Source organism: Moorena producens 3L (assembly GCF_000211815.1).
Lineage (GTDB): Bacteria > Cyanobacteriota > Cyanobacteriia > Cyanobacteriales > Coleofasciculaceae > Moorena > Moorena producens.
On record NZ_GL890970.1, the window covers coordinates 261,849 to 319,519 of the forward strand.

Here is a 57,671-nt window from a genome sequence, read left to right on the forward strand (position 1 = left end):
CTTGTGTAAGGGTACCTAATGCTGATCAATTCAATTTTGACGCAATCTTAGGTTATAGTTACTAGAAAATAGGTAAATTATTGATTAGGGTGTCAGGAATGAATCCAAGCCTGGAACAGTCAAGTATCGATACCACCAGTATGATGACATCTTCCGAACCATTGGTCGAGGTGCCGAAAATCTTGGCAGAAGAGCGCATGCAAAACGAGCGTATGCATGATGTCCTGCTGCTGCTGGAACATTTAGTAGAGAGGGAAGAAGCTACCGTGAAGCTCATCCTTGATTGCCTTTACGATGTCGGCTCAGTCAACCTGATCAACAAAAAGTTTCAATCTCGCTCCCTCAACTGGATGATGAAATCAATTGCCCGTATGTCGAAACCAGCCTTCAGAGTTGTTGCTCTGCGTTGGTTTAAGAAGAATTGTCCAGAAAGTAATTATTAAAGCGGCTGGGGGAGACATTGGCCAGGCAAGCGCGCACCTAACAGGGAATCAGCTTCCCAGGAGACTGTACCTCATAACTGTGATAAACGCTATAAGGCAGCATTTAGGGATAAGATCGCAATTTTCATTTAGTTTACTCTATATCATCAACGCTATAGAAGAAAAATAACTCTTAGGGGCGCACGGGATGCGCCCCATTGGTGTGTGACCAATTGATTGTAAACGGCAGCAAGTCAGCAGTGCGATTGGCCGTAGGCCACGCTACGCGATGCTCGGTACGAGCCGCTACGCGATCGCATAATTTGATTAAGCGCTGTTTGTTGACACTCAAGCGTCAACAGTTAACGGTCAACACATGTCACTTCAGGCATGGCCTTCCCAGCTCAAATCTACCGACTCAGCGATTACTGGTCGGTCGTAACCGTTTTCATGCATCATCCACATCCCTGTCTTGCCGTCAACAGTATTGCTCCAGAAAATGTCATCGTAAGCATTGTCGTCAAAATCCATAACTCCTTGAATTTTCCAGGTGTTGTCAAAGGGTGCATTATTAACAAATACTGATTCTATGTAATCGGTACCTGCCATGCGCCAGTAGTAAAGATTTTGGTTTTCAGTATTAAGCCAGAGAATATCCGTATTATCATTTCCATCAAAGTCTCCGGCACCAACCATCTTCCATTTACTGTTCGCTGATTCTGATTTGATTAGTACTCCCTGAATCGGCTCAGTGCCATTCATCAGCCAAACTGCATTTTCGCCAGTGGAGTGATTACGCCACAGCAGATCGGTTTGCTGATCACCGTTGAAATCTCCTGTGCCATGGATTTTCCAGTTGAGGTCTGAGACTGGGACGATGGATACTGCTTCTTGGAACTGGGAACCCTTCATTAACCAGATACCAATGTCTCCATTAGCGGTATTGCGCCAAACCAGATCTTTGTGGCTATCACCGTTGAAGTCTCCAGCAGCACGAATCTCCCAGTCACTGTTAACGGATTCCATTTGAATCGTCACTGCCTCATCTAGGTCAGTACCCATTACCCCATGCATCCGCCAAGCTCCCATGGCACCAGTCTGAGAATTATGCCAAAACAGATCCACTTCAGCGGAAGTAAATTCAATGGCGTCAATTCGCCCTAACTCGAAGGTCTCATTATCAAGACTATCTGCCTCTACAACAATTTCGATGCGATCGCCTGGGGCAAGTTGTACATCTTTAAAGATAGGATTTGGATTAGGATCACTATTGCTGAGAGAGTCAGTGAAACCGACATAGTTAAGGGGGTTGGGTCCATCTCCACCAAGGTTTTTCTCCAAAGTATAGGTGTCAATGTCAATACCATTAACCCGTAGTATTAGTTTAGCTTTTCCATCTACTTCATCAAAGTGAGCAATACCGATATGGTATTTGCCAGCAACACCATCAGTTTCTGTCCAGTCAATTCTGATTATGCCGTTGGTTTCAATGTCTTCGATTCTGACTGCTTTAGAGCCTGAAGCACTTACATTATCAAAAACCTCGTAATTTTGTAGGGTAACGCGAGTTGAGTTTTCTGCTTCGATTTTCATGGTTGTTTTCCTGTTTTAGATGAAGCGCGTTTTGTTGATTGGTAACTGTTGACAGTAAACTGTCAGCGGTCAGCGGTCAGCGGTCAGCGGTCAGCGGTCAGCGGTCAGCGGTCAGCGGTCAGCTTCAAATAAAATTGAAAGTCTGGGGAAAACCCCCATTGCGCGTAGCGCATAGGCTATCAGCTAATGCGCTACGCGCACGCTACTTGAGGTGCTTATGCGCTACAGATGGTGCTATTTGAAGTGCTAGCAGGCGCTTTAACTGCACGGGGTCGGATGAGTAAAACAACCAGGGATTTTCAACCAACCGTACTAGCCCCCCCAGCTTGTTTACTAGCTCCCGTTGATTACCTGACGGCTGACAGCTGATAGCTGAATGCTTACAACTATTAAGCAAAACTATTGGTAGAATGCAGTTTTTGGTTTAAATGCAGCCTGGTCTGATCTTGTGTCGATTACACAAGTGTGTCTTTTACGTGGATGGTGGAGATTGCACACTAGATTATTTTCTACCATGATAGATTTTGGATCTGTTTTGAAATTATGTCACTTTAAAAAGTGGCATAGTTAAATGCTATTCTAAAAATCAGCTGCTATAATATAGCCGGTTTTAATTCGGTAAGGTATAGGAAAGGGAACAGGGAATAGGGAACTTCGGATCAAAAATTATCACAATTCCTACACGGATTGCTAGAGATTTTTCTAGTTATCATAGGAAGCGATGCAGAGGTGCGACCCGTGGCGAATTTAATTCGCCAACGGAAAGCGCACCTAAGCGGTCTTGGGGGTTTCCCCCATGAGCGACTGCATCAAGAAAAAACCTTGTCTATTCTGTTAACCCTACAGCATGTCGAATCAGACTTATAACTGGCAGCGATTTTGGTGTTCTTCCTCTGATCGCTTCGATTTAGGCTATGATGGTTACTTATGCGATCCAGACGTTAAATCGGTTAACGGTTACAATTACAATCCCAATCCTAAGTTGGTAACCTTTAGGGAAATTTCTGAAATACCCTGCCTCATACTCCTCGGTGAACCGGGCATCGGCAAGACTCAAGCCATGAAGGAGGAAGAAGAGAAGGTTACTGCTGAGCTTGAAAATACAGACGATGAAATCCTGTCACTTAATCTTCGATCAGTTTCTACGGAAGATCAACTCAATAAAAAACTGTTTGAAAGCCCAAAATTTACTAGGTGGCAATCTGGTAGCCATGGCCTTTCGGCCACGCTACGCGAACGGCTCCACATATTTTTAGATAGTCTTGATGAATGCCTTTTACGACTAGAAACAGTGGCAGCAATTTTAGTTGATGGGCTTAAGGATTATAAGGAACATGTTAACCGTTTAACTCTTCGGATTGCTTGTAGAACAGCTGTCTTACCATCTGTGCTTGAGTCAGATCTAAAGGAAATTTTTGGGGAAGATTCCCTAGGAATATATCAGCTAGTTCCACTTCGTCGTAAAGATGTTGTTAAAGCAGCAGAAGCTAACGGAATTGATCCAGAATCTTTCTTAGAAGAAGTTTCTAGAAAAAACCTCGTCCCCCTAGCTATCAAGCCGATCACCCTAAACTTTCTGATGAAGAGTTACGGTGATCGTGGTCAGTCTCTCGAAAATAAGAGGATTGATGAAATTTATCTTGATGGCTGTCGCTGTTTATGCGAAGAAAGTAATTCTAGCCGTCGTGACTCAGGTGCTATGGGTGGTCTCGATCCAAGCCAGCGCCTGATCATTGCTGCTCGGATTGCGGCTGTTACAATTTTTGCCAATCGATTTGGTGTTTGTAATGGAACATATGCAGATTGTGCTCCATATAAAGATGAGCTAGTTCTAATTGAAAATCTCTGCATTGAGACCGAAGTTGCTAATAGCAAAAATTTGGAGGTCACTGCATCAGCTATCAAAGAGGTTTTAGATACTGGATTGTTTTCATATCGTGGTGAAAAGCTGATGGGGTGGTCTCATCAAACCTATGCTGAGTTTCTAGCAGCATGGTATTTGAAGGAACATCATGTATCTGTGTCCTTATTCCAGAGTCTTTTCTATTTATCTGAGGATGAAGACCCTGAGCAGAAATTGATTCCTCAGCTCCATGAAACTGCTGCATGGTTAGCCACCATGATACCTGAGATACGTGAGGTAATTCTTAGCACTGATCCTGATGTGTTACTTCTGAGCGATCTACCTCCAGATGGTACTGTGCAAGAAGCGGTAGTTTCCTATTTATTGCTGGAGTCTGAGCAAGGAAAAATAAATCAAAAACTAATTAACTACCGCTTAGACGAGAAACTAAAACATCCTAACCTTGCAGAACAAATTCGTCCATATATTGTGGATGAAACTAAGCCAATTTATGCACGATATACAGCTATCATGATGGCTCACTTCTGTCAACTGAAGGAACTCCAAAATGAATTGGTTACCTTAGCAACTGATTCAGCGGAAACCATTGAACTTAGGATTAGTGCTGTTCAAGCTATTGGGGAGATTGGAGATAAGAATTCAAGACTCAAACTCAAGCCGTTAGCCCTTAATCCCCTTCTAGAGAATGACCATGATAGGCTTAAGGGTTATTGCCTACAAGCATTGTGTAATAATAAGCGGAATGATTTGACAGATGATGATTTATTTGATATTATAGCTATTCCCAATAAAACAACTCCTATTAGTAATTCCTACCGAGTGTTTATCAGCTATACACTTGTACCAATGCTTAAAGAAAAATGGCTGAGACAACCAAGATTAAAATCGGATTTTATCAAAAAATATGGTAATAGCAATAAGTTGATCAACGTACTAGTTAATTTAGGTGAAGTTGACTCTGATTTCGTATTAGATTTAATAGGAGATATCTACCTAAAACCTAGGCTTGCTGATCACGATCAGGATTGGATGGAAGATCCAATGCTTAGCTCACGATTGGCAATACTAAATAAACATTTTGCCCAGAGAATCTACGATACATTTAATCAAGATAATACAGCATCGATTGATTCGATTATTGGACGTTATTGTAATAGGGCTAATCAAAAATGGCTCTCTGAGCAATTTAGTTCTGATTTTAATTATGGTGAACAGGGACAACTGACTTCAGAAAAAGCTGCGAATCAGCGTGCTCAACAACAATTATTAGACCCATCTCCTAGAGAGAGAGTTATTCGTAGTTTGGATAAATTAGAAGATGGTAACTTATTAGCTTGGTGGTGGTTGAATCTGGAAATGACCCTAAAGCCATACAGCCGACACTATTCTAATGAATTTGAACCTGATTTAACTAAGCTTCCAGGGTGGAAAGAGGCTGATAAACTGACTCGCAATAGGATTATTCAAGGTGCCGAAAACTATATTATAAATAAGAAAGAGATAAATACTGATTGGATTGGTAATAATAAATTTGATCGGCCAGCCTTGGCGGGTTGTAGAGCTTTTCTGTTGCTTCTAAACAAAGATCCAAAGATTCTTGACAAGATTCCATCTGAAACATGGCGCATTTGGGCACCTGTGATCATTGCTTTTCCTGTTGAAAGCGAAAATTATAACAGCTGTATAGAGTTAGTAAAGAGGGTTTACTCAAAAGCTGGTGATCAGGTAATTCAAACTTTGGATATCCTGATCGATAAAGAAAATCAGCAGTTTGACTCTATATCTATAATTAGACTTTTTGAAAAATGTTGGGATGACGATCTAAGCGATTTTATTTTAGAAAAGGCTCAGAATAAATCCCTAAAGCCCAGCTGTATTCGGTATCTGTTAGAAGAGCTTCTCAAACATGGCTCGAATGAAGCTAGAGATGAAGCTATAGAATATCTACAAACATTGAGCTCATTGCCATTGCCTTTGAACAAAGATGAACGTGACAGAGTCATCATTGCCTTAACATTCCTATTCGACTATCAAACTACCGACCGTTGGTCTAGTATATGGTCAATTCTTGAGCAAGAACCAAATCTTGGACGAGAGTTCATTGAGTCAGTTGCTAAGCGCCATATGTTGTTTTCCGGTGAGTTAAAGCTTGAGCTTAATGAGAAACAGTTAGCTGATCTATATATCTGGCTGGTTAGGCAATATCCCTATGACGAAGATCCCGATTATAGTAATGGTGAAGTTCATGTCTTGGGTCCAAGGGATAGGGTTGTTAGATTAAGAAATAACATTTTACGGCAACTGGAAAATTTTGGAACTGCTCAAGGCTGTGATCAATTGGAGCGTATTATTGGAGAATTTTCTGAACTACCTTGGCTTAATAAAACGCTGATATCTGCCAAAGATAGTATGCGTCGTAAAACCTGGAATGCACTTGAGCCAAAAGACGTTATTAAGACGATATTATATCATGATCCCATAGTTAGTAAAACTGTGGGAGATAATCAAAGTACATATAATATAGATTTGTATAATGAAGGTGGTAATGTTTCCATCGGAGGAAAAGATATAACCAATATGGCCAAAAATAGTAAGATCAACACAGATGGCGGTGATGTCATCACCAATTCCAACAACAAGAATAGAGGCAGTGTTAATAACAGCAAAACTATTACTACAAATAAATCGGAAAGGGAAACGTAATACTATCAAAGTCACTGACTCTAAAAGCAACCCTAACAGCGGAGATATATGGAACAAAATTAGTGTGATTATGACAATTGTTGGTGTGGTTGCGGCAGTGCTCGGATTATTCGGTAATGGGATATTGAACGAGCCAATAAAAAGATTTTTGGGAATAGATCAGCAGCCGTCACTGTCACCAACGCCAACTGTTCCATCTCCTTCTTCAACTCAATCTAGTGAATAGCGATAATCTATAGCAAAGGGAGTAGGGAGTAGGGAGTAGGGAGCAGTGAAGTCATAAAATGTAAGAGGGTAAAAATAATGTCTACCTGATTAGACTAGAAACCGCTCTAGTCTGATAGAAAAAGCTTTTTGATTTTTGAATGCTATACTAGCATAATTAATAATATTTACTTATAGCGTTTCTTGCATTTATAAAGTACGGTTATCAACCTCAAAGTCCCCCTTTTTAAGGGGGATTTAGGGGGATCCCTTTGTAGCTCATGGGATAGAAAATGGCTATATAGCGTTTTTAATAGCTATGAGGTACAGAGATTTTTTCCTTATTACCTATTCCCTACTCCCTACTCCCTACTCCCTACTCCCTACTCCCTGTTCCCTGTTCCCTACTCCCTGCTCCCTACTCCCTGCTCCCTTTACCATAGTTTACAAAACTTTACAAATCTCATCACCAAAATATCCGGGTTAACAAAATAAATTCTGCAAAGCTTACTAGACTAAAGTGCTGTCTATAGCGTTTCTCGATCAGATGTAAACCTAGGAGGTCTTTTTTTATTGTCGAATAAAACTCCCGATCTCTTCCCCCTCTTGCCTCCTCCCCTGATTGAGGGCGGTTAGGGGGAATTCCTCTTGCCTCTTGCCTTTTGCAGCAAGAAGCGTGTTTGCAACCTAGATACAAACGCTATATGCCTGACCCCTCAACTCTCCTACTACTAGCCTACAGCCACTGCAAAAATGCCACTGCTAGTCTTAACTACAGTCACAGCAGTATCTGCATGCCCACTGAGAAGCTCAACCAAGCCCCTGGGCAGTGGAAACCCCCCAATAGCATCAGTGCTCCAGAAGCGATCGCATTTGCTCAAAACTCTCGATTCAGTAATCTCAAAACAGTCCAGGGAAGGTATTCAGAAGAAATAGCCTTGCCCCCAACAGTGCGTTTGGGTAGCCAAGGGGAAGTTGTGACTAGACTACAAACTATACTGCAACAGTTGGGATACTACCAACAGCCAGTGGATGGTGTATACGGCTCCAATACCTTTGCTGCTGTCTCTACATTCCAGCAAGCACTAGGGTTGAATGCGGATGGTATAGTTGGACCAATAACCTGGATAACTCTACAACAATTGCACTCAGAATTTTTATCTGCTCAAGAGAGGGAGTTGATCGAGATTTCCCCAAATCAGCCAGAAACTAGAGGGGAACTCCAGGATACTATCATTGATAATTTTATTTCAACAGCAGAGTCTCCCTTAGCAAATCAATCGGTTAGTTCAACCCCCTTGAACGCCCTCTCCAATAAACCACTATACCTATGGTTGTTTGGCTGGGCAGTGGTATCTCTTGGAGGATGGGGAGTAATTGTACTACAGATAAACTATCATCGGCTTCCGATTCGGCTGAGGATAGGAAAATCCTCTACAAAAACAGGGCAACCTGACAATATTGTGCCCATAGAAGATAGCGAATCAAACATCTATTCAATGGATGATTTGCTAACTACCATCAGTGAGAGCGAGATAGACCAATCCTCAACCCCTGAAACAGTCTCTGAAACTGATGCTATAGAGGAAACTGTAGAGCAAAACAATCAAGACTTAAGCTTAGGGAAGTATGGTCTACTTCTGTTCACCAGCCCAGTGGCAACAAGCCCTAATAGTTTACCGATACAAGTTGAGGATAGTAAGGAAAATACAGCTAAGCTAAACTTGGCTAAATCCTCTACGTTGTTCTTGCCCTTAGATCAGATTAAATTTAAACAATCACCACCATCGATCGGTGAAGAGAATCTATCTTTCTCAGCTGTTTTGGAATCTCCTGCGGAAGGTCTCTACAGTTTTACCCACCCTTCTATATCGTCCGTTATTCAAGAATTGACCAACAGTGACTTAGTCGAAGTCGAAGCAGCTAAGGGGCGGATTCAACCTCTCAATAACTTCTTTACTGACCTGTATCGCCTTGCTCAAAACGCTAGCTTAGCTAACCAAAACCATCACCAAGATACCAGCACAAGTCAGGAAAATGTCCGCCGAACAGCCCAAAAGTCTGACCAAGCTGATCAACCTATCCCTGAGCAGATGAAACCAGGAACTGTAGTTGGTATCCTATCCCCGACTAACCCAAAAACAGGAGAACGGTATACCTACTCATTAATTGATGATGCTGGCGGGCGGTTTATGTTGACGGAGAATAAACTGGCTCTTACCGAGCAAAGCTTGATGAATTTCAAAACAGACACCAGCCATACCGTGATTGTCCGTCGCACTGATTCCAAAGGTATCTATGTTGATAAATCCTTTACTCTGCGTTTGAAGGCTGAGAACGAGTCAGCACCTCCTCAGCCCCCGGTTGAAAGCCAGAAGAAGGTATCCACTGAAACGCGATCGCTTACCAGTGTCAGCAGTTAATCAATTCAGGACTGACCGAGTAAGCCTACAGTTACAGGTAACTCTCAACTGATGGCACCAGCAGCAAAGATTGACCTTTGGTCACGCTACGCGATGAAGCGAAGCTTCCGCTAAAAGCGATTGGCCGTAGGCCACGCTACGCGAACGCAAATTTCTCAAAAGTGCATAAATTTGATAGGGTACCTAAATCAATTGTGATAATTTTTAATCTGAAGTTCCCTACTCCCTACTCCCTACTCCCTACTCCCTACTCCCTACTCCCTACTCCCTACTCCCTTTGCTATACATAGGTTTAGCTTAGCCGGATGCTACAAGTCGGGCATCAGCCATTTTTCTTCGGGTCTTGCCAAGATAAGCTAGAATTATTAAGAAATCTTTAGAAAAAATTTTAACTGCTGCTACCTATTTCCAGGCGCTGGTATGACTCTCCCAATTCGCAACGTTGCTATTATCGCTCACGTCGATCACGGCAAAACTACCCTAGTTGACGCTCTACTCAAACAATCCGGTATCTTCCGCGAAGGGGAAGACATTCCAGACTGCGTGATGGACTCCAACGATTTAGAGCGGGAGCGGGGTATTACTATTCTTTCTAAGAATACCGCCGTTCGGTACAAAGACATCCTAATTAATATTGTTGATACTCCCGGTCACGCTGACTTTGGTGGAGAAGTAGAGCGGGTATTGGGTATGGTGGATGGCTGCATCCTAATTGTGGATGCGAATGAAGGACCAATGCCTCAAACCCGATTTGTCCTGAAAAAAGCTCTGGAAAAAGGACTGCGCCCGATTGTAGTGGTCAATAAAATTGACCGACCCCAAGCCGACCCTTATGGTGCCATCGACAAAGTCCTGGATCTGTTCCTAGAATTAGGAGCAGACGATGACCAGTGTGAGTTTCCCTACCTATTTGCCTCCGGTCTACAAGGCTACGCCAAAGAAGATTTGGATGCAGAAGCGGTAGATATGCAGGCACTGTTTGAAGCAATTTTGCATCATGTTCCGCCACCAGTAGGAGACCCTGCTAAGCCCCTACAACTACAAGTCACCACCTTGGACTATTCTGAGTACCTAGGTCGGATTGTGATTGGCAGAATTCACAACGGAACCATTAAGGCCAGTCAACAAGCTGCTTTAGTTAAGGATACTGGGGACATAGTTCAGGCAAAAGTTACCAAGTTGATGGGATTTGAAGGACTCAAGCGAGTTGACCTAAAAGAAGCATCAGCTGGTTATATCGTGGCAGTAGCTGGGTTTGCTGATGCCAATATTGGTGAAACCATTACTTGTCCCAATGAACCCCAAGCCTTACCCCTAATTAAGGTAGATGAGCCTACCTTGCAAATGACCTTCTGCGTGAATGATTCGCCCTTTGCCGGTAAGGAAGGGGACTTTGTAACGTCGCGACAATTACGCGATCGCTTATTCCGAGAATTAGAAACAAACGTAGCACTACGGGTAGAACCCACTGACTCCCCCGATAAATTCCTAGTATCTGGTCGTGGAGAGCTACACCTGGGTATTCTGATCGAAACCATGCGTCGCCAAGGATATGAGTTCCAAGTTTCCCAACCCCAAGTGATCTACCGGGAAGTCAATGGTCAACCTTGTGAACCCTTTGAATATCTAGTGCTAGATGTACCAGAAGAAGCGGTTGGTAGCTGTATCGAGCGTTTGGGACAGCGCAAAGGGGAAATGCAAGATATGCAAGTAGGTGCCAATGGTCGCACCCAAATCGATTTTGTGATTCCTGCCCGTGGCTTAGTCGGTTTCCGGGGGGACTTCCTTCGCCTGACCAAAGGTGAAGGTATCATGAATCATAGCTTCCTAGAATATCGTCCCATGACTGGGGAATTAGAGACTCGCCGCAATGGAGTAATTGTAGCCTTTGAAGAAGGGATGGCTACCTTCTATGCCCTTAAAAATGGAGAAGACCGTGGTGTATTCTTTATTAAACCAGGCACCAAGGTTTACAAAAACATGATTATTGGGGAACACAATCGTCCTCAGGATTTAGATCTAAATGTCTGTAAAACTAAGCAGTTAACTAACCATCGTTCCGCGACTGGGGATGAATTAGTGCAGTTACAAGCCCCAGTGGAGATGAGTTTGGAACGGGCTTTGGAGTATATTGGACCCGATGAACTGGTAGAGATTACACCTCAGTCAGTTCGTTTGCGGAAGCTGTCTAAGAAGAAGTTGGCGAAGCAAGGTAAAAGGTAAGAATTAAGAATGTAGAATTAAGAATGTAGAATGTAGAATTGGGAATTAAGAATGTAGAATTGGGAATTAAGAATGTAGAATTGGGAATTAAGAATGTAGAATTGGGAATTTAGAATTTAGAATTTAGAATTGGGAATTCACCATTCTGCCTTCTGCCTTCTGCCTTCTGCCTTCTGCCTTCTGCCTTCTGCATTCTTCATTCTGCATTCTGCATTCTTCATTCTTCATTCTTCATTCTAAATTCTGCATTCTAAATGCTACATTCTAAATTCTTCATTCTTAATTCTAAATTCTGACAGACAACCTCCTAACCTTCATTCATCCAATCACGAGCCGAGGCGGAAGCATCTATACCACCAGTGCGCATCTGGCGTATCAAAGCCTGGGGATCAGGAGACACTTTAAGGGCTTCGGTGGGTGTGATTTTTTCATCAATTAGGTAGTTGTAGAGAGCCTGATTCATCACTTGCATCCCTTCAATGGTTTCAGTTTCCATCAGTCGGAACACATCCACATCTTCTCCCTTAAGCAGGTAATCCTGTACAGTTGGGGTATTGATTAAAATGTCATGAACCGCAATCCGACCCTTATCGATGGTTGGTACTAAGAGTTGGGCAATAACTGCCAACAGGGACTCAGCAATCTGGATGCGGATCGCTGACTGTTCATCAGGATTGTAGAGATTCAACAGACGGTTAATACTGCTGATGGCATTGCGAGTGTGTAGAGTACCCAAGACCAGATGACCGGTTTGGGCAGCTTGCAGGGCAGTATCAACTGTGATGCGATCGCGCATTTCCCCAATTAGAATTATATCGGGATCCTCCCGTAACACAGACCGCAGAGCGTGGTGAAACTCATGGGTGTGCAATCCCACTTCTCGCTGACTAATCAGGCACTTTCGGGAGCGGTGGACATATTCAACCGGGTCTTCAATCGTAACAATATGTTTGTACTCTGTTTCATTGAGATGGCGAATCATAGCCGCAAGAGTGGTTGATTTACCTGATCCTGTCGGACCGGTAATTAAAATAATTCCCTGACCCCTGCTAACTATTTTTTTGAAAACTTGCGGTAGAGTTAAATCATCGATTGAAGGAACATCAAGGCTGATTAATCGCAGCACAATGGCTCCGCCGTTTAGGGAGTCAAAACAATTCACCCGACAGCGCACTAAGCCAGGGTAAAAAATAGCAGTATCCAGTTCTTTGGCTTCAGCAAACTGCTTCCTCTGAGCCGGAGTGAGAATCTCATTGAGGTATGCCTCAAAGACTTCCACTGTGACCTTGGTATGACGTTTAGCCACATACATCTTGCCCCGAATCCTAAATCTGGGGACCTGTCCCACTCGAATATGAATGTCAGAAGCTTTGTGACCATGAGCCTCTGCGACGATTTGCTCGATAGAAGGGGAATGACTAAGGTTCTGGTTAAGTTCTACTACTGGTTTAAGTGGTGATGGGAAAGTTTGAGGCTCTTGATCAATTTGCACTCCTACACCAGAATTCGTGTTCTTCATAATATGATGTACCTAGGGATACCCTTGCTGGACTGATCGGGTCGGGGCGTTGATGTTTGCTGATCTTCTTGTTGGCAGTTAATTTCGGTTGCTTGTGATCCAACCAAAGAACAACCCTAGAGAAATTTTACTTTATATAAAAAGTTTTCACACTAATCCAGCTAGGTTTTTGATATTGCTGTCAGACATCACCTAGATCTGATCTAATTAAATTTTATAATATATAGCCTTAGGTAGCAGAACTTAAGCGTAAGTATTCAGCTATCAGCGGTCAGCCGTGAGCTTTTAGCTCACGCTAAGCGAACAGCGGTCAGCTGACGTAACTCAGATTAAAGCAATGCTTACCTGTTGTCTTGATGCCAAGCGTGAGTGGGGTAAACCCCCGCAGGTCGGTAATGGTGCGTTTACAGTCGTCGAATTAAATTCGCCACGGGTCGCACCTCTGCATAGCTGATTCAATAGCACCATCTGTAGCACCATCTGTAGCGCATTAGCTGATAGCTAGCTGATAGCTGACGGCTAAATGCTTACGGCAGAAGGTAGAAGGCAGAAGGGACGAGAGTTGGAGCTAGTTTTTAAAAAGTCCAGTGATTTTACGAATAATTAATTGCTTTAGTTAAGTTAAAGGAGTTAATTTAAACTAGCTAATTGAGCTGATGGAGTTAATGTTATAAAACGGTTTACTGGACAATATATTTTGATTTTGATATTTTTAGCGGTATAATCCATAATATCCCATAGCTTTAATCCCATCAAACCTTTAAGTTAACCCAAACCCAGTTCCCGTTTGAGCAGATTAATCGATTTGCTACCAATATAGTTTTCACAACGGATCACCTTGGGTGGTCGAATAATATCTTCACGAGCGGCTAATATGGCATCTTTAACACTTTGATAACTTGCCTGATCGCTAATAATTATCTGGGAACTGCGAACCAGAGCTTTTAGTTTGTAGTTGTCCTTGATCTGAGCCGTCATCACTAACAACTCATCTCCCCGTAGACTATGGATAATAATTTCTACTATTTTTAAAATCCCAGAACTGATGCTAACCACTCCTAAACGGCTACCTTTGGAGAGATTCTTAATTAGCTTAAGTTCTGGCTCATAGTCATAAATATCAACAGGGATGACACGGACAGATTTAGGGGCAACAATCGCTTCTGCTTTACCGATAAAATAGCGACTAGTAACTACTGTAGCCGAGTGAGTTTGATCCAAAGCTTCTGAGAGTTCTTCCATTGGCACCAACTGCACCGGGATTCCCAAGGATTGTTCTAACTCCTGCACCATCAATTCTCCAGCACCAAGATCTCGTGACTCTACTGTCACCAGTACCCTAGCGCTACACCGTAACCGCCAGTCAATCTCCGACAAAAATAGTTCCCTAGCTTGGTTAAGGGAGCAACCTTGTCCGAGAAGTTGATTGAGGCTATCTTGAACAACCTTGTAAGCTTCGGGGGAAAACTGGTTAAGAATGCCAACCTGACGTCGATTACCCCCTTCATGACCCTGTGCCTTAACATAAATGCCTGACCCAGCATGGGACTCTACTAGTCCTGTTTCTTCTAACTGCCGATATACCTTGCTGATGGTATTGCGGTGCAAACCCGTCTCCATGGCTAGCTGACGAGTACTGGGCAGTTTATGACCTGGGGAATATTGTCGGGATGCGATCGCAAACTGAATTTGGTCAAATAGCTGCTTCGAGGCAGGTATTTCACTATCTTGTTGAATATGATACTGAACCATTACAGAGTCTCCAAAATCCCCTGTTTATCACTATTATATGGTAAATTTTAGATTTTAAACTTTTCGGTCAAATTTTGCTATCCACTTCAGCTATAATGTAAGCATTCAGCTATCAGCCAAAGGTCAGCGGTCAGCGGTCAGCCGTCAGCTTAAAATAAACTTCATTTGGAATAATTTAATAGTTCGAGATTTGAAGCAATTCAAAGTCTCGGTAGTAAGCATTCAGCCGTCAGCTGATAGCTGATAGCACCATCTGTAGCAACTCAATTAGAGCATTAGCTGATAGCTGATATAGCTGTTTTTAATCTAGTCAGGTACAAGTTTTTGGGTTTTAGGGAGCAGGGACTGAGGCCGTAGGCCACGCGGGGCGCGTTCGGAGCAGGGACTGAGGCCGTAGGCCACGCGGGGCGCGTTCGGAGCAGGGAAGAGGGAAGAGGGAAGAGGAACCCACCCCTAACCCCTCCCAGGAGGGGAAGAGGGAAGAGGTAAAAAAATAAAATATGTGTACCTCATGAGGATAAAAAGCGCTATAGCTGATAGCACCATCTGTAGCACCATCTGTAGCCCATAAGCTGATAGCTGATAGCTGATAGCTGATAGCTGATAGCTGATAGCTGATAGCTGATAGCTGATAGCTGATAGCTGATAGCTGATAGCTGAAAAAAAATCAGCCAATTATAACGGATTTAGCTCCCAAATAATTAAATCAATAAAAATCAATAAAAATCAATAAAAATTAATAGATGGTAAAGTAATAATCTGGACTATCCTGAACTCTCCAATTAAGTAAACTAGTTAATAAACTTATTATTTATTTATTAAATACAGGTATAATTTAGAGTTAAGCTACTGCTGTAGAATTGGCGCTGAATTCAGAAAGCCAAGAAAACCTTTAGCTTAGCATCTATAACTGCCAAGCAAGAGCTTCACATCCTTCCAAATCGATTATGACACATAGGGAAATTCGTAGCATTACCGTCAAGGTGGTCAATGGTGATCTAGACATAGCAGCTTACCTGGCAATGCCGGTGGCAGAAACACCTCTTCCTGGAATTGTGGTGCTGCAAGAAATTTTTGGGGTGAATGGCCATATCCGGGATATCACAGAACGATTTGCGAAAGAAGGCTATGTTGCGATCGCTCCCGCACTCTATCAACGCCTTGCTCCAGGCTTTGAGACAGGTTACACCATTGAAGACATTAACATTGGCAAGGAATACAAGGAACAAACCAGAGCAGCGGAACTCCTGGGAGACATCCAAGGGGCCATCGGTTACCTGAGGAGTCAAACCCCTGTGCAAGATAACCCCATCGGCTCTATTGGCTTTTGTTTCGGGGGTCATGTTGCCTATCTGGCTGCTACCTTACCCGATATTAAAGCTACTGCTTCGTTCTATGGTGCTGGGATTACTACCATGACTCCTGGCGGTGGTGAACCAACGATTACTCGCACACCAGAGATTAACGGTACACTCTATGGTTTCTTTGGGATGGAAGATGCTAGCATTCCAGCAGAAGAGGTTGATCAGATTGAGGCTGCTCTTGAGAAAAATAAAATTAATTATCGTGTCTTTCGTTACGATGGAGCAGACCACGGATTTTTCTGTGACCAACGGGCTAGCTACAATGAAAAAGCAGCTACTGATGCTTGGCAAAACGTTTTGCAGCTGTTTAGGGAAAAACTTGACTAAACTGTCACCGGCTCCCAACTTTTTAAGCAGCTGCTCCTATATCAGAAATCATTACTGATTTTAAACCGTTAATCATCATGAATTCAAAATCAACCTCTTCGACCACCAGCAATTCATCCTTTTCTATGGATGATTTTGCTCAAGCCCTAGAAGAATACGACTATGAGTTTAAACAGGGACAGGTGGTACGTGGCAGAGTACATAACTACGAAAGCGATGGTGCTTATGTAGACATCGGTGGTAAGTCCCTGGCTTATCTACCAATTAGTGAAGTTTCCTTAGAATCGGATCTGGATTGGTCGGAAGTACTGCCCTTGAATGAGGAAATGGATTTCCTGATTATTCGGGAGCAAAATGCTGATGGTCAAGTTACCCTTTCCCGGCGTCAGCTGGAGATTAAGCAAGTTTGGGATGGGTTAGTTGAACTCCAAGAGAATGGAAAATCATTAGATGTCCGGGTTTCTGGAGTGAATAAAGGTGGTGTCACCGTGGATGTGCGGGGATTGCGGGGATTCATTCCGCGATCGCACTTGAGTCAGCACGACAATCTAGATTCCTTGATTGGTCAGAAACTAACAGTCAATTTCCTAGAAGCTGATCGCGATCGCAAGAAGCTAGTGCTTTCTCAGCGGGAAGCTGTGCGTGCTGCTACTTTCTCTGAGCTAGAAGTGGGACAATTAGTGGAAGGTAAAGTAGCTGCGATCAAGCCCTTTGGTGTGTTTGTGGACTTTAATCAAACCAATGGCTTGCTGCACATTAAGCAAGTAAGCCAAAGTTTCGTTGAAGACCTCTCCAAAGTGTTTGAAATCGGTCAAGTGATCCAGGTAATGATTATTAACTTGGATGAAGGCAAAGGTCGTATTTCTATGTCTACCAGGGTTTTAGAAAATTACCCAGGAGAAATGCTCGAAAAGATGGCAGAGGTAATGGCTAGTGCTCCAGCTCGTGCTGAACGTGCTAGGCAAAAACTATTACAAGCATAAGTTAGGTCGTTTGAATCGATCATGTTTTTTGTTTCTTGTTGACTGTTGACTGTTATAGCGCTACGCTTAGCGTCAGAAATTAGAAGTCAGAAGTCAAAGGTGCGCTTACAGTCGTCGAATTAAATTCGCCACGGGTCGCACCTAAAAGTAAGCGATTACTTAAGTTTCGGAGTTTAGGAATGTCAAACATCTGAATGCGTAGTGCTATAACTGTTGACTGTTGACTGTTGACTGTTGACTGTTGACTGTTGACTGTTGACAGTCAACCGTGAACCGTGAACCGTGAACTAAAATACCTGATGAATCAAAACAATAGCCCAATCCATACCCTTACCGTAGATATTGGTGGCAGTGGCGTTAAGGTGATGGTATTAGATGAATTGGGTAATCCCATCACCCAACGTAGTCGCTTAGAAACACCCCAACCTCCTAAGCCGGATGCTATCATTCATGCGATCGCATCCCTAGCTCTCGGACAAGGGGATTTTGAACGGGTATCGGTGGGATTTCCTGGAGTGGTTCGCAATGGGATAACCTATACGGCGGTAAACCTCGATCCTGATTGGCAGGGATTTGATCTGGCTACTACCCTATCTCAACGCTTAGGCAAACCGGTGCGGGTAGCTAATGATGCCGATGTCCAAGGATTAGGAGCAATTACTGGCAAGGGAGTGGAATTGACGATTACCCTAGGCACAGGGTTTGGTTCTGCTTTATTTGTGGATGGCAAGCTGGTGCCAAATCTGGAAATGGGACACCATCCTTTTCGTAAAGGGGAAACCTACGAAGAACAGTTGGGGCGAGCGGCTTTAGAGAAAGACGGTAAGAAGAAATGGAATAATCGGCTCCAAAAAGCGATCGCATGCCTGGAGCGTTTGTTTAATTATAATTACCTTTACATTGGTGGTGGTGAAGCCAAAAAAATTAACTTTGAGCTACCCCCCAATGTAAAAGTAGTGCCCAATGTCGCTGGGTTATTGGGGGGTATTGCTTTGTGGCGGGATTAGAAAAAGCCGTGAAATACTATAGCGCTAAGCTATCAGCTATCAGCTATCAGCTATCAGCTATCAGCTATCAGCATATGCTTATGATGGACTTTTCCCCAGATTTTCAATTCTCATTAATCTCGAACTATTAAATTCTATCATTTGCGCATTGCGCACGCTACTTGAGATGCGCACGCTACGCTGGGTTTATTTTAAGCATTAGGCTGACCGCTGACCGCTGACCGCTGAATGCTTACTACTAGATTGCTGGGCTATAGCTTGTCCTGCATAAACCTGTGTGACAAATTCCCGAATTTTCTGCTGATATTCGGCAGTAGCAACAGTTGTCAAATCATTGTGAGCTGCATCAGGAACTAGCCAAAGCTGTTTAGGAACTGTAGCAGCATCGAACAAGACTTGACTCATCCTAGCAGGAACTGTGGTATCACTAGTGCCATGGATTAAGAATATAGGTGTTTGGAGTGACTTGATTTTACTAATTGAGTCAAACCGCTGGGTAAGCAGAAGATCGATCGGCAAGAAACCATATTTTCCCTGATAATCTGCCATATCCCGCATGGAAGTAAATGAGCCTTCCAAAATCAACCCTGCCATGTCTGGGTTACGCACCGCTAGATCAATCCCGATTGCTCCCCCTATGGAATAACCATAGACAAAAATATCTTGGGGATTGATGCCTCGTTGTTGGACTAGATAATCCCAAGCCACTTGAGCATCTTGATAAACTTGGGATTCCCTAGGAAATTTACCGTCGCTGCGACCATAGCCTCGGTAGTCAATCAGCAGCAGGGATAAACCTAGCTGATGTAACCGTTGGGCTATTTCAAGATATGACCCAATATTACAGGCATTACCGTGCAGATATAGCATCACCTTACTTTCTGGTGAGTCAGAGGGAATCCACCAGCTATGGATTTTATCAATTTTACCCTTATTGGATATTGGTAACCAAAGCTCTTCGTAAGGCAAACCAAAGTCAGCTGGTGTATTTTCAATCACTGAAGCCGGACAAAACATTAGCCGATGTTGCAACAGCAACACTGAGGTACAGACTAAGGCGTAAGCGATCGCTATAAATCCTGCAACAATCAACATAATCAATGATCTTCATAGTTCATCCTTCATCCTTGAAAACCGGTTGGCTTAGATGCCATTCGGTTGCTTGTTCATAAGCATAACCTACTTGAAATAGCTGGTCTTCCCGCAATACATTACTAATCAACTGCATCCCAATTGGTAATCCCTGTTCATCAAAGCCACAGGGTATACTCATCCCTGGTAACCCAGCCAGGTTAACTGGAATAGTCATCAGGTCAGTCAGATACATACTTAAGGGGTCTTCTGTCTTTTCCCCAGCTTTAAATGCTGTGGAGGGAGCTGTGGGACAGACTAGCACATCGACCTTGTCAAAGGCTGCTTCAAAATCCTGTTTAATCAGAGTACGAACTTTTTGGGCTTTGAGATAATAGGCATCATAGTAACCAGCGGATAGGGCATAGGTTCCTAGCATAATCCGGCGCTTGACTTCTGCACCGAACCCTTCAGCACGGGTTTTGGTGTACATAGAAAGGAGATTGTCAGCATCTGATGCCCGTAAGCCATATTTAACGCCATCGTAGCGAGCTAGATTTGCTGATGCTTCTGACGGAGCAATGATGTAGTAGCAAGGCAAACCATACCGGAATCGAGCACAGGAAATTTCCTGAATCTCAGCACCTAAGTCTTTGAGCTGATCAATCGCTTTAGTGACTGCTTTCTCTACTACTGGGTCTAAGCCTTCACCAAAAGTTTCTGTAATAATACCAATCTTAACTTTACCGTTGGATTTTAGGTCTGGTTGCAGGAATTGGGTATAGTCGGGAATGTCTACTTTGAGGCTGGTCGCGTCATTGGGGTCATATCCTGCGATCGCATTCAGTAAAATAGCGGCATCTTCTACAGTGCGAGCAAATGGTCCAATTTGATCTAAGGACGATGCGAATGCCACTAAACCATAGCGCGATACTAATCCATAGGTCGGTTTCATGCCAACTACTCCACAGTAAGAAGCCGGTTGACGAATAGAACCACCGGTATCAGAACCGAGAGCAATGGGACATTCCCCAGAAGCAACGGCTGCGGCTGAGCCCCCGGAGGAGCCGCCGGGGACATGGGATAAATTCCAAGGGTTTTTAGTAAGTTGAAAAGCCGAGTTTTCCGTAGAACTCCCCATGGCAAATTCATCCAAGTTGGTTTTACCTACCATTACTGCCCCAGCATCTTTGAGTTTTTGGGTCACTGTTGACTCGTAGGGTGGGACAAACTTGGCCAGAATCCGGGAGCCGCAGGTGGTCGGAATCCCTTGGGTACACATATTGTCTTTGATGCCAATGGGTATACCGGCCAAGGTACCGAGCTCTTCACCAGCTGCGATTTTCGCATCTACTTGACTGGCCTGTTCTAAAGCATAGTCTGAGGTGATGTGGAGGAAGCTTTGGACTTGAGGCTCTAGGGCTTGAATCTTATCTAGGGCTTCTTGGGTGATTTCTACAGCTGAGCGTTCTTTGTTGATTAGCTGTTGATGCAACTCGCGGACCGTGTCCATGCTTACTACCTTTACTGACTTAACCATTTCAACTCTAGTATTCTGACAAAAAATTCCGTGCTTAGGGGTTTGGGCTCAGGCTTTAGGAAAGGGAGTCGGGAGTCGGGAGTCGGGAGTAGGGAGCAGGGAGTTGCGTAGGGTGCCTTAGGGGGGCCTTCATGTTTGGCCTCGTAGCCAGGGTTAGGTTGCTGCCCGTAACGCACCACTGCTGGGTCAAACAACTTTTAGAAGATGCACCCGATTTTGATTCAGGGAAATTGGGCGCGATGTTCCTTGGCCTTTCGGCCACGCTACGCGAACGGAACCGCTTCGCGAACGCATTATCTCCAGCACAACCGGTAGAGTTTTCTTCCTGGTCTAGTTCACAACTACATTATTAGAATTAGTAAGCCTATCTGGAATGATAGAAACAATCTTGTTTCCCGATTCCCGATTCCCGATTCCCGATTCCCAATTCCCGATTCCCTTTGCTATTAAAAATCCTATACAATTATTATTTATTTAATTCAATATAAATCATACGAGTTCGGATTGTAATCCCTAGGGTTGGAGAAGTACAACCCACAATAAAATAATCTTCCATGGCATTTTCGATGACCATTTTAGAATGGTCAGAAACTGGTATGCCAACCTTTTGAATATATTCCTCTGTTGTTTCATCAAGGCTAAAAATAATCGTTTTGCGAGCAATCCGATTCATATGCTTAATAGCTGTTGCCACGTCTTCGACACACAGTAAATAACTTAAACAAAACACAAAATCGTAGGACTGGCTATCAATTTCAGCTAGGGCTGTTTCAATCGGCTTGTGGATGGTTTTATACCCCCTTTGTGCCGCATAATCCAGCATTTTACTGGAAATATCAATCCCTGTATAGTCAAACTCACCTTCCAACAATTCACTTAAAAACCCTGTCCCACAAGCAATATCTAAAACACTGCCTTGATGGTGATTATGTCCATGGAATATTTTAACCGCTTCATTGACATACTGTACATTAGAACTGGGCTGCTTTAACACTTCGTCATATTTGGCAGCAAATTTATCATAATAGTCTTCAGCCGCAATTTTTGTTGACATATTTTTTATTGATATATTTAGATATAGTATAATCCATTATTCAACCATTTATCAATTGGTTTAGCTACAAAAATTTAGGATTTTAGGGAACAGGGAATCGGGAATCGGGAATCGGGAATCGGGAATAGGTAACCAAAAAAATCCTGTATACCTCATTACTATGATCAACGCTATAAATGGCATATTATACGTTTGACAAAGTGGCGATAATGGGATATAATAATTAACGATTAGCCTCCAGATTCGACAGTCTACATCTATATTCGCCCGTCAAGTGTTAGACTACCGAGGGTCATAACCTCAGCTAATTGACAATCAGAACCAGCCCCCCAAAACAGCGGGAGGAGAAGAGATAAAATCCCCACAAGAGAGCAAATTTCCAGTTGATGCCCGTGTCAAGTATAGGAAGCCGGAAAAATTTTTTTGATGAACGTTAACTTGAATAATCAGCAAGATAAATACCGTTGTATTCCTCAGCTATTTGAGGCACAAGTAGAACGAACACCGGAGGCAGTTGCTGTAATCTTTGCAGACCAACAGCTAACCTACCGAGCCCTCAATACTAAAGCGAATCAATTAGCGCACCATTTACAAACTTTGGGCGTAGAACCTGAAGTGTTAGTCGGGATTTGTGTTGAACGTTCTGTTGAGATGGTGGTGGGACTTTTGGCAATTCTCAAAGCAGGTGGAGCGTATGTGCCCTTAGACCCCGCTTATCCCCCAGAGCGCTTAGCCTACATGCTTGACCACTCCCAGGCATCGGTATTGCTCACTCAAAACCAATTAGTCTCTCAATTACCGAAACATCAAGCTAATGTGATTTGTTTAGATACAGATTGGGAAATCATCTCTACCCATAACGAACAAAATCCTACTAGCAGCCTGACAGTTGATAACTTGGCTTATATTATCTACACTTCGGGCTCTACAGGTAAGCCGAAAGGCGTAGCCATGCCCCACCGTTCCCTAGTTAATCTGATCAAGTGGCAGCTGGAAAATACTGTAGTTGATAACGATAGCAAAACACTGCAATTTGCCCCGATCAGTTTTGATGTTTCCTTCCAAGAAATTTTCTCGACCTGGTGTGCAGGGGGAACACTGGTTTTAATCTCCTCAGACGTGCGGCGCGACCCAGTATTTCTGTTAAATTTACTAGCAGAACAAGAGGTTGCCCGACTATTTCTTCCCTTTGTGGCTTTGCAGCAAATTGCTGAAGTTGCCGATACTTTCGGAATATTTCCGGCAAGTCTACGGGAAGTAATTACCGCAGGGGAACAGTTGCAGATTACTCCTGCGATCGCTAACTTGTTCGAGAAGCTAAACGATTGTACCCTACACAATCACTATGGCCCATCGGAAAGTCATGTGGTCACCTCCTTTACCCTAAAAGGTTCCCCAAGCAGTTGGCCAGCACTTCCTGCCATTGGTCGTCCTATTGCTAATACCCAGATTTATCTTCTTGATCAGTCCCTAAAACCAGTTCCGGCTGGGGTGGAGGGAGAGTTATACATCGGTGGTGTTTGTCTAGCGCGAGGTTACCTGAACCGACCGGAAATAACTGCCCAAAGATTTATTGCTAATCCCTTTAACAAGGTAAAGACAGATAGCGATCGCCTCTACAAAACGGGGGATTTGGCTCACTACTTACCGGATGGTAATATCCAGTTTCTCGGTCGTTTGGATGACCAAGTTAAGATTCGGGGTTACCGTATTGAATTAGGGGAAATTGAAGTATTGCTAAGCCAACACCCCAACCTGAAGCAGGCTGTGGTTTTAGCTAGAGAAGATAACCAAGACAAACGTTTAGTGGCTTATCTTGTACCTGGACAATCCGAATCTGTACCTGTGGAAACAGAGCAAGTTCAGCTGGTGTCCCAAGTACGCAATTTCTTACAAGAACAGCTACCGGATTATATGATTCCTGCTGCTTTTGTAGTTTTGGAGGCACTGCCTCTGACACCGAGTGGTAAAGTAGATCGACGGGCTCTACCTCCACCAAACCAGGCTCGTCGCGATCTGGTAGTTGATTTTGTTGCTCCTCGTACTCCCACAGAAGAGATCTTGGCCAGTATTTGGGCTGAAGTGTTGGGATTAGAGGAAATCGGTATTTACGACAACTTCTTTCATTTGGGAGGAGATTCAATACAAGTAATCCAACTGCTGTCGAGAATCAGGAATACTTTCTCAGTAGAGTTGCCTTTACACTACTTATTTGAAGACCCTACCATAGCTAAACTCAGCCAGAAGATTCTAGGCACCACAAGTAAAAATAATCAGCTGTTACCTCCCATAAAACTGGTTAACAAAAAAGAAGAATTACCCCTATCTTTTCCTCAGCAACGACTGTGGTTTTTGGAACAACTCGAACAAAGCCGTTCTGTCTACAACGAGCAAACTGCTCTGCATCTGCGTGGCTGTGTTGATGTGACTATCCTAGAACAAGTCTTAACAGAAATTGTCAACCGTCATCAGGTTATGCGTAGCAACGTTAAGATGGTGGATGGTTCTCCAGTAATGGTTATTTCACCTCACCTGAAGATAACGTTACCCATCTTTGACTTACAACAGTTGACCGAACCCGAACAATTTGCCCAGCTCCAACAGTTAGCAGTTGAAGAAGCTCAACTTCCCTTTGACCTGGCTGAAGGGCTTTTGTTGAGAGTAAGTTTATTGCGCCTAGCTGAAGAAGAGCATGTCCTACTACTGACCATTCACCACATTATCTGGGATGGTTGGTCAATGGCAGTATTTATTGAGGAATTATCGGCACTTTATTCGGCTTTTTACTCACAACAACCCTCCCCACTACCAGAACTCCCCATCCAGTATAGGGACTTTGCCAGTTGGCAGCGTCAATGGTTTACTGGGGAGGTGCTGGAAAATCAACTGAACTACTGGAAACAACAGTTAGCGGGAATACCAGCACTGCTGGAATTGCCGACAGATCGCCCCCGTCCTCCGGTACAAACTCACCAAGGTAGTAGCTTGGACTTTGAAGTCAATGGTGAGTTAACTGAGAAACTGAAAGCCTTAAGCCAAGCTTCAGGAGCAACGTTGTACATGACACTACTGGCAGCCTGGGCAACTTTACTTTACCGCTATAGCTCCCAGGAGGATATTGCCATTGGTTCTCCTATTGCTAACCGCACCCGCCCAGAAATGGAACCCCTAATTGGCTTCTTTGCTAATATTATAGTGCTGCGTAATGATTTATCGGGTAATCCTAGTTTCTTGGAATTACTGGCTAGGGTGCGTAGTTGTGCAATGGATGCTTACGCTAATCAAGATGTGCCATGTGAGCAACTGGTGGAGGTCTTAAAACCAGAGCGCTCCCTCAGCCATAGCAATCTATTCCAAGTAATGTTTGTGTTTCAGCAAGCCCAAATTCAGAAGCAGGAGTTGGCTAGTTTTACATTAACTCCATTATCACTAAAAAGTGCTATAGCCAAGTTTGATCTGACCCTGTTAATGGAAGAAACCGGGTCGGGAATTGAGGCCAAGTTAGAATACAATAGCGATTTGTTTGATCAGCCAACTATTGTCCGGATAGTAGGGCATTTCCAAACTTTGCTCGAAGGTATTGTTGCTAATCCACAAGCACAAGTTTCAACGTTACCGTTGCTGACAGCAGTGGAACGCCAGCAGTTATTGGTGGAATGGAATAATACCGATAGTGACTATCCCCAAGATAAATGTGTCCATCAGTTATTTGAGCAGCAGGTAGAGAAAACCCCTGATGCTGTAGCGGTGGTTTGTGATGGCGAGCAACTAACTTACAAGCAATTAAATCAAAGAGCCAACCAACTAGCACATCACCTGCTTTCACTCGGAGTCAGACCAGAAGCATTGGTGGGTATTTGTGTGGAACGTTCCATTGAAATGGTAGTGGGACTGTTGGGGATACTCAAGGCTGGTGGTGCTTATGTACCCCTGGACTCCAATTATCCAGCAGAACGTCTGAGTTATATTTTGGCCGATTCGGGTGTGGAGGTGTTGTTGACCCAACAGGAGTTGTTGTCATCTTTGCCATCACATACTGCACGGGTGGTTTGTTTGGATAGTGATTGGGGAACAATAGAGCAACACACTCAGGATAATCTTGAGCTTGGGGTAGGTTCGGATAATTTGGCTTATGCAATCTACACGTCTGGTTCTACCGGACAACCCAAAGGAGTTTTAGTCGAACACAAAAATGTGGTTCGTTTATTCGCAGCCACTCAGTCTTGGTATCACTTCAATGCCAATGATGTTTGGACTAATTTCCATTCCATTGCTTTTGACTTTTCAGTCTGGGAAATCTGGGGAGCCTTATTTTATGGTGGACGGCTTGTCATTGTCCCCTACTGGATAAGTCGAGATCCTCAAAGCTTCTACGACTTGCTGTGTTCCGAGAATGTAACAGTACTCAACCAAACCCCATCTGCTTTTCGCCAACTGATTCAGGTTGAACAATCGAACAACACACAAGCACAACTAAATTTACGACTAGTTATTTTTGGTGGAGAAGCCTTAGATTTACAGAGCTTGAAGCCATGGTTTGAGCAGTATGGGGATAAAAGTCCACAGTTAGTAAATATGTATGGTATTACAGAAACAACTGTGCATGTTACTTATCGACCTCTAACAATAAACGACCTTAACAGCAACGGCAGTGCGATTGGTTGTCCAATTCCCGATTTACAGATGTATATCCTCGATGAAAACTTACAACCAGTGCCTATTGGGGTAACAGGGCAAATGTATGTTGGTGGAGCAGGTGTCACGCGAGGGTACTTGAATCGCGAACACTTGAATAATGAACGGTTTATTCCTAACCCATTTAATCATAAACAAGAAAGTCGGCTTTATAAGACGGGAGATTTAGCCCGCTATATGCCCAATGGTGATATTGAGTATAAAGGTCGCATTGATAACCAGGTCAAAATTCGCGGTTTCCGCATCGAACTTGGAGAAATTGAAGCTGTCTTAGGTCAACATCCAGCTGTGGGGGAAACAGTGGTTGTGACTAGGAAAGATCAATCCGACCAGAAACGTCTCGTGGCTTATATTGTTTCCGAGCAAGAAGAAGAGCTAACTAGTAGCCAATTGCGACAGTTTCTGAAACAAAAATTACCGGATTATATGATTCCCTCTGGCTTTGTCTTCTTGGAAAAACTCCCTTTAACCGCCAATGGCAAAGTTGATCTGCGCGCCTTACCTGAATTAGATACATCTAATCGACCTCAAGAAGCTGGCTTTGTTTCACCCCGTAATTCCCTGGAATTGCAACTGTCCCAAATTTGGTGTAATCTCCTCAATGTCCACCCAGTTGGAGTTAAAGATAACTTCTTCGATCTTGGAGGTCATTCCCTGTTAGCAGTTGATCTCATGGCTCGGATTAAGGAGCAGTTTGGAACTGATTTACCTTTAGCTACCTTGTTCACGGAACCCACTATTGAAAACCAAGCTAGTCTTCTGGTCAATACCACTGAAAACCAATCTTCTTCTCCCCTAGTTCCTATTAACAAGGTAGGAAACTTACCTGCTTTGTTTTGTGTTCATCCGGTTGGGGGCAATGTTCTTTGTTATGCAGAGTTGGCTCGTTATCTAGGAGATAACCAACCCTTTTACGGCTTGCAATCCCCTGGTTTATTTGGTGAGTCTGAACCATTAACCCGAATTGAGGACATGGCCAGTTGCTACATTGAAACCTTGCAAACTATTCAGCCGGTCGGGCCTTATTATCTAGGAGGTTGGTCTAATGGTGGTATTATTGCTTGGGAAATGGCTCAACAATTATCTGCTGCTGGGGAAGACGTGGCTCTGCTAGCATTAATCGATAGCTATTCACCTGTTGCTATTGACCGACCAGAACAGGTGGATGAACAGATGCTGGCAAGCTCTTTGGCTAAGGATTTGGGTAGTGTTTTTGGTACAGAACTGTCGATTGCGGTTGAGGAGCTTAAGCAAGGAGGGTTAGAGGAGCAATTGCAGCACATCCTTCGGGAAGCGAAAGGGCTCAATATCTTACCACCGGAAATCGGTATTGAGCAGATGCGTAAGTTATTTGGAGTTTTCCAAGCCAACCTCATGGCTATGTATCGCTATCAACCCCAGCCCTATTCTGGTCGGATTGCTCTATTTTGTGCCAGGGAGTTAGAAGCAGAAGACCGAGGTTGGCATGAGCTAGCAGTAGGTGGTCTAGAAACTTACAGGATTCCTGGAGATCATTATACTATGATGCGCTCACCCCATGTTGAGATTTTAGCTAAACAGCTAGAGCTTTTAGTTAGAGAGTGAGGGGATTGAGCGTTTAGTAAGTAAGGCTCACCTTAGGATAGCTTTAGGGTAAGTCTATCCATTTAACCATTTTGTCCTTAGTTAGGTAAAGCGCTCGATTGATCAGGTCATTTCCTTGCTCGATTTCTTCTTGCAGCACCGGGATAATTACCTCTTCCATCACCTGTTCCTGTTCCCGGCGGGTCATTTCTCCATCTTGTAGAAAAACGATGCCGGGATGCACTTCACACTCAACAACAAAGTTTTCAAAATCCTTGATATTTGCCGTTACCAAAATGCAGTCATTATCAATAGCATATGCCAAGACTTCACGGTCGCTTGCCCCCAATAATCCGCGATCGCGCACGGCAATTGCATCGGCTAGACATTGCTGGCAGAGATACCGGGCAACAGCAGGGGATAAATCTTCATCAATTAGTAACTTGATAGTATTTGACACTAATACCTATCTCTACTGATATATTTCCATGTAGAGTTGGGCAAAAGCTAAATCTATCGGAGATAGATAAGGATAGTCTTCAATAATCAACTCTGGAGATTCTCCCCGGTTAAGCCGACCAGCAATACGACAAACTGACAAGCGAGATTTAGGAAAAATTAACTCCCCTCCCATGATGTTAGGATCCCTAACCAAACTATTCACCCATATGGCAAATTTTTCAATTAATTTTTCAATTAGAGCTAGCAAGCAGAGATTATATATTTCCTTGGGCTGGGTTTCCAATAGCGAGCGCCAAAGTTGCCAATGATTAAGAAGTCCATTTTTAGGTTTAGTTTGCTCTAGGGTATCTATCATAATTTAGGATTTATATTCCATCAAAACTAAACGAATGCTTACCTCTTTTAGTCAAAAGCACCCCAATTAGCGTGGCACAGGCTTCTAGCCTGTGATGTAACGCATAAGCTGATAGCTGATAGCTGATAGCTGATAGCTGATAGCTGATAGCTGATAGCTTACTTGTGTCTCCTCTAAGAGTTAGCCGTGACAACAGCAATACGCTTCAAAATCCCCAAAACATCATATAAATAATTGCCAGGATTCCAGATATCAAATGCTTTTGATAAAGCATATCGTAGGGTTTCGCTTTTAACTAACTTGATAAATATAAAACTGGCACCATTAGTAACAAGACTAAATGTTGGTTGCTCTGTTTGGGGACTCTTGAGCATGTAAACTAGTGCTTGAGGAATTGCTGGTTGTAATGAAACAGCAGAACGTTTGGATTCAATAACGGCGATCCAAATTGGTTTGCTCACTGCCAAAATATCAATACGTCCTTTGACAATTGTGTCTTCATCTTTATCTTCAATGGGTAAAGACACTTCATACTCTGCTTTAACTTTAAAAGGCGGTTGGTAAAATCCTGCCAAATCCAATAAGGGAGAAACAACAACCATTTTAACTAGGTCTTCTAGTACCAAATCTTTAGACAAGTACTTGTAATTCGCTTTTGCTCTATCGAGCATTTGCCTTTCTATTTCACTTAGTTGGGGCAGGTTTTCCACGCACTCTGGGAAAAACTCCGGCTCCATTACTTCTTGGAGCTTAAATTTATCTTCTACGTCACTAATGCTGAGTTTTGATGGAGAAATAATAGTAGCCATAATGATTTTTGTTTTACATAGTCATATTTAAATTATATCTTAAATAAAACCTGTGGCATTATCGGGTGCATCAAGACAGCGACTCGTGCGGTTTTAACCGCTGTGATACCTACCACCTTGGGAATCGACTAGTTCGACGTATTGCATTCGCCTTTCGCCTAAGCAATTATATGACTTTGCGGCAGTTATGGGTAACTTCAGATCAGGGAACTTCGGATCAGTGGAGAAGAATTGACGGAAACAGTATCATAAAACCAAGAAGGAAAGTACCTGACCCGATTCAGAATTGCTATAGTATGGTCACATCTGTTTCTGGAACTAGCTGCCAATGGTAAAGATAGCTGCCTTACCTTTGACTCTCGAAGAGTTTCTGGAACTCCCAGAGACCAAACCCCCTAGGGAATATATCAATGGTGAAATTACCCAGAAACCAATGCCTAAAACTCGCCACTCCAGACTTAATATCAAGTTGACGAGTACAATTAATACTGTTGTTGAGGAAGAGCAAATTGCCTACGCTTTCCCAGAGCTACGATGTACTTTTGGCGGACGGTCAATTGTTTCCGATCTAGCAGTTATTCGCTGGAACCAGATTGAATTTGATGATGAAGGAGAGCCTGTAGATGATGTGTTTATTGCTCCAGACTGGACTATTGAAATTATCTCTCCCGGCCAGAGTTCAAACCGAGTGACAGGTAACATTTTACATTGTCTAAGACATGGTTCTCAACTAGGATGGCTCATTGACCCTTACGACCGCTCGGTCTTGATTTTTCTACCTAACCAACAACCGGAATTGTGTCAGGGAAGTGACTCTCTAGTGGTGTTAGATGGTATCGAGCTTCAGTTGACAGCAGAGGAAATTTTTTGCTGGTTGAAAATGGGAAGTTCAGCAACCTAAGGGAGTAGGGAGTAGGGAGTAGGGAGTAGGGAGTAGGGAGTTTTGATTAAGCTCAATTAAGGGCGATGTTCCGTTCGCGCAGCGTCTGGCACTGCCAGTAAGGAACCGCTTCGCGATTGGCCGTAGGCCACGCTACGCGAACGCATTATCTACCCAACAACCGGTAGAGTTTTTCTTCCGGGTCTATAGGGTTGATCATACTGTTGAAGGTTAGTCGGTTGAAGGTTAGTCGGTTGAAGGTTAGCTGGTTGAAGGTTAGCTGGTTGTTCGCCTTTGGCGTTCCCGAAGGGTAGGTTGTCTGTCAGAATGCAGAATCTAGAATGCAGAATGTAGAATGTAGAATGCAAAATGTAGAATTCCAAATTCTCAATTCTCAATTCTCAATTCTTAATTCTTAATTCTCAATTCTCAATTCTACATTCTTAATTCAAATACTCCCTACTCCCTAAAAGCCACAAGGAAGTTCAAACTGCTATATTACCAACTATTGACCAATCAGGAATCCCATAAAAGAACTATAAGACACAGTAAAGGTACTTTTGTCTACACCTTCTAATCTGACATCGACACGGTCTTTAGGATCTAATTTCATCATTGCTGTAATCGATTGTGCTGTGGAATTTTTAATCAGCCCAGGTTCAACCACAATAATCGTTGTATTATTGTCATTACTATCACCATTATTATAAATGCCCACAATCACACCATCGCCCTGACCATTCCCTCCTGAAAATTGTAATGTGGCAGCAAAAAAGTAATAGCCTGATCTGGGGGCGATAAACGCATTGCTTTTATCATCAAAAACCTGGTAATGGTCATTCTTTTCAACAAATTATATGACATGGGTTCCTGAACTTTTAATATTTTGACCATCAAATTTTATGTCTGCATAAAATTTATATCCTGTTGCTGTGCCTCCGTCTGCAACAACACCCTGACTAATTTTGTTATCAACATAGGCTTTTACCGCCCTTTCGGTGGGTACGGCTGAATCACTGTTACCTTTAAGATTTTGATCATTGGAAAACTCATTGACTGCTACACCCAATTGCAGCTTCAGATTACCATTAACATCTAGATTTGCCTGTGGACTGGTTTTGTTAATACCAAGTCTGCCATTATTGGTATTGAAGTGCATCTTGATATTGTTAGAATTATCCTCAGGATTATTAAAATCACGGATGTAGAGATTATCATCAACGGCTATATAAGCCTGTCCACCGTAACGATAGAAGGCACCATCTTTATTTATATGCTGAGTGCGACTAAATCCACCCACATCAAGGGCTTGGGTCTTGGTAATCCCAGCAATGGTTAGGTTACCGGCAACTTGAAGGTTGCTGTTATCTAGAATGACTTGCCCAGTGCCTTTGGGACGAATCACAATATCTTGGCTAGCATTACTGCCAATCGCTTCAATACGGTTATAGCCAATCCCAATGCCTTGGGTGAGATTTTGGGCATAGAAGGCTCCAATATCAGCAGTTATCTGATTGTGGCTAGCTCTAACTCTGAGTTCACCCAGTTCAACATGAAGTTTCTTCTCTGGAGTGTCTATAGCGATACCAACATTGCCATTAACACTCAGGTCTTCGGCTATGTTCACACCATTAGCTATTTCCAGTTTCCTGGATGAATTTTGCGATCGCACTGTGCCATGAAAGGTAATCTGATCTTCATCCTGGTCTCCCAGTAACACATCTCCCGGTTGATGTTCAACGTCCCGAGCAATTACATCGCCTCGAAATGTTACATTTCCCTCTACCTCTAGATTCCCGGAGACTGTCACTGCTCCATTTAAATGGGTATCTCCCCCATCAACCTTAAGCTTGTAATTCCCTGGTTGTGTTGTGCCAATCCCAACCTTACCCTCAACGGTCAGGTTTTCCGAGACGTTTAAGGCATCCGCTATCCGCAGTGACCCAGATGAATGTTGCGATCGCACTGTGCCATAAATAGTCACTGTATCTTGATCGCTATTCCCTAGGGTGACGTTATCACTGACGGTTAGAGCACTCTCAATGGTCAAGGAGCCAGTCATGGTACCCCCGGATTGACTCACTACTCCAGTCAAGGGAGAGAAAATAGCGCGACGGTCTTCTACCAATTCCCACTTGCTGCCATCACAGCGCAGTAGGGCTAAGGGAGAGTAGTGATGACTAATGCCGTGGGGATGGGCTTTGTCTTGACTCCATTCAACGGTCTGTGAGGTTCGCGTCGGAATCAACCAATAATCCCCAGTTCTGTAGTTTCCGGATTCAAACTTAACTTCTAGGTCATTGTTTAACTGGATATATCCTTCATTACCTTTTCCATTACCGCCAACAGCGCCCGTAGGGGTTCCCCTTGGGCAAAATCTCGCTGCCGGTAGATCGCAGGTAATAGATTATATAGCCCCTCGGTTGATTGGTTCATCTTAGGAATACCATTGGTTTTTCACCAGGGAGCTCATCGAGAAACAGGACTTACGCATGCCCCCGTTGGTCCCCCACTGTCAAAAAGCGAAGCATCCGCGCTCTTCCCCCCCAGTATTGGGGGGTTAGGGGGGCAGGGGACTTTGACATCATTCCCCCCCAAACTTGGGGGGTTAGGGGGGCAAAACCAACTAAACTTCGTAAGTCCTATAAAAACTCAACAGTCAAAAATAACAGGATTTGATCAGATGCGCATCTTATGGTATTAAACAAAATCTATTCTCAATAAGGGGAGCAGCAAAGGTAATTGATAATTCCTGAAACCCTTATCTATCAAGATACACGAGCTTGTAAATCAAAAAAAATATCTAAAAAGCCTAAACTCCTATAAAATTAGAGTTTGGGCAAAATTTAAGATCTGCAAAGCCTTTGACCATACTTTAGCTACGGTTTCCACAAAGGGGACCATTGAGCTGTTTGCAGTTACTTGCAGCAAAACACAACAGGGCTACTCACACGTAGTACCGGATTAATCTGTAAACCATTAGTTGGAGGTGCAGCGGAAAGGGGCTGAGTGCGGTATTGCGTCCACACCTTGAAAGCCCCGTGCTAACTCTCACCCTTAGGGTGTAAGTGGTGTATTCTGCTGCGAAAATTTTGATGAAAAAAATCCGTATTGTTCTGTGGGCGGCACTATTGTCTTGTGCCATGCTCATGATTCCACAGCCAGCTCAGGCGATTGAAAGCGTAATCGAGCCGGTCAGTTACTTTGATACTGGCACAGAGGATTGGATCGTTGTTGACCTCAATGATCAAGAATTTGACCCCGAACAGTCTAAAATCTGTGGATTCATCACTGGTGGTTACATTCATAATGATGATCAAGTCGGTGATGGACCCTACGATTACGTTGCCCCCGAGAAGTTTGTTGGTGACAAATCCAGTTTTTTCAATGGAAACCTCAGGTTTTCTGTTCAGGTTAATTTGGAAAATAGCGATCAGATTACCGAGGATATCAATAGTTTAAATAACAGTTTAACAAATGGTTTAACCATAAGTGGTGGTGGTTTGGAACTACAGAACCATGTATCGACGCCCACTATAGACCAATGGACTCCCTACACCATACCTCTGAATGCAGAGGGTGGATGGATAAAAACTGACAGCAATGAAGCAGCGACGAATTTAGAGATAATGCAAGTGCTGACAGATTTGGATTATTTAAAGATTAATGGCGATTGGTTGACAAATACCAACAAAGACCGTTCCAGTCTCGACGAAGTTCGCTGGGAAAACTGTGGATCTCTCTACGTCTATGAACCCCCAAATAATTCTGCCCCTGTAGTGGCTAATCCCATTGGCGCTCAAAGCATTAACGAGAATGAGCCTTTTACCCTGACAATTGGGGAAGCAACATTTAGCGATCGCGATGGAGATAGTCTGAGCTTTAGTGCAACCATACCGAGCTGGTTGAATTTCGATGGCACTACGTTCAGTGGTACTCCCAGTAGCGAGGACATTGGCACAACCACAATTACTGTAACAGCGTCTGACGAGCTATGCAAAACTGTCAGCAATGGGTTTGAAATTCAGGTTAACCATGTTCCCGTGCCTACTGAAATTGCTAATTCAGTGGAGGATTTTTCTGACACTCAAGGAGAGCATAACTGGTTCTATGGCTACTACGATGGTTCCCTGACCAGTGCTGATTTCCATGAAATGCAGCAATACACTAAGGGGTCCTGGAAAGTGAAGCAAGGAAAATACTGGACTGAGCTATCTAGCACTATTGCTCATCCCAACGGTCCCAAAACCAGCGGTAGACGGCAAAGGGTTGAGCAGTGGGGAGTTCGTCGCTGGGTTAGTGACATTGAGGGGGAAGTTACGTTCAAGGGTCACCTGGCCAAGAAAGACCGTCGTACTGCCAGCGATGGTGTGATTGCCTATATCTTTGTTGATGGTACTAAAATTTGGTCTGATGCAATCGATGGCAGGGATGGTTTTGGGGTTGATTTCACTGTATCCAGCACAGTGCAAAAAGGCTCGGTAGTTGACTTTGCCCTGGCACCTGGCAATAGCGACTTTTTTGATAAGAGCATATTCACTATTAGCATCATTGGTTTGTTGTAAAGCTTAAGCAGTCAGCGGTCAGCGGTCAGCGGTCAGCGGTCAGCGGTCAGCGGTCAGCGGTCAGCGGTCAGCGGTTATGGGAGTCAGGAAATTAAGTACTGACTCCCTTGGCACCAGCTAATTCTATTTTTGGTTAATAGCTTGATTCAGCAACAGCGCGATGGCGAAGCGGTTCCAAAGGAACATCGCGTTTTTTTAGTTCACGATCAACCTAAGATAGACTTTACAGATGGATGCACCAATTCATCAGGGACTTGGTTCGGCTCAATGTATTCATTAATCTCACCCTGATTGTCAAGATAGAAACTTAAGGCATCAAATACTTGCGCCAGAGTCAAATGAGTTAGATGGTTTAGAATTTCTTCTGGCATAATACCCAAGCGCCATAAACCAACAATAGCACGCACAGATGTCCGAGTGCCGATGATGATTGGTTCTCCGTTCAAAATTTCCGGATTACGAGTAACGTAGCGCGAGATCGTTTTAGCAGTCATAAGGCTCTTTGCTTTGGGAAACCAGTGCTATGTCTAATTTACCAATAAGAGCTAAGGTCAGCTGACGTTAGCACAAGCTAATTCTATTGTTCGTTCATAGCTTGATTCAGCAACAGCGCGATCGCTTTTAGCGTGGCCTACGGCCAATCGCGAAGCGGTTCCAAAGGAACATCGCGTTTTTTTACTTGACTGCTTGGTGATGTGGTTTTGGCATTTGGGCTGGGTAGTGATGATGCGTTCGCGTAGCGTGGCCTACGGCCAATCGCTACAGCCAACTCCTAACCTATCGCTATTTGTAGTGATATTTTTATCATATTTCCTTCTAATTGACAATCAGTATTTCGACGTATTTTTATCAACTATTAATCTTAATTTTCTCTTAATTATAAGTAAAACTTATAAGATTATTTTTTGACAAAAAAATAACTTATATAATCTAGTTTTTTGATTTTTTGTGCTTAGACAGACTAGTAAAGGGTAATGGGTAATGGGTGAATCTCAAAGTTGGCAATCAATAACTCAGGGAACGGGATTATAAGGGTTTAAGCCTGATAATCCTAGTTTTTTTGTAAAAATGAGATGCACCAAGGGTAATTTATAAACGTTATCCCCGCGAACTTAGAGCTGATTTGTAAAGATAATATAAAGGGAACTCAATGACGGGCTGATTAGCCTGTAACCTATATAAGGATTATGAGTTGTACACTACCAAAGTGCGAAGCGATGATTTATGGCTCGTTCTTTCGTTTTATGACTCGCCGATTAGCTTCTTAAGCTTTTATTTACAAATCAGCTTTAAACTGTCGGAGTTTTTCAAGAAAAGGAGGAGGATTTTTACGCTATTTATGAGGTAAATCCTGTAGGAAAATAGCTTACTATTGCTCAGGATAAATTATCTACCCCACTCTTCGCCACCTGGTAATTCAGTTAAATAATCATCTAAAACTGCTGGCAGTTCTTTAGCTGAATAGCGGTAAGTCAGACTAAGTAAACTATTGGCAGTCAAAATCAGCTGTGGTTTATCCAGCCTCTGGGAAAGTTGAGACCGCCTTAACTCTCCATTGAAAACTTCCAGACTAGCAGGAGCGATCGCTGCTTCTAGTGCTTCCTCTAATCTGGGCTGCCATTGTTCAGGTTTAATATAATAGGAAGTCTTGTTATCTTTAAGATTTAGCTTTTTAATTTCCAGAATTGAACTGGCAATTGAAGCTGCCCAAGAATTGGTTAAACGCTGCTCAACTTGATTTTTAATTAAGTGGATAAATAGCCTGACTAGGAACGAATCAATATTACGCAAAATTGCCTGTTTACTCATCCCTTCTAATTCATCGACAATTGCTAAAGCATCTGCGTATCGTCCTTCTACAATGCTAGTTTTGAGGTCTATAAGTTCTTGTGTCATAGGTAAGGACAAAATTTGGGTGTTAGGGAGTAGGGAGTAGGGAGCAGGGAGCAGGGAGCAGGGAGTAGTTAATTCAAAATAGGGAAGTTTGATAACATTACTATTATCAAATTTTAAAGTAGAGGCATAAAACTAATTTGGTTTTGATATTCATCTAACTAGCCTCTACTGTTTTAGTCTTTTGATAGGCAGCCTCTTTTTCAGCTTTAAACTGTCGGAGTTTTTCAAGAAAAGGAGGAGGATTTTTACGCTGTTGTTCGCGCATTTGATGACTCCACAGTATATATGTCATTTGACAGACACGATCGGTTTACCTACCAAGCACGGGGTTCAAAATCAGGGGCATTGCTAATCAAAACACTTTCCCCCGCTTGTTGGATCACAAATAACCCCTGGTTATAGGCAAACTTATCAACATCCCCATCAATTTCAATGGCAGCCACAGCACCATACAGACGATAGTTTTTGTAATGGGGCATGATTGTCTTAAATTGTTCTAAATTAGTCAGGAATTGTCGTAGATTCTTCTGGGTCAGGCGAGATTTTACTTCCACCGCCACTGCCACATTGGTATTGACTGCCAAAATATCGATTTCCAGGTTCTGAGATCCTGCCCTTGCCTTTACCCGTTGGAATATGGCAGTGACCAAAATCCCCCGTTCTTGAAACAGACGAACCACCGCAGGAGCCACCAGGTTCTCCACAAAGTTGCCCCAGCGACTGGTCAAGGCATTAACGGCCTGATTCGTCTGAGCCGCAATAGCTTCCACGCGAGCCAGCCGTCGATCCGCCTCAGCCGCCCGTCGATCAAATTCAGCTCTTGATTCAGCCAGGTTCTGCTGAAATTCATGGCGAGACCGTTCTAAAGACTCCCGCAGAATTCGCTCAGTTTCCTGACGTTGACGTTCGCTCTCTTGAAAGAGTTTATAGAAGTCATCTAAGGTAATTGAGTCAGTCATGGCAGGGCGTTATCCAGGTCACTTAATCGAGTTTAGCAAACCCCGTAGAAGCAGTGCCTTTTGCCCGGTGACTTATCTTTGAAAAAAGAAAGTGCGATCGCAACATCCATCGCGATCGCATCCCATAGTTATTCAAGCAAGAAGTGAGTAGTAAGGTATGTTCATAACCCACCCATCCCATTAACAATTCCCTCTTCTTTCTTCCCTGTTCCCGACTCCCGACTCCCGACTCCCGACTCCCGATTCCCGACTCCCGATTCCCGACTCCCTAAAATCCTAACCCAATCGAGATTCAATAATAGCGATCGCATTAGCAATGCCATCTTCATCCCGGATTTGTTTCCCCAAGGCTTCAGCATTTTGCCGAATGGTCTGGTTTGTCGTCACTTCGCGGATAGCAGTAGCCAGCTTCTCGGCAGTCAATGTCTTTTGGGGAATCGGTTTACTGCCGACACCAAGGGCATGAACACGCTCGCCCCAAAAGGGTTGGTCCCCAAAAAAGGGACAAATGATAGTGGGACGACCTGCCCGTAAGCCAGCAGCGGTTGTGCCAGCCCCACCATGATGCACCACTGCCGCCATACGGGGGAAAAGCCAATCGTGGGGAGCGCTATCAATTTTGAAAATGCTGTCTGGCAAGTCAGCCACTGCCAAGCCACCCCAACCGGTAGCAATAATACCCCGCACATTGGCTTGCTGTAACCCTTCAATCACAATTTCCGTCAACCGCTGGGGATCTCGTCCAGCCATACTGCCAAAACCGACATAAACCGGAGGATTACCAGCATCAAGGAAATTCTGTAACTCAGCCGGTGGTTGCCATGTATCTTGTTCCTCTAGAAACCAGTAGCCGGTTGCCATCACACTCTCAGGCCAATCCGTAGCTTCATCGCACACAAACTTACTGTAACAATATAAAACCGGAATCTGTTCACCGGTAGTGGTACGCAGAATATTAAAATCCCCCCGTTGGGGTGGCAAATCATGGTCAGCTCGCCACCTTTTAACAGGTTTGCCTGCTGAAAACTCCATTAATCGATTGACGAAGCGATAGGTCAGTTTGTTATACCAGCCCCCTAAAGGCCATTTCGGGAAGCCCATGTTAGGAAATTCAGCGGTAGGCACCAGCATCGGCAAAGGAACCGCCATGATCACTGGAATGCCCAATTTTTCGGCGAAATGAGGGCCCCCATAGGTTTTGGGGTGGAAGATGATCAGATCAGGGTTGGCTTGTTGTGCGGAATTCCAACTATCCTTAAGCATCATCCGTTGCATGGGAGCAACTTGTTTAGATAACTTGCGAGTCAGTTTGATGGTTTCCCAGAGGTTGGTCGTATTTTCCATGGCATCCCGACCTTGATCTGAATTGATCAGCTTGATCATCTCATCGTTCATATAGCCATAAGTTAAGCCATGCTCCCTGATGAATAATTCAAAACTGGCACTGGTACAGACTGTGACGGTATGTCCTGCTGCTTTTAAACCTTTGCCCAATGCTACATAGGGCTGGACATCGCCACGGGAACCGAGAGTTAGCTTCCGGCAAAAGAAGCCCCACAACGAACATGCGCAGCATAAGTGTGGGATGAATTTTGCACAGGGTCTGCATGGAATTGCTATAATATATTTACTGATAAACAAAGCCGTTCGCGTAGCGTGGCCTACGGCCTTAAATGCTGGGCAAGTCAGCACAGCAGTCTTAAACAAAAGACCAAGAAAACAGAGCGGCAGCGATGCAGCGCGGTCTTGGGGGTTTCCCCCACTCGCTATTGCATCAAGAGAGGGCAGTCCGTTCTTAAAGCCCAGCGCCTCCGCGCGCAATAGCTGGATTGGCGCTTGTTGCCCACACTGAACTCAAAGAGTCAGTGTGGGAGCTGTCACGATAAATACATGCATAGGTCAGAGACTTCTTTCCTGAAGTAGGGAACAGGGAAGAGCCGAGATCGGCATAAGGTTACCTGAATCAATTGTGATAATTTTTTTTCCCTGTTCCCTACTCCCTAGTTCCTGTTCCGTCTTCCCTGTTTCCTGTTCCCTCTGCCCTTTGCCATACCCACTCGACAAAGCTCGCTGTGCTCCTTGATCACCCAAGTTGGTTCACCATACCTGATGTAACGGCCATCATAGGGTTCTTGACACATGGAGTCGAGAGTTTTACAAGTGACATTATCGCCGTCGCTGGTACAGACAAAGTTTTGGAGGTGTTGTTGCGCCAGTTCCAGAGCGTCAATCACCACATTTTGCCGAATCAATTTCCGCGTCATGGACAAGGTTGGAGCGGATACATACCCCTTAGGGTCGGCCTCAGCTTCGGAACGATATTGTTGACACACAACTTCAGTCATAGGCAATCCATCACCATCGCAAAGTGCCATGCGCCGGTGCCTGGTATTGAAGACAATGGGCTGCTCGTGGATGTCACTGTCTTGGCTCTCAGAGATGGTGCGAATAGAAACTGCTGCGTTGACAACACCAAGGTCGTCCAATTTATTTTTGTCAACCGGTCCGGCGTTTCCGGTAACTGCAATGGAGACCATCGCCCGACTATTTTTCAAAGCACCGGCAGCCATTTGTCGAGCCGTGGTTTCGGTATAAACATCGCCTTTCTTGACCCCGAGCATCTTGCGCTTAGCATCACTATCATAGGTGGAAAATCCACCGTAGGTGTAGGAGCCATAGAGGGGAATGTTGACGATGGTGGAAATAATCATGCCACTGGTCAGAGACTCCGCTGTGACAACATTGAGCTGCCGTGCCTTAATTTCTTTCAAAAAGCTTTCAGCTTTTTCATTCATCACAGGAGTGTAATCAATGGACATATAATCTACTGTACTGCAACCGTTGTTTAGGTACAGTAACCCTCGTAAGCAGGTTTGAGCTGAGTCGCTGGTATCGGCCATTGCTAGTTGGACACCAAGCACAAAGGGTAGGATGAGCGAGACCAGTACCATCAAAACCTTATTTTTCGACATTTTCGACTGTCTTTCTCCAAAAGATAGATGAATTGACTCTGATTACACTATCAATGATTGGCTTGTATTAGCTAGTCTTTATTTAAATTTAATGGTTTTGACAGCAAGGGAGTAGGGAGTAGGGAGTAGGGAGTAGGGAGTAGGGAGTAGGGAGTAGGGAGTAGGGAGTAGGAAACTTCGGATTAAAAATTATCACAATTCATTAATAGACCTCTTGCCAAAGTATTTTTCTGATAGTGTTGGCATCAATTATTCTCAACTCTTACCTGTTCCCTATTCCCTGTTCCCTATTCCCTGTTCCCTGCTCCGAACGCGCCCCGCGTGGCCCACGACCTCAGTCCCTTTACTAAAGTACTAAATAACCACAATTAATTAAGAAAAACTTGCCAACTGCTGCAAAAACTGTTGATGTTCCGAACTCGCCAACCCAGCTTGCAAAGTTGCCATCACCTCAAGCATATCCCCCGCCAAAAGTGCCGAAACTGCTAACCATAATCCCGGAAAAATTTGGCTGCGGATAATCCCTTCTTGATCAGCTACAAGAGAAACATATTCTCCGTCTTGCCAAGAAAACCAATCAAAACGCTGGTCAATTACTTGCCAGACCAGATATTCTTTTACTCCATTGCGACGATAGACTCGTTTTTTATCTCGCAGGTCAATGGAAGCAGTACTTGCCGCAATTTCTACCACTAGTTCTGGTGCGCCCTCAATATAACCATCATCGTCCAGACGACTTTGGCCACCACAATTGCTATCAATGAGTAAAACCGCATCAGGTTGGGGTTCATTATCCAGATCCAGCCGCACTGTAGGGTTATCACCTAATCTTACACCAGGAGTTGCTATTTTATAGTTGCCCAACCAAACGAGTAAATTAGCATGGGGCTCAGCGTGGGCTTCAAACCGTAAGGGGGATCCTATATAAACAATTCCTTCAATTAGTTCTGCTTTTTTGAGGTGGGGCATGGCTTGATAACGCCGCTCAAATTCTCCACGAGACAGCAGATCTCCATTTTCTAGGACTGGAAGAGTTCTCTGTCTGTTAGTGATGGGAGCGCTCATAACTTTTCTACTGTTTCCTGATGGGTTTGTACTAAAGTTATTAGTTATTAGTTATAGAAGTTTTCAATTGGGTGAGGTACATTTTTTAGCATTGCTGAATCTTCGGATGAATATCAGTGGGGTGGGCAGGATTCCCACGGGCAAGATGCCCGTTCCACAAAAGATGCCCGTTCCACAAAAGATGCCCGTTCCACAACAAGATGCCCGTTCCACAACAAGATGCCCATTCCAGCCACCGGGTCAAACAGCTTTAATGAGATGCACCCGATACTCATCGCAGAATTGTTTGATCAATCGTATTTTTAAGGATAGCTCAAAAACTTTCTGTTTTTACTATATTTCAGCTAACTGGTACTAGGGCGTGTTTTCAAACTCGGAGATCCCCCTAAATCCCCCTTAAAAAAGGGGGACTTTGAGAATGGCTCCCCCCTTCCGCGCGGGGGGTTGGGGGGGATCTAAATCTTGCGGAAAACTTTGAAAACACGGCCTAGCCCTCCCATAACTGTCCAGTTTATGCAGGTCATTTCGTTTGCGATCGCATAAATCAACGCTGCACCTAAGCCTCGTCAGCGATAGGCGGGGTCAATGTAAAGATCAATCAAGACTGCTCCATGGGTGTAATCAGAAGTGCTGAACGTTTAAAACGTTCAACACTTCTGGGATTTAAGCAGGTCAAGAATGAGTTGGGATGGGCGGATTTTTCGGTTAGGTCAGTTTTTTTCAGGAGTTATGGAATTCCACACTTCAAGGAGTACCTTGCCTTGGTCAAACAAAGGATAAGCTATTTTGGGTAAAAGATTACTCGACCAGGCATTTTTTCTTGATTAATCCAAGCGTAAACACGCAAGCAAGCTAAGACTTTACCAGGAGTACCTCTAACCTGTAATTTATCGATTACGTCATCTTTGTTCTCTGTATATTTAATAATATCATCTCGAACACCTAAAAGCCATTGACATCCTGCTTGATCACCCTCCATACTATTAACTCTTTCCACTGCTTTGTCAAGGGTTTTTCTTGCATCTTTCTGCAAATTACACCACCAGGAATTTGGGTCAGCTAAAGGCTGATATACTAATGAGTTAATCGCCTCGTCTAAGTCCAGCCTTGCCTTTAAGGATTTAATCGGATCTTGTTCATGGTCTTTGACTTTTTTGAAAAAAAGTATCAAGGTTTTGATATAATCCTCTCTATGCTGGGAATTAAAACGGGTTATACCAAAAAATTTAATACTTTTCAGGCAATGATGTAGGGAGGGGTCATTTTGAATAAAATATATGCAGATAGATACGATCTGGGCAAGAAATTTCAGATCCCCATCTAGATTTTTATCGTTAATCTCTGAGTCTAAGGAAGCTTCAGTTGATAAACACAACCCTTGAGCCTTAACTGTTCCTGTTAAACCAGGATAGAGAAGTTTATTTTCTGAAAAAGGAAGTTCGTTGTTGTTCGTATCATCTTCCTTTGCCTTGATTTTTTTAGCTGACTGTAGAGCTTTATTTTGCAACTTTTGAGCCATAGACCCTGGAACACGCAGTAAAAGCTTTTGAATTTCGTCCCATAAGTCTGAGTCATTAGTGCTTCGAGGTTTTGAATCACCAATATAAGGGTAAAGTTTCTTATCTGTGAAGAAGTCATTACAGAAATCTTGGAGAATTAATCCTGGATTTTTAAAATCAGTTAAATTTTCCGAATTTGTATTCTTGGAAGTATCTTTGTTAGAGAGAGCCTCGTTAGAAGTATTCTCTTTTAAAAGCTGATCTAGTAGTTCGGATAGCTGACCACAAAGGGTAGCTTCTTCTGAATTGTCTAATGAAATAGCTTCTGCACGGGCTGATTCCAAAGAGGCATACAGTCCCTTGAGAGTATGCCGTAGATATCGCCCTAGCTCCGAGTCTCTTACTAACAACTGTTTGAGCAGTTGACTCAATCCATCACCATCAGTGTACTCCACTAAAGGGGTTTTGCTCATCGTTATTCTCTTCTTCTATGGGACTACGCTTAACTCTAAGTACACATCCATCTTTTTCTTTTAAAACTTCTGGTTGATCCGATATCCAATAAGGAACTTCCCCTTCATGAATACGCAGATTACTTTGGTCATCAATTGTAATGTAGTATCTGCAGTTATCCTTAATCTGATTTTCCTCAAATCCTAATGTACCAAGATATATTTCCTTCAGTTTTGGGCTCTCTAAGCTGGGATAGTAAGCATAGAAGGTGTGTCTGCCACTTCTGGGGAATGGTGGGAGAGGTCGAGGCTTCTGGTTCTCATCTTTGCTGATAGCTCCTTTAGTTTCTTTAGTTGTTTGTTCTCCTTCGTCTTCATTGTGAAAAATATCATCAAGTTTTTCCCCAGCCTTGAAAACTAGGTGTGGAGATTCTTCATTGATCCCAATAGCAATATCCCACTGAAGTACACTATCGATAATCATAGCTTGAGGAACTTCTTCTTGTATATTTGCTTTCTCCAACTCTTCTGTTCGTGTTTTTAGCTCTTCCGATATTGTTTGGTTAATATTTGTTAAGGTAGAGTTATTGTCATCCACCTGATCCCCTACTAAATAATGAGGTTTGCCCCGACAAACTACCATTTCAATTTCTAGGGTTTGGTTAACTTCAAACTGAGCTTGGAATCCCTGATGCCATTGATTATTATTCTGGGAATATATTCCGATTTGTTTGGCAATCTCTTCAAAGTTAAATTTAGCCCATAAAATTTCTCTTTGACTTTCAAAGTCTCGACGATAAATGTTCGTAGTTGGTAAAACACCGAACCATTCACTTCGAGCTTTAGCTTCCTCATTAGGATTAAATTGATACAATGGCTGTCGTGCTTGAAAAACTGGTTCTAAAGATTCTACAACTTGCCTCAAGAAAGCACAAGGCAATGTGTAAAGTAAATTATTAACTTCGATATAGAGTTCGCTTTTACCTTCTTTTAGCTTATCTTTCGCGTCTTTCGGAGAATAAGTGAACTGCTGTCGGCTCATGCCATAACAAGCCCCGATTGACGTAGCTAATTTGGCATAGTCAGGTACAAAAGTAATCCTGGCTGGGTTCCACTCGAAATCGTTCTTGGTATTGCTAAATATTTCATTAATTTTACGCCTGACTAAATCTAGATGGCAAGTCTGTCCCGATAAAATTAACCAATCCAAAGGTTCTTTTTTACCAGTTAAACTGTCTTTAGGCAATCGGCTTTCTAGCAATTCTTTAGCAATATTGATTGCTTCTCCAACCACTTTTGAAGCAGCTGTTTCAAGTTGTTGTTTAGATAGCTTGATGCCAGGATTATATTCACCAAGCTCAATAGCTTGTTGAACGCGAAGAAATTGTTCTAATTGATTCGGCGGAATTTCATATTCATCATATTCAACGCTACTTTTGCTTAATTCAACTTTAGCATCATCAGCCCATCGCCAAAGGGTGTAAAAAGCTTGTAGTTTTTTTCGATCCTCTTTCCATCGAGTTGGTAATATTTCTTCTGCATAGTTTAAAACTGTTGAAGAAAATGGATCGTTTTCTGGGTTTTCTTTGTCAATGCACTCTAATAGGGAGCGAGTGCGGTATTTGTTGTGATTATCTTGTTGCAAAAATCTTGGCTCTAATCCTCTGATCAGCTCGTCTAACTTATCATCCTTTAATTTTCCTTCTGTAAATGCCGTTAACAAATTGTCAACAATCGCTACTTTAAGCACGCGAAAGAGTCGTAGAGTAATTAACTCACCCCCTAAAAATAAGTGTCCAGAAGACCCCATCAACTCTGGAGTCAGAACATAGTAACGTCCACCAGCTCCTCGATCTTCTCCTGGGTCAAATGGACTATCATCTCTTAGAAGTAAACGAATTAAAGCCAAGTCTGTCGTTCCACCACCAATGTCCAATACCATTAGGTTTTGAGCCCATTTTTGACCGCTACGACGACAGCGAGTTTTAAAAGCTTCTATACCGATAGTTTGGTTTCCACCAAATTCTCGCCATACATAGAAAATAGCAGCAGCGATTGCTTCATCAAAATCTTTTTTTACGTCTACTTTGACATCTGTATCTGTAAATTTTTGCTCAAGAATTTGACTTACTAAGTCTTCCAGTTTACGACGATTTTCTGGCTTAGATACCGTCGGATAAGTAACTATTACTCTGTAAAATTTACCGCTATCATAACGTTTTTTATTTTCCGGTTTATCTTTAAAATTTTCTGTTAATTCAATCAGACATTTCATCGCTGCTTGAATTAGCTCACTATATTCAATATTTTTATCTTCTCCTTCCCAATATATCTTGATTTTATCTTCTTCTCCTTTTTTTCTGGTTTTATTAAGGTAACGCTTCGGAGAATGATGAAACTTACTTTCTATTTTTCGCCAAAATGTTTCCTGGTTTTCATCTTCCTGGTTTTCATCAGTAGTCTCTTTGGACATCGCTGCCAATCGATTATTTCTAGCTATTTCCCCCATTTCCACTTCCAAGAATCCATTTACACCAACCAGTTCCAGTTCGCTAGTAATTTGTGTATCTTGGGGTAGATTTTTATCTATTTTTGCCAGAACGATACGTTCCTTTTGTAAGGGTGGTAACTGAAATAATTGACGGTAAATTTCGTTAAGTTTTTTACTAACTACCGGGTAGATTGGATCATCTAGTCTAGTACCTAAGGAAATTTCTAGTTGGCGAATTCCCTCTAACAAGATCGAGCTATTTTTATTGTCGATAATTTCTGGCCAAGATTTTCCCAAATTATTTTCAACTTGTTCGATATATTCCTGCCATTCATCATCACCAACTCCTGGTAATTTTGAGTCAGATGAGCCTAACCATTCGTTAAAAAGTTTAAATAATAGGTCTTTTTGTTCCAAGGATAATTCGTTTGGTTCTATTGCTTCTCTAGGATCGTAAAAAGTAACAGTAGAATTTGAAGTACCAAAATCGATAGCAATCCATCCACCATGTGAGAGCATTTTTTCCCCCTTACTTGTTTTTTTGTAAAATAAATTACAGGTTTGAGACTTTGTGTGCGATTCACTTACGTTGCTATTTTGCTCGATATAATCTATATTAAATCCTAAAAAATAATTGGCAGAAATGGGCAGAGATCTATCGAGTTTGCAGTATGGAGAAAATCGTAATAGCGAATCCAGATAAAATGGTATTGGATAATTCTTAAAAGAATTATTGTAAGCCTGTTGAATTTTATCTCTAAGTTCTAGAGGATTTCCTGTTATAGTACAGTTGATATGATCAATCCTTATAAGATTAGCTGGATCGTCGTGCTCATGAATCAGGTCTATTACAGGAAGCTTTAACCACTTAGTATTGTTTACTGTTTTGATTTGGTTCAACAGAAATTTATTTACAATCTTAATTCCAACAGGCATATCAACATCTTTGGCAAAGTTTAAAGAGGAATATTTACTAGCTCCTGTAGGATTAATAACCAATCTGGTGTGGTTTTTTCAGTTGGCTCTTCACCTACCATTTGTTTTAGCAACGTTCTATTTCCTAATAACTTATCTTGCAAAGTTAAAATAGCATTGTCTAAAAAAACTGTTTGTATTTTCTCATTAACTGTTTGATTTACTTTGCTTAAAATTTGAATAAAGCTATCACTAACGCTACAAATAATTGTATCTCGAAGTCCCAGTATAAAAGTTAGATGGTTTTCGTAGAGTGGTATGCTTCTAGTAGCTTGTTTATGGTCTGGAGACCACCCGAATATCAAAGCAGGTTCATGGCTATTTTTGTCTTCACGGGGTAAAGGAAATAAAGTATCCGGGTCTATAGTTATAGAACTATTTCTTTTCACTATTTGTAGCAGCATTGATTCCCATTCGCTCGGAGATGCTATAAAAAGTAAGTTTTTTATATTTTTTTCTATTTCTTCTTTTTTCACAACACAATTTTCAATTTCAGACCGTATTTCTTTGACATTGATTGTCCTCTGATTGTCCTTTAAGGAAATTAGTTTATTTGATAATTCATCTAACCAGTCTTTGATAGACTGGTCAACACGCTCCTGAATAAACTTTTCGAGTTGATCACAAGTCTCCTGAAAAGAAGGATACAATTCATCGCTTTTAGTAAAAGATTTTCCTGTTCCTTCTTGAGGTATTATTTCCAACGAAAATGGATTTTCATCCTCACTGTCAACTTGTGGTAAATTGACGATTCCGTTTTTAATTTTGAGAAATAGGGTTCTCCATTCACTCCAGCGAGAGATTTCAGAATTTACTTTTTCTTCAACCTCTTGTCGAAGGGAAATTGTGCTTCTTGTTTCATCTATTCCTACTCCCAATTCCAATGGATTTTTTTCTAAATGGGTTTTTAAGGCTTTATAACTATCTGCTAATTCTCGGAGTGCTTGGCGCAGGATTCGTAATTTGGGATTCTCAGAAGCCAGCAATTTAGCCAGTGAAGGATTATTAACTTTCTGTGCTAAATTTTGTTGTTCCTTAACCAAAGTTTGTACTTTAACGTTGACATCTTTATATAATTGTTCAAGACCATGAGTTGCCACGTGATTTTCAAGCAGATACCGTAGTCTAGAAAGACCACCATCTTTTGTGAAAGCATCTAGCCAAGTTACTAAAATACTATCAGGTTCAGATTTTTTTAACCTTTCGCTTAACTGCTGCCATTTTTCGTTTAGATCAGGAAAATGCTTCTGAAATATATTGAGGTTTTCTAGTACAGTTGGTGTCGCAATTTTAATGGTGCTGTCTAGGTTTTTTATCAAATACTCAAGAGCAGCAAATGCTGACATAAAAACGATTCTTTGCTCATCATTCCCTTTCGTCAATTTACGGGAATTTTCAATAACCTTACGCAAAGCTGGTATTTCATCGAAAATTTTCTGCTCTGTTAGTTGCTCTGTGTTACTAAGAAGCTTGTCAATACCAACTTCTGCCCCAGGCAAATCATCAAATCGCCCCACACCTACAAGGATAAAATCATCGAGATTTTGGTTTTTTCTTTGCTTTCGGAGCAGATCGATGATTTCATTGTTTGTTGTACTTCCTGGACGAGGACCATAGGTCAATAGTAAAATCGTCTGTACATTTTCCATTTCATGGACATTTACAAATCGATCTCGAAGCTCAGATTTATCAGCCCCTAATCCAGGCAAGTCTAGTAAAACTAACTTGTTTGCTTCTTGAAGAGATGAAAGATCCCAAATTTTATCTGACACTTTGACTTCAACATTTATTCGTCCGATTAGAGGAAAGGTGGCTTGCAAAAACTTAGGAAACTGCTCCTCGTCTTCTGGAGGAAACTGTTCAAACTTCTTAATATCTAAGATCGAACGGGGGTCATTAGGTAGCTGAAGACCTGCGTAAGCATGAGTAGAATTATCAATAGGCAAGGATTGACCGCATAAATTATTTCCATAACGTAGATAAGATTCAACAAACACTACTAGTTCTTGAATTGCGTTTTCTAATCCAGGAGTTTTGTCATAATTTTTTACTTCATCGTACCATTTGATAATGTTTTGCCAAACATCAGGATCTTTGGAAGTAAATTTTTTTAAACTAGCGATTTGCGTACTAGGTAATTGTGCTTCAGCCTGTACAACCAACTCCTCAACTATAAAGTCAAGACATTGATCAATTTCGTTCTGATTAAAATATTTAACGCTAAACTTAAATTCAGTTGGTTGCGAGCCTTTTACCTGAACGATATTGAGATGAGTCACATTCCCAGTAGCTGCCACTCGACTGTCTGGTAACATTCCTGCATAACCAAGTAAACTACCTAAGACCGTAGTTTTTGTAGCTTTGAATTCTCCCATAACAGCAATTTTAACTGGTGAAGAAGAAGATTTAACTACTTCTTCGGCTTGCTTTCGGACAATTTCAACTTGGTTGCTAATTTCAGTTAAAATCCTATCCTGCTGAAGGGATTGATTCTGAATAACCGAGTCATATTCCTCAAGTTTATTAAGTATAGATTCAGCGAACTTATTAAAATCACGCAGTTGTTCAACCTTTGACATGATAATTTAAGATGAGACCACTAATTATGACTTTGTTTAAATTTACGTAAGCGTATCTAAAGGAAACTGATCACATTTTTTTCAAATAATATTGTTCATAAAAAAAACAGATTTTTTTCGCTTCTTATCCTATATTAATAGCTCTCAAGAGTACTTCTGGTGGAGGTATTTCTTCTAAATCTCCTAAAGTTAGAGTGTCACAAATACCAGTTATTGCTCCCTTTTCTTCTAAAGATTTGTCCAATTCTTGTAGAAATTGTGCTGCTTGGGGATCTGAACCAACTTGAATAAAAGAAATACCAATTTCCGAATCCTTATCGATTCGACGAGTTGCGTTCACAAGTACATCAATTACTGGAGGCTTATCATCAGGTGCTCCATCTGTAAATACTAAGAAAATTTCCCCATTTGGTTTAGCACTACCGTTTGCTTTACGTTGGAAATAATTCTCGAGAGCATCCCGCAAAACCTCATCAAGGTATGTTCCACCCATAGGATATGTTTCTTTAAAGATTTGTTCTACCTTATTTGTCGTAACATTATCGTATCGCTTAAATCTACTCGAAAATACATAAACAGTAATCCCATCGGGGTCGATTTCTTCACAATATCTAGCATAAGCCTCTGTAGTTTCTTCCATAACCTCCCATCTAGTTTTTGTCCCCCTTTTCTCGTCCTTAATGGTCATACTGCCACTTTTATCAATAATGATGGTGTAATCACGGTCTTTTAATTCTTCTGGGACATACATAATTCTGATTACTCTGAAAATGTTGCTAAAAAACAATTCAAGCTTTGATAGCATTATATGAATTAATGTAGCAGATCAAAAATCCTAGATCGCTTCTATATAACCGACTTATATAGTCAGGGTATTGATAAACATGTAGTGATGGCATAATCTACCCGACAAACATTTATTGTAGTTATGAATAAAATTCCAAATAGCTCTTAACGGAAATCTCCAAATCTCTCCGGCAAATCCCTCCACGGTATCTCGGCTTGCTCCCGATACTTTACAATACCTCTACAATACCTCTTCTGTCAAACTAACTGATCACAGGCCCTTCGCTTCCGGAATAATTGCCCTAGTAGCACTGACAAACAGCGGTTTCTAAGGTTTTCCAATTTTTGATCAATTTCCTGTTCATTCTCCTGTACAAACTGAGTTATTGAGTGGTTGCTTGGAGTCTTTTGAGGTTTTTATCAACTCTTTTTATCAACTCCAAGAATACATATTTAGTTTTAACAAACGGTAGAAATTATTCCGCCGTACTAATAAAGTAATAAAAAATACATATATTTAGGAAATAGGGCTAGGGATTTTCCCACGGATATCTGCCTGACACTAGACAAATCAAACCTACCGAAAGCAGGGTAAAATCTTTATTATGCCTAGGAAAAGTGCCCCGGTAGCTGCACCAAGTAAGGGGGATTATTAGTAGCTGATCCTTAGGGTGAAATCTCAGTGATTTTACTTAAATTTTTTAGTATATAAATATACTTAATATTAAATGGTGGAATTTATACTTTCTTAAGATTTTTACTATAATTAATAAAATTTAAAATTTATAAAAAATTAATTAATCTTTTTTTATATTTATTCAACGTTTGTGATAATTATTTTAGTGAATGTGTTACCAATGATCAGATTATGCTATACTAATACAAATAAGACTTTGGAAACCATTTGTCAATTACCCAATCGGGAATATGCCTCTATTAATTAATGATAAAAAGAGGGGCAAGAGGGAACCTCATAAAGGTAGGTTTTTGGTAAGCATTCAGCCGTCAGCCGTCAGCCGTCAGCCGTTCGCGAACGGCTTATTTTATTCAAAAGCACCGATTGCGCTACTTGAGGTGCTGCGCCAACAGTAGCATGGCCATAGGCCAAGGGCTTTTCCCCAGACTTTCAATTCTGTAAAATATCGAACTATTAAATTCTCCCAAATGAGATTTATTTGAAGCATTAGGCTGAGAGCTGAAAGCTGACAGCTGAATGCTGACGCTTAAATGTATATACACTTATTTAAATAAATAAAAAAGAGGGGCTTGTGATCAGGAGTCTGTTGCCAATTATGCGATGGAAACCGTTTCAGTCAAGCGCTCCAATAGATTGTGCCACGGACCGACACCCAGCTTCTCAATCACCTCTGTTTGAGCTTGTTCCCAGAGGGGAATAGCTTGGGTCAGGTTTTCCTGGCCTTTTGCCGTTAGTGCCACCAATCGTGTCCGCCGATCCTCTCCAGGAGTGATCTCAATCAGTCCCTGCTTTTCTAAGGGCCATTTTTAGACTAATGCTCTCTTTCGGAGGACCACTGATTCGTTTCGCTTCAGTAGTGTCTAGGTCAGATTTACCCTGTGCAGACAAATCCGCTCCTGCTGTCCGGGGCGTAAGCGATCGCGTCATCGTCTCGGGATTGTACTGGAAAAGAATCACACTAGCTAGGGGGTTAGCAGGGTCTAGAGCGACTATTGCTCCTCTCAACCAACGAGGGGAAAGGGGAGATGTAGCCATGAAATCCTTGTGGTTAATAAACTGCTGTTCTCAAGTCTGTTTGAATACTTATTATTGAGCTAACTCATCAATTGTTAATTGTTAATTGTTAATTGTCAATGGTCAAAGTCAATATAGCAAGGGAGCAGGGAGTAGGGAGTAGGGAGTAGGGAATAGGGAGCAGGATATGTAAGCATTCAGCATTCAGCCATCAGCCTTCCGTAACTCAGATTAAAGTTTCGCGTAGCGTGGCCATAGGCCAAAGCTTACCTGTTTTATTCAAAAGCATTTAAAGTAGCGTGGCACAGGCTTCGACGCTGGGACTTAACCCATAAGCTGATAGCTGATACGCGACGCGCTGATAGCTTACCTCCCGACTGCCGACTCCCTACTCCCTATTCCCTTTACTATATTACTTTCTCTTAAAAATATCCTTGCGTTGGTTGAATAAAAATTCCCAAGGAACTACCATTATACTCCGTAAATCGGATTCTAGTCTATTCACTTTGTAGGTACGTGGAGCAGGAGTCACCTCCTCAAAATAGTCTGAATGTAAGCTGAAGCCAAAAGTTACCTTGTCTGGGAGACGAATTTTAGCAATTGGTCCATTGCTGATATTATCAGCAGTAAATAGCCAAGCCTCCAAGCTATCTGGGGTCAACACAGTAGTTAAAAGATACCCTTGGTTTTGGGGAATGAATTGAATACTATTTAAAATACTTCCTACAGGATACACATAAAAATCAAGCAATCCCTTGCCTAAATCACACACATGGGTGTCAGGGTTTTGTTCCTGTTCTTGTTTGATCTGCTCAGTCAGTTCTTGCCAATTCGTGTCTAGAGGAATTTTAGCGAGAACTGAAGGTAAGTCCTGTTGAGGAAGTTGATCATCCCTTAGAACTCTGTTTTTACTATCCCGAAAACTAAGATATTGACGACGACAGATAAACTGTTGGTAATATCCAGCATAAACTTGATAGAGAGCAGAGTATCCCTTTTCCGCCAAGAATTCTCGTGGATCAGCAGTGAAGAGGGTTGTGGTAAACCATCCTGGATGGACAAAGGTTTCTTCACTAATCACTTGAGTATCTTGGATCACCACTTTGCGCAAAACGCCAGGATCGAAACCAAACATCCAAGGGATACCATAATAGTCTTTATCATACTTCTCACCACTAAAGTGTTTCACATCATCCGGTCGCAAGGCTTCAGTGAGGCTAATTGTTGCTTGCTGGATCCCAACTAAATGGATATTGCCATCGATATGATGATAGTTACATAAGAAGTGATAGCTATCCCCATCAAACGTGACTAAACGGGATGGAACAGTTTCCTGGTCTGGTTTGAGTTCATCACGATCAACGATATAAATCTGTGTTTTTGGATAAGCTTTCAGAGGCGGAATCTTGACTCCTAATAGCATTGCCAATCCCATTTGGAATGGCATATCTGGAATCATAATACATTTTTCAGTTACTATCGCTGAATGAGGACTCCCCTCCAGAACTGTTCCTTCTAATTCCCAGTGTTTTAAGGTTCCTTCCCCATCCCAGGTTGTAATATAAACAGCACTGATCATATCAGTGAATAAATCCCCTGGATTGGGTTTAGATTTTAACTCACAAGTAATCAGTTGTTTGGTTTTAGGGTCAACTAATGGGTGGGCTGTATTGGCTACCATTGGGAAGAATGATAGGGGAACAGAAACCACATGTTCGTCAAAATACCCGATTGGGGTTATAGTATCAAGGGTGACTGGATCGACTTCCCAATAACGTCCTGCATCCGCCGTCAATATCAGCCTGCCGTTCATATTGACAATGGCTGTGTTAGCAATTTCTGACACCCCTAACGGACTGATGACTGCGGGAAAAAATCCTTTTGATAAATTGTATATGGGGAGGATCTTATGCCAAACACTATCCCAGGTTTTTAGTCTTTTACTGTAAACCTTGATTTTGCCATTATCACTCTTGAGATCCCATTTAATAATTACCCCTTCACCGGCAAATAGATGACGCTCTTTCTCTCGGTGATAAGGAGCAACAATAAAAACATAACCGGATAAATTTTCTGGCCAACTCCCCTCAATTACTGGGGCATCAAACTCTCCCAGTGTTGAGCGGCTAAAGTTTTTGACATTGACCTTGGATGTAGAACTTGATTGGGCTACCATCTTTTTTTACTTAGTCAATAATTTTAGTAAGCCGTAAGCTTTCAGCAGTCAGCTATCACTCAGTTTTTTAGGTTGAGGGATTAACGGCTGGATGCTTAGGATTTTCATATCTTATTTTATTAAAGAGTAAACTAGTCTCTTAAGTGTAATAATCGGAATTTTCTTAATAAAAATTTATAAAATTCATTGGGGTAAGACCCATCAGTCGCGAAGGGTGTAATGGGTCTTACACTGAACACTAGTCTCGGTGTAACTGTCCGCCAAAACTAGTTTATAGCAGGGTTTAGACTAGGTTTTTTTCAAGGCAATGATGATACTGTATTGTCGGACAACTGCCAGAAAGTGGTCGAGAAAAGAGGTAATATCTTCCTCGGTTTTAGCTGATTTGTCCGACTTACTCCTAGATTTGTCATTGCGCCATACCTCTATAAATAGCCTGAGCAATTTCCTTACCCATATCTGTAGGATTGTGGGTTTTAGTTAAGTTTAAATTCACTGGTACAGTGGGAATTTTGGTACTATCTTGCCAATTTAGAGGTAGTCCCTTCACCTTAAGCAAACGGGATAATTCTGCTTCCACCGCTGCTTGTAAGCGTACCCGTTCTAGTCGATTCAGGTCAATTCCTTCGTAAGCATTCAGCCGTCAGCTATCAGCTTTCAGCTGTCAGCTTTCAGCTTATCGGCTACGCGCATATGCTTACAAAATCTCGAACTATTAAATTCTCCCGTTTGAGGTTGATCTTAAGCTGACGGCTGACAGCTGACGGCACCTCAAGTAGCGTACGCGTAGCGCATATGCTTACCTTAAATTATACCAAAAGAAGTTTACAAAAGAGGTTTATTTTAAGCTGAAGGCTGACAGCTGACAGCTGTTCGCATAGCGTGAGCTAAAAGCTCACGGCTGAATACTTACATTCCTTCTATGCTTAGCTCTGGGATTTTAATGGTAATGTTCATATTAAGGAAAGGGAGTAGGGAGTAGGGAGTAGGGAAAGGCAAGAGGCAAGAGGCAAGAGGCAAGAGTTAATCAACTATAGAGGGATTTTGGGTTATGTAAAAAAAACGGTAATCAATAAATACTAGATATAACTATCCAAAATTATCTAATTTTAATTATTTGCTGACCCTAATCTCAGCACTTTTGCTATCCTTACTTATCCTAACTCTGTCAAATAACTCTGTCAAGCGGAGCTATAACTGTAGACTTATTTATCAAAAATAATTACCGTTTTTTCCCTTACCGAAAATCCCGATTCCCGATTCCCGATTCCCGATTCCCGATTCCCGATTCTATGTTACCTCAAATTAGCATTTAACAAAATTAATGATTAAATTATATGTAAGCATTCAGCCGTCAGCCGTTGGCCTTTGGCCACGCTACTTGAGGTGCCGTCAGCCGTCAGCCGTTGGCCTATTGAATGCTGAATGCTGAATGCTGAATGCTGAATGCTGAATGCTGAATGCTGAATGCTGAATGCTGAATGCTGAATGCTAAATGCTAAATGCTGAAGGCTGAATGCTTACAATTATATTAAAATATATGTAAGAATTTGCACAAAGTTTATTTTTATGTTTAAATAATTAATGAACACTAACGTCCTAATTTTAAGGCGATGTACACCAATTTCATTGTTTCACCTTTTCCGAATCAATCTAGTGAAATAATTCTCCCAGCTTCTCATGGGTTTTATCCCTACCAAGAACCAATTAAACATACCTTGACTGGTTCTAAGCGGGCGATTTATATCACAATCAGGAATTTGCAGACTCTGGGCTATGCCACAGTCAGCGAGTGGAGTCCACTCCAACGGACCTACAATCCTGGGGAATACATTTGTATTTTGCAGCGCAATCTGATTCTAGATTAAACTTATAACGTAGCTGGGGGGTCTTCCCCCCAGGTGCGACAGTTAAGACTAGTTTATTGGTTTTGTACTATGCCTTGTTATGAGGGGTCAGAGCCACAGAGGGGTTTAGCCTAAATTCCTCGTAAACTAGAATTAATCAGTAGATGCTACATCGCCTTAAATTGCTTTACGTTTGTAGTCATTGCCTTGAATTGGTTTACGTTTGTAGTCGTGGAAGTATTTTCCACGGCTATTTTTTTTGGTCTTGACTGGTAAGCTATCAGCGCGTCGCGTATCAGCTATCAGGTATCAGCTTTCAGCTTTCAGCTTTCAGCTTTCAGCTTTCAGTTATCAGTTATCAGGATTCAGCTAATGCGCTACAGATGGTGCTACTTGAGGTGCTTTTGAATCAAACAGGTAACCATTTTTTTAATATGAGTTACGTCTGCATTAGGCTGACCGCTGACCGCTGACCGCTGACCGCTGATAGCTTACTGGTCTTGACTGTGGAAGCTGGTGTGGATAGTGTGGAATGTATTCTGGTGAAGGTGAGCATAGGTCAAGCATGGGTGAATGGCAGGAAAATAATTCACGGCATCTGAGTGCGGCAATGTTCTGCTTGCGATCGCGTTTGCAAGAATTAGCTCAAGAATTAGCTGGAGATGAGTCGGTAGGCCCAGAAGCGATTAGCCAAGGGGAAGCTGCCATGGCAGAAGCTGAAGCCAATCATCCCCGACATCATCTCAAGCTGGGTATCTTTGATAAGATATAGCTTTTGTGTCTGGGTTGTGAAGATACTCTCAAAGGCAACAGGCAAGAGGCAAGAGGCAAGAGAGCCTCAGTTTTATTCTCCAATCAAAAAAGACCATGCAGGTTTACATCATC

49 protein-coding genes and 1 pseudogene are annotated in these 57,671 nt (G+C 42.4%); 18 read left to right on the forward strand and 32 right to left on the reverse strand.

Translation table 11 applies throughout. The annotated features are described in order from the left end of the window. Window positions 1-98 precede the first annotated feature (98 nt). Window positions 99-443 (forward strand): hypothetical protein, encoded by a 345-nt coding sequence (locus LYNGBM3L_RS29835; protein WP_008190204.1) that lies wholly within the window; start codon window positions 99-101, stop codon window positions 441-443. A gap of 172 nt (window positions 444-615) precedes the next feature. Here the strand turns inward: LYNGBM3L_RS29835 and LYNGBM3L_RS44590 are convergent, their stop codons facing one another. Beyond that, a complete protein-coding gene (locus LYNGBM3L_RS44590) occupies window positions 616-774 on the reverse strand; it encodes a hypothetical protein (RefSeq protein WP_154659961.1) in 159 nt (52 codons plus the stop codon). 32 nt (window positions 775-806) lie between these two features. Continuing rightward, window positions 807-2,015, reverse strand: a complete 1,209-nt coding sequence (locus tag LYNGBM3L_RS34385; protein WP_008190206.1) for an FG-GAP repeat domain-containing protein — start codon at window positions 2,013-2,015, stop codon at window positions 807-809. Window positions 2,016-2,053: 38 nt separating this feature from the next. Between LYNGBM3L_RS34385 and LYNGBM3L_RS42130 the strand changes: the two genes are divergently transcribed. The 8 genes from LYNGBM3L_RS42130 (at window position 2,054) to typA (ending at window position 11,432) form a co-directional block, all read left to right on the forward strand. Beyond that, window positions 2,054-2,257, forward strand: coding sequence for a hypothetical protein (locus LYNGBM3L_RS42130; RefSeq protein ID WP_131826875.1), 204 nt, complete (start codon window positions 2,054-2,056; stop codon window positions 2,255-2,257). Window positions 2,258-2,753: 496 nt separating this feature from the next. Further along, complete coding sequence (locus LYNGBM3L_RS49105) at window positions 2,754-2,882, forward strand: hypothetical protein (protein WP_267872112.1); 129 nt, start codon at window positions 2,754-2,756, stop codon at window positions 2,880-2,882. 193 nt (window positions 2,883-3,075) lie between these two features. Then, complete coding sequence (locus LYNGBM3L_RS29845; protein WP_131826876.1) at window positions 3,076-6,582, forward strand: NACHT domain-containing protein; 3,507 nt, start codon at window positions 3,076-3,078, stop codon at window positions 6,580-6,582. Between the two features lie 70 nt (window positions 6,583-6,652). Beyond that, window positions 6,653-6,808 (forward strand): hypothetical protein, encoded by a 156-nt coding sequence (locus tag LYNGBM3L_RS44595; RefSeq protein ID WP_154659962.1) that lies wholly within the window; start codon window positions 6,653-6,655, stop codon window positions 6,806-6,808. Between the two features lie 297 nt (window positions 6,809-7,105). Beyond that, complete coding sequence (locus LYNGBM3L_RS44600; protein ID WP_154659963.1) at window positions 7,106-7,273, forward strand: hypothetical protein; 168 nt, start codon at window positions 7,106-7,108, stop codon at window positions 7,271-7,273. A gap of 217 nt (window positions 7,274-7,490) precedes the next feature. Then, the gene (locus tag LYNGBM3L_RS34390; protein WP_081431830.1) at window positions 7,491-9,209 is read left to right on the forward strand and encodes a peptidoglycan-binding domain-containing protein; all 1,719 of its coding nucleotides are present in this window, start codon (window positions 7,491-7,493) and stop codon (window positions 9,207-9,209) included. A 77-nt stretch (window positions 9,210-9,286) separates the two neighbouring features. Next, complete coding sequence (locus LYNGBM3L_RS46225; RefSeq protein ID WP_131826878.1) at window positions 9,287-9,499, forward strand: hypothetical protein; 213 nt, start codon at window positions 9,287-9,289, stop codon at window positions 9,497-9,499. Window positions 9,500-9,629: 130 nt separating this feature from the next. Then, window positions 9,630-11,432: a translational GTPase TypA gene (gene typA, locus LYNGBM3L_RS29855; protein ID WP_008190216.1), complete on the forward strand. Its 1,803-nt coding sequence runs from the start codon at window positions 9,630-9,632 to the stop codon at window positions 11,430-11,432. A gap of 307 nt (window positions 11,433-11,739) precedes the next feature. Here the strand turns inward: typA and LYNGBM3L_RS29860 are convergent, their stop codons facing one another. Both LYNGBM3L_RS29860 and LYNGBM3L_RS29865 read right to left on the reverse strand, forming a co-directional pair. Next, window positions 11,740-12,951: a type IV pilus twitching motility protein PilT gene (locus LYNGBM3L_RS29860; RefSeq protein WP_008190218.1), complete on the reverse strand. Its 1,212-nt coding sequence runs from the start codon at window positions 12,949-12,951 to the stop codon at window positions 11,740-11,742. A gap of 765 nt (window positions 12,952-13,716) precedes the next feature. Continuing rightward, entirely contained in the window at window positions 13,717-14,703 is a 987-nt protein-coding gene (locus LYNGBM3L_RS29865) for a GntR family transcriptional regulator (protein ID WP_008190220.1), read from the reverse strand. A gap of 947 nt (window positions 14,704-15,650) precedes the next feature. On the opposite strand from LYNGBM3L_RS29865, the gene LYNGBM3L_RS29875 reads away from it, so the two are divergent. From LYNGBM3L_RS29875 to LYNGBM3L_RS29885, 3 genes are all read left to right on the forward strand, one after another. Next, window positions 15,651-16,394 carry a dienelactone hydrolase family protein gene (locus tag LYNGBM3L_RS29875; RefSeq protein WP_008190223.1) on the forward strand — a complete coding sequence of 248 codons (744 nt, stop codon included), beginning with the start codon at window positions 15,651-15,653 and terminating at the stop codon, window positions 16,392-16,394. 77 nt (window positions 16,395-16,471) lie between these two features. Continuing rightward, window positions 16,472-17,377: a S1 RNA-binding domain-containing protein gene (locus LYNGBM3L_RS29880; RefSeq protein ID WP_044495335.1), complete on the forward strand. Its 906-nt coding sequence runs from the start codon at window positions 16,472-16,474 to the stop codon at window positions 17,375-17,377. Window positions 17,378-17,676: 299 nt separating this feature from the next. Next, the gene (locus tag LYNGBM3L_RS29885; RefSeq protein WP_008190226.1) at window positions 17,677-18,384 is read left to right on the forward strand and encodes an ROK family protein; all 708 of its coding nucleotides are present in this window, start codon (window positions 17,677-17,679) and stop codon (window positions 18,382-18,384) included. 198 nt (window positions 18,385-18,582) lie between these two features. Here the strand turns inward: LYNGBM3L_RS29885 and LYNGBM3L_RS29890 are convergent, their stop codons facing one another. The 4 genes from LYNGBM3L_RS29890 to LYNGBM3L_RS29900 form a co-directional block, all read right to left on the reverse strand. Next, entirely contained in the window at window positions 18,583-19,479 is an 897-nt protein-coding gene (locus LYNGBM3L_RS29890; protein ID WP_008190229.1) for an alpha/beta hydrolase, read from the reverse strand. Between the two features lie 19 nt (window positions 19,480-19,498). Next, complete coding sequence (gatA, locus tag LYNGBM3L_RS29895; RefSeq protein WP_008190230.1) at window positions 19,499-20,968, reverse strand: Asp-tRNA(Asn)/Glu-tRNA(Gln) amidotransferase subunit GatA; 1,470 nt, start codon at window positions 20,966-20,968, stop codon at window positions 19,499-19,501. 11 nt (window positions 20,969-20,979) lie between these two features. Beyond that, window positions 20,980-21,174, reverse strand: coding sequence for a hypothetical protein (locus tag LYNGBM3L_RS42140; protein ID WP_143764246.1), 195 nt, complete (start codon window positions 21,172-21,174; stop codon window positions 20,980-20,982). Between the two features lie 287 nt (window positions 21,175-21,461). Next, entirely contained in the window at window positions 21,462-22,049 is a 588-nt protein-coding gene (locus LYNGBM3L_RS29900) for a class I SAM-dependent DNA methyltransferase (RefSeq protein WP_008190232.1), read from the reverse strand. Window positions 22,050-22,475: 426 nt separating this feature from the next. On the opposite strand from LYNGBM3L_RS29900, the gene LYNGBM3L_RS29905 reads away from it, so the two are divergent. After that, window positions 22,476-28,328, forward strand: coding sequence for a non-ribosomal peptide synthetase (locus LYNGBM3L_RS29905; protein ID WP_008190234.1), 5,853 nt, complete (start codon window positions 22,476-22,478; stop codon window positions 28,326-28,328). Window positions 28,329-28,371: 43 nt separating this feature from the next. On the opposite strand, the gene LYNGBM3L_RS29910 is transcribed toward LYNGBM3L_RS29905, so the two are convergent. The 3 genes from LYNGBM3L_RS29910 to LYNGBM3L_RS29920 all read right to left on the reverse strand — a co-directional run bounded on the left by LYNGBM3L_RS29910 (window position 28,372) and on the right by LYNGBM3L_RS29920 (window position 29,933). Next, entirely contained in the window at window positions 28,372-28,767 is a 396-nt protein-coding gene (locus tag LYNGBM3L_RS29910) for a DUF5615 family PIN-like protein (RefSeq protein WP_008190236.1), read from the reverse strand. 12 nt (window positions 28,768-28,779) lie between these two features. Further along, window positions 28,780-29,124, reverse strand: a complete 345-nt coding sequence (locus tag LYNGBM3L_RS29915) for a DUF433 domain-containing protein (protein WP_008190237.1) — start codon at window positions 29,122-29,124, stop codon at window positions 28,780-28,782. Window positions 29,125-29,297: 173 nt separating this feature from the next. Further along, complete coding sequence (locus LYNGBM3L_RS29920) at window positions 29,298-29,933, reverse strand: hypothetical protein (RefSeq protein ID WP_008190240.1); 636 nt, start codon at window positions 29,931-29,933, stop codon at window positions 29,298-29,300. Between the two features lie 328 nt (window positions 29,934-30,261). On the opposite strand from LYNGBM3L_RS29920, the gene LYNGBM3L_RS29925 reads away from it, so the two are divergent. Then, the gene (locus LYNGBM3L_RS29925; protein WP_008190242.1) at window positions 30,262-30,834 is read left to right on the forward strand and encodes a Uma2 family endonuclease; all 573 of its coding nucleotides are present in this window, start codon (window positions 30,262-30,264) and stop codon (window positions 30,832-30,834) included. Window positions 30,835-30,983: 149 nt separating this feature from the next. Here the strand turns inward: LYNGBM3L_RS29925 and LYNGBM3L_RS46230 are convergent, their stop codons facing one another. From LYNGBM3L_RS46230 to LYNGBM3L_RS49110, 4 genes and pseudogenes are all read right to left on the reverse strand, one after another. After that, complete coding sequence (locus tag LYNGBM3L_RS46230; protein WP_165691820.1) at window positions 30,984-31,196, reverse strand: hypothetical protein; 213 nt, start codon at window positions 31,194-31,196, stop codon at window positions 30,984-30,986. 122 nt (window positions 31,197-31,318) lie between these two features. Further along, window positions 31,319-31,630 (reverse strand): annotated as a pseudogene (locus tag LYNGBM3L_RS29930) (C1q-like domain-containing protein); the annotation flags it as partial. Between the two features lie 36 nt (window positions 31,631-31,666). Beyond that, entirely contained in the window at window positions 31,667-33,061 is a 1,395-nt protein-coding gene (locus tag LYNGBM3L_RS29935; protein WP_008190251.1) for a bactofilin family protein, read from the reverse strand. Window positions 33,062-33,117: 56 nt separating this feature from the next. Beyond that, window positions 33,118-33,249, reverse strand: a complete 132-nt coding sequence (locus tag LYNGBM3L_RS49110; RefSeq protein ID WP_008190253.1) for a hypothetical protein — start codon at window positions 33,247-33,249, stop codon at window positions 33,118-33,120. 659 nt (window positions 33,250-33,908) lie between these two features. Here LYNGBM3L_RS49110 and LYNGBM3L_RS29940 point away from each other — a divergent pair. Further along, window positions 33,909-35,378, forward strand: coding sequence for a putative Ig domain-containing protein (locus LYNGBM3L_RS29940; RefSeq protein WP_008190255.1), 1,470 nt, complete (start codon window positions 33,909-33,911; stop codon window positions 35,376-35,378). Between the two features lie 206 nt (window positions 35,379-35,584). Here the strand turns inward: LYNGBM3L_RS29940 and LYNGBM3L_RS29945 are convergent, their stop codons facing one another. The 13 genes from LYNGBM3L_RS29945 to LYNGBM3L_RS29995 form a co-directional block, all read right to left on the reverse strand. After that, the gene (locus tag LYNGBM3L_RS29945) at window positions 35,585-35,872 is read right to left on the reverse strand and encodes a DUF433 domain-containing protein (protein WP_008190258.1); all 288 of its coding nucleotides are present in this window, start codon (window positions 35,870-35,872) and stop codon (window positions 35,585-35,587) included. 892 nt (window positions 35,873-36,764) lie between these two features. Next, the gene (locus tag LYNGBM3L_RS29950; protein WP_008190260.1) at window positions 36,765-37,274 is read right to left on the reverse strand and encodes a DUF29 family protein; all 510 of its coding nucleotides are present in this window, start codon (window positions 37,272-37,274) and stop codon (window positions 36,765-36,767) included. A 314-nt stretch (window positions 37,275-37,588) separates the two neighbouring features. Continuing rightward, complete coding sequence (locus tag LYNGBM3L_RS29955; RefSeq protein WP_008190263.1) at window positions 37,589-38,233, reverse strand: hypothetical protein; 645 nt, start codon at window positions 38,231-38,233, stop codon at window positions 37,589-37,591. A 22-nt stretch (window positions 38,234-38,255) separates the two neighbouring features. Beyond that, complete coding sequence (locus LYNGBM3L_RS44605; protein WP_154659964.1) at window positions 38,256-38,414, reverse strand: hypothetical protein; 159 nt, start codon at window positions 38,412-38,414, stop codon at window positions 38,256-38,258. Beyond that, window positions 38,395-38,544 (reverse strand): hypothetical protein, encoded by a 150-nt coding sequence (locus tag LYNGBM3L_RS44610; protein WP_161603206.1) that lies wholly within the window; start codon window positions 38,542-38,544, stop codon window positions 38,395-38,397. The genes LYNGBM3L_RS44605 and LYNGBM3L_RS44610 overlap by 20 nt, the downstream gene beginning before the upstream one ends. Continuing rightward, window positions 38,510-39,793, reverse strand: coding sequence for a glycosyltransferase (locus tag LYNGBM3L_RS29960; protein WP_008190264.1), 1,284 nt, complete (start codon window positions 39,791-39,793; stop codon window positions 38,510-38,512). The genes LYNGBM3L_RS44610 and LYNGBM3L_RS29960 overlap by 35 nt, the downstream gene beginning before the upstream one ends. A 440-nt stretch (window positions 39,794-40,233) precedes the next feature. After that, window positions 40,234-41,205, reverse strand: a complete 972-nt coding sequence (locus LYNGBM3L_RS34395) for a CinA family protein (RefSeq protein ID WP_008190266.1) — start codon at window positions 41,203-41,205, stop codon at window positions 40,234-40,236. A gap of 372 nt (window positions 41,206-41,577) precedes the next feature. After that, entirely contained in the window at window positions 41,578-42,270 is a 693-nt protein-coding gene (locus tag LYNGBM3L_RS29975; protein WP_008190268.1) for a Uma2 family endonuclease, read from the reverse strand. A gap of 113 nt (window positions 42,271-42,383) precedes the next feature. Continuing rightward, a complete protein-coding gene (locus LYNGBM3L_RS44615) occupies window positions 42,384-42,545 on the reverse strand; it encodes a hypothetical protein (RefSeq protein WP_154659966.1) in 162 nt (53 codons plus the stop codon). A gap of 506 nt (window positions 42,546-43,051) precedes the next feature. After that, entirely contained in the window at window positions 43,052-44,242 is a 1,191-nt protein-coding gene (locus tag LYNGBM3L_RS29980) for a hypothetical protein (protein ID WP_008190269.1), read from the reverse strand. Then, window positions 44,211-47,711, reverse strand: a complete 3,501-nt coding sequence (locus LYNGBM3L_RS29985) for an acetate and sugar kinases/Hsc70/actin family protein (RefSeq protein WP_008190271.1) — start codon at window positions 47,709-47,711, stop codon at window positions 44,211-44,213. The genes LYNGBM3L_RS29980 and LYNGBM3L_RS29985 overlap by 32 nt, the downstream gene beginning before the upstream one ends. Further along, a complete protein-coding gene (locus LYNGBM3L_RS29990) occupies window positions 47,669-50,266 on the reverse strand; it encodes a P-loop NTPase family protein (protein ID WP_008190273.1) in 2,598 nt (865 codons plus the stop codon). Before LYNGBM3L_RS29990 ends, LYNGBM3L_RS29985 begins: the two co-directional genes overlap by 43 nt. 124 nt (window positions 50,267-50,390) lie before the next feature. Next, window positions 50,391-51,017 (reverse strand): VWA domain-containing protein, encoded by a 627-nt coding sequence (locus LYNGBM3L_RS29995; RefSeq protein ID WP_008190275.1) that lies wholly within the window; start codon window positions 51,015-51,017, stop codon window positions 50,391-50,393. Window positions 51,018-51,979: 962 nt separating this feature from the next. On the opposite strand from LYNGBM3L_RS29995, the gene LYNGBM3L_RS44620 reads away from it, so the two are divergent. Then, the gene (locus LYNGBM3L_RS44620) at window positions 51,980-52,144 is read left to right on the forward strand and encodes a hypothetical protein (protein WP_008190277.1); all 165 of its coding nucleotides are present in this window, start codon (window positions 51,980-51,982) and stop codon (window positions 52,142-52,144) included. 198 nt (window positions 52,145-52,342) lie between these two features. On the opposite strand, the gene LYNGBM3L_RS44625 is transcribed toward LYNGBM3L_RS44620, so the two are convergent. The 4 genes from LYNGBM3L_RS44625 to LYNGBM3L_RS48035 all read right to left on the reverse strand — a co-directional run bounded on the left by LYNGBM3L_RS44625 (window position 52,343) and on the right by LYNGBM3L_RS48035 (window position 55,519). After that, the gene (locus LYNGBM3L_RS44625) at window positions 52,343-52,489 is read right to left on the reverse strand and encodes a hypothetical protein (RefSeq protein ID WP_008190279.1); all 147 of its coding nucleotides are present in this window, start codon (window positions 52,487-52,489) and stop codon (window positions 52,343-52,345) included. Between the two features lie 34 nt (window positions 52,490-52,523). Then, window positions 52,524-52,784, reverse strand: coding sequence for a hypothetical protein (locus LYNGBM3L_RS30005; protein WP_008190281.1), 261 nt, complete (start codon window positions 52,782-52,784; stop codon window positions 52,524-52,526). A 391-nt stretch (window positions 52,785-53,175) separates the two neighbouring features. Beyond that, the gene (locus tag LYNGBM3L_RS30010) at window positions 53,176-54,939 is read right to left on the reverse strand and encodes a carotenoid oxygenase family protein (protein WP_008190283.1); all 1,764 of its coding nucleotides are present in this window, start codon (window positions 54,937-54,939) and stop codon (window positions 53,176-53,178) included. A 409-nt stretch (window positions 54,940-55,348) separates the two neighbouring features. Continuing rightward, window positions 55,349-55,519, reverse strand: coding sequence for a hypothetical protein (locus LYNGBM3L_RS48035; protein ID WP_008190285.1), 171 nt, complete (start codon window positions 55,517-55,519; stop codon window positions 55,349-55,351). 1,033 nt (window positions 55,520-56,552) lie between these two features. Here LYNGBM3L_RS48035 and LYNGBM3L_RS30020 point away from each other — a divergent pair. Together LYNGBM3L_RS30020 and LYNGBM3L_RS30025 are read left to right on the forward strand one after the other, a co-directional pair. Then, window positions 56,553-56,807, forward strand: a complete 255-nt coding sequence (locus tag LYNGBM3L_RS30020; RefSeq protein ID WP_008190286.1) for a hypothetical protein — start codon at window positions 56,553-56,555, stop codon at window positions 56,805-56,807. Between the two features lie 544 nt (window positions 56,808-57,351). Next, complete coding sequence (locus LYNGBM3L_RS30025) at window positions 57,352-57,558, forward strand: hypothetical protein (RefSeq protein ID WP_008190289.1); 207 nt, start codon at window positions 57,352-57,354, stop codon at window positions 57,556-57,558. Window positions 57,559-57,671: the final 113 nt, after the last annotated feature.

Excerpts from the sequence above, each read along its gene's own strand:
- LYNGBM3L_RS29835 (WP_008190204.1), top strand. The coding sequence starts at position 99 with ATGAATCCAAGCCTGGAACAGTCAAGTATCGATACCACCAGTATGATG.
- LYNGBM3L_RS34385 (WP_008190206.1), bottom strand. The coding sequence starts at position 2,015 with ATGAAAATCGAAGCAGAAAACTCAACTCGCGTTACCCTACAAAATTAC.
- LYNGBM3L_RS29845 (WP_131826876.1), top strand. The coding sequence starts at position 3,076 with ATGAAGGAGGAAGAAGAGAAGGTTACTGCTGAGCTTGAAAATACAGAC.
- LYNGBM3L_RS44595 (WP_154659962.1), top strand. The coding sequence starts at position 6,653 with ATGACAATTGTTGGTGTGGTTGCGGCAGTGCTCGGATTATTCGGTAAT.
- LYNGBM3L_RS44600 (WP_154659963.1), top strand. The coding sequence starts at position 7,106 with ATGAGGTACAGAGATTTTTTCCTTATTACCTATTCCCTACTCCCTACT.
- LYNGBM3L_RS34390 (WP_081431830.1), top strand. The coding sequence starts at position 7,491 with ATGCCTGACCCCTCAACTCTCCTACTACTAGCCTACAGCCACTGCAAA.
- typA (WP_008190216.1), top strand. The coding sequence starts at position 9,630 with ATGACTCTCCCAATTCGCAACGTTGCTATTATCGCTCACGTCGATCAC.
- LYNGBM3L_RS29860 (WP_008190218.1), bottom strand. The coding sequence starts at position 12,951 with ATGAAGAACACGAATTCTGGTGTAGGAGTGCAAATTGATCAAGAGCCT.
- LYNGBM3L_RS29865 (WP_008190220.1), bottom strand. The coding sequence starts at position 14,703 with ATGGTTCAGTATCATATTCAACAAGATAGTGAAATACCTGCCTCGAAG.
- LYNGBM3L_RS29875 (WP_008190223.1), top strand. The coding sequence starts at position 15,651 with ATGACACATAGGGAAATTCGTAGCATTACCGTCAAGGTGGTCAATGGT.
- LYNGBM3L_RS29880 (WP_044495335.1), top strand. The coding sequence starts at position 16,472 with ATGAATTCAAAATCAACCTCTTCGACCACCAGCAATTCATCCTTTTCT.
- LYNGBM3L_RS29885 (WP_008190226.1), top strand. The coding sequence starts at position 17,677 with ATGAATCAAAACAATAGCCCAATCCATACCCTTACCGTAGATATTGGT.
- LYNGBM3L_RS29890 (WP_008190229.1), bottom strand. The coding sequence starts at position 19,479 with ATGTTGATTGTTGCAGGATTTATAGCGATCGCTTACGCCTTAGTCTGT.
- gatA (WP_008190230.1), bottom strand. The coding sequence starts at position 20,968 with ATGGACACGGTCCGCGAGTTGCATCAACAGCTAATCAACAAAGAACGC.
- LYNGBM3L_RS29900 (WP_008190232.1), bottom strand. The coding sequence starts at position 22,049 with ATGTCAACAAAAATTGCGGCTGAAGACTATTATGATAAATTTGCTGCC.
- LYNGBM3L_RS29905 (WP_008190234.1), top strand. The coding sequence starts at position 22,476 with ATGAACGTTAACTTGAATAATCAGCAAGATAAATACCGTTGTATTCCT.
- LYNGBM3L_RS29915 (WP_008190237.1), bottom strand. The coding sequence starts at position 29,124 with ATGATAGATACCCTAGAGCAAACTAAACCTAAAAATGGACTTCTTAAT.
- LYNGBM3L_RS29920 (WP_008190240.1), bottom strand. The coding sequence starts at position 29,933 with ATGGCTACTATTATTTCTCCATCAAAACTCAGCATTAGTGACGTAGAA.
- LYNGBM3L_RS29925 (WP_008190242.1), top strand. The coding sequence starts at position 30,262 with ATGGTAAAGATAGCTGCCTTACCTTTGACTCTCGAAGAGTTTCTGGAA.
- LYNGBM3L_RS49110 (WP_008190253.1), bottom strand. The coding sequence starts at position 33,249 with ATGAACCAATCAACCGAGGGGCTATATAATCTATTACCTGCGATCTAC.
- LYNGBM3L_RS29940 (WP_008190255.1), top strand. The coding sequence starts at position 33,909 with ATGAAAAAAATCCGTATTGTTCTGTGGGCGGCACTATTGTCTTGTGCC.
- LYNGBM3L_RS29945 (WP_008190258.1), bottom strand. The coding sequence starts at position 35,872 with ATGACTGCTAAAACGATCTCGCGCTACGTTACTCGTAATCCGGAAATT.
- LYNGBM3L_RS29950 (WP_008190260.1), bottom strand. The coding sequence starts at position 37,274 with ATGACACAAGAACTTATAGACCTCAAAACTAGCATTGTAGAAGGACGA.
- LYNGBM3L_RS29955 (WP_008190263.1), bottom strand. The coding sequence starts at position 38,233 with ATGACTGACTCAATTACCTTAGATGACTTCTATAAACTCTTTCAAGAG.
- LYNGBM3L_RS44605 (WP_154659964.1), bottom strand. The coding sequence starts at position 38,414 with ATGGGATGGGTGGGTTATGAACATACCTTACTACTCACTTCTTGCTTG.
- LYNGBM3L_RS44610 (WP_161603206.1), bottom strand. The coding sequence starts at position 38,544 with ATGCGATCGCTATTATTGAATCTCGATTGGGTTAGGATTTTAGGGAGT.
- LYNGBM3L_RS34395 (WP_008190266.1), bottom strand. The coding sequence starts at position 41,205 with ATGTCGAAAAATAAGGTTTTGATGGTACTGGTCTCGCTCATCCTACCC.
- LYNGBM3L_RS29975 (WP_008190268.1), bottom strand. The coding sequence starts at position 42,270 with ATGAGCGCTCCCATCACTAACAGACAGAGAACTCTTCCAGTCCTAGAA.
- LYNGBM3L_RS44615 (WP_154659966.1), bottom strand. The coding sequence starts at position 42,545 with ATGAGTATCGGGTGCATCTCATTAAAGCTGTTTGACCCGGTGGCTGGA.
- LYNGBM3L_RS29980 (WP_008190269.1), bottom strand. The coding sequence starts at position 44,242 with ATGAGCAAAACCCCTTTAGTGGAGTACACTGATGGTGATGGATTGAGT.
- LYNGBM3L_RS29990 (WP_008190273.1), bottom strand. The coding sequence starts at position 50,266 with ATGTCAAAGGTTGAACAACTGCGTGATTTTAATAAGTTCGCTGAATCT.
- LYNGBM3L_RS29995 (WP_008190275.1), bottom strand. The coding sequence starts at position 51,017 with ATGTATGTCCCAGAAGAATTAAAAGACCGTGATTACACCATCATTATT.
- LYNGBM3L_RS44620 (WP_008190277.1), top strand. The coding sequence starts at position 51,980 with ATGCCTCTATTAATTAATGATAAAAAGAGGGGCAAGAGGGAACCTCAT.
- LYNGBM3L_RS30005 (WP_008190281.1), bottom strand. The coding sequence starts at position 52,784 with ATGGCTACATCTCCCCTTTCCCCTCGTTGGTTGAGAGGAGCAATAGTC.
- LYNGBM3L_RS30010 (WP_008190283.1), bottom strand. The coding sequence starts at position 54,939 with ATGGTAGCCCAATCAAGTTCTACATCCAAGGTCAATGTCAAAAACTTT.
- LYNGBM3L_RS30020 (WP_008190286.1), top strand. The coding sequence starts at position 56,553 with ATGTACACCAATTTCATTGTTTCACCTTTTCCGAATCAATCTAGTGAA.
- LYNGBM3L_RS30025 (WP_008190289.1), top strand. The coding sequence starts at position 57,352 with ATGGGTGAATGGCAGGAAAATAATTCACGGCATCTGAGTGCGGCAATG.